General features: G+C 49.9%; 45 protein-coding genes and 3 pseudogenes (1 of these 48 running past the window's edge). 31 read left to right on the forward strand and 17 right to left on the reverse strand.

Going from position 1 to position 57,671, the window contains the following annotated elements; genetic code table 11:
* The first annotated feature begins 810 nt into the window (after nt 1–810).
* The 7 genes from KJS57_RS09150 to KJS57_RS09180 all read left to right on the forward strand — a co-directional run bounded on the left by KJS57_RS09150 (nt 811) and on the right by KJS57_RS09180 (nt 10,943).
* Nucleotides 811–2,442, forward strand: coding sequence for a formate--tetrahydrofolate ligase (locus tag KJS57_RS09150; RefSeq protein WP_213654537.1), 1,632 nt, complete (start codon nt 811–813; stop codon nt 2,440–2,442).
* 265 nt (nt 2,443–2,707) lie between these two features.
* Entirely contained in the window at nt 2,708–4,063 is a 1,356-nt protein-coding gene (locus tag KJS57_RS09155; RefSeq protein ID WP_213654538.1) for an ABC transporter substrate-binding protein, read from the forward strand.
* A 98-nt stretch (nt 4,064–4,161) separates the two neighbouring features.
* Complete coding sequence (locus KJS57_RS09160; RefSeq protein ID WP_211026174.1) at nt 4,162–5,121, forward strand: carbohydrate ABC transporter permease; 960 nt, start codon at nt 4,162–4,164, stop codon at nt 5,119–5,121.
* Entirely contained in the window at nt 5,118–5,978 is an 861-nt protein-coding gene (locus KJS57_RS09165) for a carbohydrate ABC transporter permease (RefSeq protein ID WP_211026172.1), read from the forward strand. Before KJS57_RS09160 ends, KJS57_RS09165 begins: the two co-directional genes overlap by 4 nt.
* A gap of 83 nt (nt 5,979–6,061) precedes the next feature.
* The gene (locus KJS57_RS09170) at nt 6,062–7,783 is read left to right on the forward strand and encodes a sensor histidine kinase (protein ID WP_211026170.1); all 1,722 of its coding nucleotides are present in this window, start codon (nt 6,062–6,064) and stop codon (nt 7,781–7,783) included.
* 198 nt (nt 7,784–7,981) lie between these two features.
* A complete protein-coding gene (locus KJS57_RS09175; RefSeq protein WP_213654539.1) occupies nt 7,982–9,328 on the forward strand; it encodes an ABC transporter substrate-binding protein in 1,347 nt (448 codons plus the stop codon).
* Nucleotides 9,329–9,350: 22 nt separating this feature from the next.
* Nucleotides 9,351–10,943, forward strand: a complete 1,593-nt coding sequence (locus tag KJS57_RS09180) for a response regulator (RefSeq protein WP_213654540.1) — start codon at nt 9,351–9,353, stop codon at nt 10,941–10,943.
* A gap of 72 nt (nt 10,944–11,015) precedes the next feature.
* On the opposite strand, the gene KJS57_RS09185 is transcribed toward KJS57_RS09180, so the two are convergent.
* Nucleotides 11,016–11,273, reverse strand: coding sequence for a GlsB/YeaQ/YmgE family stress response membrane protein (locus tag KJS57_RS09185; RefSeq protein WP_211026164.1), 258 nt, complete (start codon nt 11,271–11,273; stop codon nt 11,016–11,018).
* A 420-nt stretch (nt 11,274–11,693) separates the two neighbouring features.
* Between KJS57_RS09185 and amyS the strand changes: the two are divergent.
* The 3 genes and pseudogenes from amyS to KJS57_RS26770 all read left to right on the forward strand — a co-directional run.
* Nucleotides 11,694–13,214 (forward strand): annotated as a pseudogene (gene amyS / locus KJS57_RS26410) (alpha-amylase); the annotation flags it as partial.
* Nucleotides 13,194–16,349, forward strand: coding sequence for a starch-binding protein (locus KJS57_RS09190; protein ID WP_244861479.1), 3,156 nt, complete (start codon nt 13,194–13,196; stop codon nt 16,347–16,349). The pseudogene amyS and the gene KJS57_RS09190, both read left to right, overlap by 21 nt.
* A pseudogene (locus KJS57_RS26770) lies at nt 16,328–16,912 on the forward strand (carbohydrate binding domain-containing protein); the annotation flags it as partial. The gene KJS57_RS09190 and the pseudogene KJS57_RS26770, both read left to right, overlap by 22 nt.
* Before the next feature lie 639 nt (nt 16,913–17,551).
* Here KJS57_RS26770 and KJS57_RS09200 read toward each other — a convergent pair.
* The 3 genes from KJS57_RS09200 to KJS57_RS09210 are packed head-to-tail and all read right to left on the reverse strand — an operon-like array spanning nt 17,552 to nt 21,250.
* Nucleotides 17,552–19,810, reverse strand: a complete 2,259-nt coding sequence (locus tag KJS57_RS09200) for a CotH kinase family protein (protein WP_213654543.1) — start codon at nt 19,808–19,810, stop codon at nt 17,552–17,554.
* A gap of 17 nt (nt 19,811–19,827) precedes the next feature.
* Nucleotides 19,828–20,523, reverse strand: a complete 696-nt coding sequence (locus KJS57_RS09205; protein WP_213654544.1) for a DUF4956 domain-containing protein — start codon at nt 20,521–20,523, stop codon at nt 19,828–19,830.
* Between the two features lie 4 nt (nt 20,524–20,527).
* Nucleotides 20,528–21,250, reverse strand: a complete 723-nt coding sequence (locus KJS57_RS09210) for a polyphosphate polymerase domain-containing protein (RefSeq protein WP_280520371.1) — start codon at nt 21,248–21,250, stop codon at nt 20,528–20,530.
* 174 nt (nt 21,251–21,424) lie between these two features.
* On the opposite strand from KJS57_RS09210, the gene KJS57_RS09215 reads away from it, so the two are divergent.
* Nucleotides 21,425–22,672: a purple acid phosphatase family protein gene (locus KJS57_RS09215; RefSeq protein ID WP_213654545.1), complete on the forward strand. Its 1,248-nt coding sequence runs from the start codon at nt 21,425–21,427 to the stop codon at nt 22,670–22,672.
* A gap of 7 nt (nt 22,673–22,679) precedes the next feature.
* Here the strand turns inward: KJS57_RS09215 and KJS57_RS09220 are convergent, their stop codons facing one another.
* The 4 genes from KJS57_RS09220 to KJS57_RS09235 all read right to left on the reverse strand — a co-directional run bounded on the left by KJS57_RS09220 (nt 22,680) and on the right by KJS57_RS09235 (nt 26,174).
* Nucleotides 22,680–23,225: an HXXEE domain-containing protein gene (locus tag KJS57_RS09220; RefSeq protein ID WP_211026155.1), complete on the reverse strand. Its 546-nt coding sequence runs from the start codon at nt 23,223–23,225 to the stop codon at nt 22,680–22,682.
* 17 nt (nt 23,226–23,242) lie between these two features.
* A complete protein-coding gene (locus tag KJS57_RS09225) occupies nt 23,243–23,824 on the reverse strand; it encodes a TetR/AcrR family transcriptional regulator (protein WP_213654546.1) in 582 nt (193 codons plus the stop codon).
* A 211-nt stretch (nt 23,825–24,035) separates the two neighbouring features.
* Nucleotides 24,036–25,811 carry a SulP family inorganic anion transporter gene (locus tag KJS57_RS09230; protein ID WP_213654547.1) on the reverse strand — a complete coding sequence of 592 codons (1,776 nt, stop codon included), beginning with the start codon at nt 25,809–25,811 and terminating at the stop codon, nt 24,036–24,038.
* 33 nt (nt 25,812–25,844) lie between these two features.
* Nucleotides 25,845–26,174, reverse strand: a complete 330-nt coding sequence (locus tag KJS57_RS09235) for an ArsR/SmtB family transcription factor (protein ID WP_211026148.1) — start codon at nt 26,172–26,174, stop codon at nt 25,845–25,847.
* 209 nt (nt 26,175–26,383) lie between these two features.
* Between KJS57_RS09235 and KJS57_RS09240 the strand changes: the two genes are divergently transcribed.
* The 9 genes from KJS57_RS09240 to opp4C all read left to right on the forward strand — a co-directional run bounded on the left by KJS57_RS09240 (nt 26,384) and on the right by opp4C (nt 35,219).
* Nucleotides 26,384–26,710 carry an antibiotic biosynthesis monooxygenase gene (locus tag KJS57_RS09240; RefSeq protein WP_211026146.1) on the forward strand — a complete coding sequence of 109 codons (327 nt, stop codon included), beginning with the start codon at nt 26,384–26,386 and terminating at the stop codon, nt 26,708–26,710.
* Nucleotides 26,711–26,910: 200 nt separating this feature from the next.
* Nucleotides 26,911–27,678, forward strand: coding sequence for an exodeoxyribonuclease III (locus tag KJS57_RS09245; RefSeq protein ID WP_213654743.1), 768 nt, complete (start codon nt 26,911–26,913; stop codon nt 27,676–27,678).
* 318 nt (nt 27,679–27,996) lie between these two features.
* Nucleotides 27,997–28,875, forward strand: coding sequence for an alpha/beta fold hydrolase (locus KJS57_RS09250; protein ID WP_213654548.1), 879 nt, complete (start codon nt 27,997–27,999; stop codon nt 28,873–28,875).
* A 33-nt stretch (nt 28,876–28,908) separates the two neighbouring features.
* Nucleotides 28,909–29,685, forward strand: a complete 777-nt coding sequence (locus KJS57_RS09255; RefSeq protein WP_213654549.1) for a DUF1684 domain-containing protein — start codon at nt 28,909–28,911, stop codon at nt 29,683–29,685.
* Between the two features lie 132 nt (nt 29,686–29,817).
* Entirely contained in the window at nt 29,818–31,449 is a 1,632-nt protein-coding gene (locus KJS57_RS09260; protein ID WP_211026140.1) for an ABC transporter substrate-binding protein, read from the forward strand.
* A gap of 5 nt (nt 31,450–31,454) precedes the next feature.
* The gene (locus KJS57_RS09265; protein WP_213654744.1) at nt 31,455–32,462 is read left to right on the forward strand and encodes an ABC transporter ATP-binding protein; all 1,008 of its coding nucleotides are present in this window, start codon (nt 31,455–31,457) and stop codon (nt 32,460–32,462) included.
* Entirely contained in the window at nt 32,455–33,312 is an 858-nt protein-coding gene (locus KJS57_RS09270) for an ABC transporter ATP-binding protein (protein ID WP_213654550.1), read from the forward strand. Before KJS57_RS09265 ends, KJS57_RS09270 begins: the two co-directional genes overlap by 8 nt.
* Nucleotides 33,313–33,333: 21 nt before the next feature.
* Nucleotides 33,334–34,287: an ABC transporter permease gene (locus tag KJS57_RS09275; protein WP_211026182.1), complete on the forward strand. Its 954-nt coding sequence runs from the start codon at nt 33,334–33,336 to the stop codon at nt 34,285–34,287.
* 65 nt (nt 34,288–34,352) lie between these two features.
* Nucleotides 34,353–35,219 carry an oligopeptide ABC transporter permease gene (gene opp4C, locus KJS57_RS09280; RefSeq protein ID WP_244861480.1) on the forward strand — a complete coding sequence of 289 codons (867 nt, stop codon included), beginning with the start codon at nt 34,353–34,355 and terminating at the stop codon, nt 35,217–35,219.
* A gap of 1,984 nt (nt 35,220–37,203) precedes the next feature.
* On the opposite strand, the pseudogene KJS57_RS26420 reads toward opp4C, so the two are convergent.
* Nucleotides 37,204–38,025: pseudogene (locus KJS57_RS26420) on the reverse strand (VanZ family protein); the annotation flags it as partial.
* Between the two features lie 236 nt (nt 38,026–38,261).
* Between KJS57_RS26420 and KJS57_RS09290 the strand changes: the two are divergent.
* Genes KJS57_RS09290 through KJS57_RS09300 form a run of 3 tightly spaced genes read left to right on the forward strand, consistent with a single transcriptional unit; the run spans nt 38,262 to nt 41,345 of the window.
* A complete protein-coding gene (locus KJS57_RS09290; protein WP_213654553.1) occupies nt 38,262–39,095 on the forward strand; it encodes a DUF6492 family protein in 834 nt (277 codons plus the stop codon).
* A 44-nt stretch (nt 39,096–39,139) separates the two neighbouring features.
* Entirely contained in the window at nt 39,140–40,516 is a 1,377-nt protein-coding gene (locus KJS57_RS09295; RefSeq protein WP_213654554.1) for a sugar phosphate nucleotidyltransferase, read from the forward strand.
* Between the two features lie 58 nt (nt 40,517–40,574).
* The gene (locus KJS57_RS09300; protein WP_211026196.1) at nt 40,575–41,345 is read left to right on the forward strand and encodes a YheC/YheD family protein; all 771 of its coding nucleotides are present in this window, start codon (nt 40,575–40,577) and stop codon (nt 41,343–41,345) included.
* 109 nt (nt 41,346–41,454) lie between these two features.
* On the opposite strand, the gene KJS57_RS09305 is transcribed toward KJS57_RS09300, so the two are convergent.
* The 4 genes from KJS57_RS09305 to KJS57_RS09320 form a co-directional block, all read right to left on the reverse strand.
* The gene (locus KJS57_RS09305) at nt 41,455–42,495 is read right to left on the reverse strand and encodes a hypothetical protein (RefSeq protein ID WP_213654555.1); all 1,041 of its coding nucleotides are present in this window, start codon (nt 42,493–42,495) and stop codon (nt 41,455–41,457) included.
* A gap of 3 nt (nt 42,496–42,498) precedes the next feature.
* Nucleotides 42,499–42,843, reverse strand: coding sequence for a PadR family transcriptional regulator (locus KJS57_RS09310; protein WP_211026200.1), 345 nt, complete (start codon nt 42,841–42,843; stop codon nt 42,499–42,501).
* A 238-nt stretch (nt 42,844–43,081) separates the two neighbouring features.
* Nucleotides 43,082–43,906: an NmrA family NAD(P)-binding protein gene (locus KJS57_RS09315; RefSeq protein WP_213654556.1), complete on the reverse strand. Its 825-nt coding sequence runs from the start codon at nt 43,904–43,906 to the stop codon at nt 43,082–43,084.
* Nucleotides 43,907–43,972: 66 nt separating this feature from the next.
* Nucleotides 43,973–44,422: a MarR family winged helix-turn-helix transcriptional regulator gene (locus KJS57_RS09320; RefSeq protein WP_244861464.1), complete on the reverse strand. Its 450-nt coding sequence runs from the start codon at nt 44,420–44,422 to the stop codon at nt 43,973–43,975.
* A gap of 211 nt (nt 44,423–44,633) precedes the next feature.
* Here KJS57_RS09320 and KJS57_RS09325 point away from each other — a divergent pair, with 211 nt between their 5' ends.
* From KJS57_RS09325 to KJS57_RS09340, 4 genes are all read left to right on the forward strand, one after another.
* A complete protein-coding gene (locus KJS57_RS09325; protein ID WP_213654557.1) occupies nt 44,634–46,043 on the forward strand; it encodes a deoxyguanosinetriphosphate triphosphohydrolase family protein in 1,410 nt (469 codons plus the stop codon).
* Nucleotides 46,044–46,224: 181 nt separating this feature from the next.
* Nucleotides 46,225–47,265: a helix-turn-helix domain-containing protein gene (locus tag KJS57_RS09330; RefSeq protein WP_211026206.1), complete on the forward strand. Its 1,041-nt coding sequence runs from the start codon at nt 46,225–46,227 to the stop codon at nt 47,263–47,265.
* 6 nt (nt 47,266–47,271) lie between these two features.
* Nucleotides 47,272–48,522, forward strand: a complete 1,251-nt coding sequence (locus tag KJS57_RS09335) for an FAD-dependent oxidoreductase (RefSeq protein ID WP_213654558.1) — start codon at nt 47,272–47,274, stop codon at nt 48,520–48,522.
* Between the two features lie 249 nt (nt 48,523–48,771).
* Entirely contained in the window at nt 48,772–49,686 is a 915-nt protein-coding gene (locus tag KJS57_RS09340; RefSeq protein ID WP_213654559.1) for a DUF5692 family protein, read from the forward strand.
* Nucleotides 49,687–49,794: 108 nt separating this feature from the next.
* Here the strand turns inward: KJS57_RS09340 and KJS57_RS09345 are convergent, their stop codons facing one another.
* Nucleotides 49,795–50,364 carry a thymidine kinase gene (locus KJS57_RS09345; RefSeq protein ID WP_213654560.1) on the reverse strand — a complete coding sequence of 190 codons (570 nt, stop codon included), beginning with the start codon at nt 50,362–50,364 and terminating at the stop codon, nt 49,795–49,797.
* A 217-nt stretch (nt 50,365–50,581) separates the two neighbouring features.
* Here KJS57_RS09345 and KJS57_RS09350 point away from each other — a divergent pair, with 217 nt between their 5' ends.
* The gene (locus KJS57_RS09350) at nt 50,582–51,454 is read left to right on the forward strand and encodes a pentapeptide repeat-containing protein (RefSeq protein ID WP_213654561.1); all 873 of its coding nucleotides are present in this window, start codon (nt 50,582–50,584) and stop codon (nt 51,452–51,454) included.
* A gap of 79 nt (nt 51,455–51,533) precedes the next feature.
* Here KJS57_RS09350 and KJS57_RS09355 read toward each other — a convergent pair whose 3' ends face one another.
* Genes KJS57_RS09355 through KJS57_RS09365 form a run of 3 tightly spaced genes read right to left on the reverse strand, consistent with a single transcriptional unit; the run spans nt 51,534 to nt 55,156 of the window.
* Entirely contained in the window at nt 51,534–52,661 is a 1,128-nt protein-coding gene (locus KJS57_RS09355) for a toxic anion resistance protein (RefSeq protein ID WP_211026237.1), read from the reverse strand.
* A 43-nt stretch (nt 52,662–52,704) separates the two neighbouring features.
* Entirely contained in the window at nt 52,705–54,393 is a 1,689-nt protein-coding gene (locus tag KJS57_RS09360; RefSeq protein ID WP_213654562.1) for a vWA domain-containing protein, read from the reverse strand.
* 13 nt (nt 54,394–54,406) lie between these two features.
* Nucleotides 54,407–55,156, reverse strand: a complete 750-nt coding sequence (locus KJS57_RS09365) for a hypothetical protein (protein WP_306434210.1) — start codon at nt 55,154–55,156, stop codon at nt 54,407–54,409.
* A 342-nt stretch (nt 55,157–55,498) separates the two neighbouring features.
* Here KJS57_RS09365 and KJS57_RS09370 point away from each other — a divergent pair, with 342 nt between their 5' ends.
* The 3 genes from KJS57_RS09370 to KJS57_RS09380 all read left to right on the forward strand — a co-directional run.
* On the forward strand, nt 55,499–56,566 hold the full coding sequence (locus KJS57_RS09370; RefSeq protein ID WP_213654563.1) for a suppressor of fused domain protein: 1,068 nt from the start codon (nt 55,499–55,501) through the stop codon (nt 56,564–56,566).
* Between the two features lie 109 nt (nt 56,567–56,675).
* Nucleotides 56,676–57,164 carry an RNA polymerase sigma factor gene (locus KJS57_RS09375; RefSeq protein ID WP_244861465.1) on the forward strand — a complete coding sequence of 163 codons (489 nt, stop codon included), beginning with the start codon at nt 56,676–56,678 and terminating at the stop codon, nt 57,162–57,164.
* Between the two features lie 2 nt (nt 57,165–57,166).
* A protein-coding gene (locus KJS57_RS09380; RefSeq protein ID WP_213654564.1) for a zf-HC2 domain-containing protein crosses the window boundary here: on the forward strand, nt 57,167–57,671 show its 5' portion. The gene runs 215 nt beyond the window's last position; only the first 505 of its 720 coding nucleotides appear in the window; its start codon is at nt 57,167–57,169; its stop codon lies beyond the right edge, outside the window.

A 57,671-nucleotide genomic window follows, 5' to 3' on the forward strand; every position in this document is an offset into this window, starting at 1 on the left:
ACGACCTGTATTCGCAGCTCATCGAACTTACTGTGCTGAACTCTCATTCGAACTACCTCCAGCTAATTTTTATTGTATATCGTTTAGCCTGAAAGTGTCCAAGGTGATTAGGGGGCTTTATAGATTAGCTGTAGGTTATACAGCTAAATCACATCAGCAGCCTCTCCAGGCAAAATTAGCTGCATAAAATCCAGTTAATTAGCCAGGCATCACGCGTCAAACCCAACAATTCTACGTAATAAGGTCAATCAGCTCAGGCGCATGAACAAAAACATCCTCGCAGTGTGCATTTAGCTGTAAAACCTGCAGTTATTTTGGCAAGATAAGCTCTTTCGAGACAAATAACTGTAAAACCTACAGCTAATTCGGAGGGTTTAAGCCGATAATGAGGAAAAGGGCGGAATTAGCTGTAGGTTATACATCTAAATCACATCAGCAGCCTTTCAAGACAAAATTAGCTGTAGGAAATACATTTAATTAGCCAGGTATTAGGCATAGAAACGGGTATCATGCGTGGCCCCCAACAAATTCAATATAACGAGGGCAGTTGGCGTGAGGTTGCCGATGCGAAGTGCCACAGAGACAAAATGCCGATATAGAGGAATTTCCGGTGAATACTCCGGTGAACGCTCCAACAAATATTACGAAGAGGTCTAACTTCAATCATTACGGAGTCCGCGAGTCTATCAGATAACTAACCTCCTTATTTCCGTCATTTTCGTCACGGACATGAAGATGGTAACTCATGTACAATAAGAGTTGTGTCATTTACATAAGGTAGACTGACAATTGTGGAGGTAATTTACGGGGATGAAGCCGATACTAGAAGTAGCCGGGTCGTTTGAGATACCGGAGAAATATATGGAGCTGTACGGAAGGTATAAAAGCAAACTTGATTTAAGCTTAGCGAGGGACTTCGATGATCGTCCGGATGGGAAATTGGTACTTGTAACCGCGATGAATCCTACTCCAGCAGGGGAAGGGAAGACGCTGACAACGATCGGGCTGGCACAGGCGCTCAACGCGATTGGCGAGCCAACGATTGCCGCCTTAAGGGAACCGTCGCTGGGTCCGTGTTTAGGGATGAAGGGTGGCGCCACGGGCGATAACAAGGCAAAATTGATGCCGTCTGAGGATATAAACTTGCATTTTACCGGTGATTTGCATGCGATTACTTCCGCGCATAATTTACTGGCTGCGATGATTGATAATCATATCTTCCAGGGGAATAACCTTCAAATAGACACTGGGCGCATTGTTTGGAAGCGTGCCATGGACATGAATGACCGGAGCCTCCGGCAAATCGTAGTCGGGCTTGGCGAGGGGAACGGAAGCGTGCATGAATCCGGCTTTATGATTACGACGGCCTCCGAGGTGATGGCTGTGCTATGCCTTAGTGAGGATCCGCAGGATCTTAAGGAGCGTCTTAGCCGCATGGTAGTGGCTTACAATATGGCAGGTGAAATGATTACGGCATCGCAAATAGGAGCGATCGATGCGATGACCGTGCTGCTGAAGGATGCGATTAAGCCGAATTTGGTGCAAACTTCGGAAGGTACGCCCGCGATTGTTCACGGTGGGCCTTTTGCGAATATCGCTCATGGATGCAGCAGCGTCATCGGCACCAGAACCGCCCTGAAGCTGGCTAAAGTTGTCGTGACGGAAGCGGGATTCGGGGCTGATCTTGGCGCGGAGAAATTTTTCGATATCAAATGTCGGCAAGCCGGACTAAAGCCGGATGCGGCAGTATTGGTAGTTACGGTGAAGGCATTGAAATACAATGGAGGCGTCGTTAAGTCCGAACTTGACGGATCCAATATGGAAGCACTGCGAATAGGTATGGCCAACGTAGTAAGGCATCTTGAGAATATTCAGAAATTCGGCGTTCCGGTAATGGTGGCGATTAATCACTTTGCTAACGATGCGGAGGAAGAAATCTCATTCATTATTGAGGAGTGCCGGCATTTAGGTATTAAAGCTGAGATTTCCGAGGTATGGGCGAAAGGCAGCCAAGGCGGAATACAAATGGCGAAAACATTACGGGACATGCTACAAGATGAGCCTTCCCGGTTCGCCCCTCTTTATCCCGATGATTTAAGTATTACAGCGAAAATTGAAACGATCGTAAAAGAAATATACCGGGGTGAAGGCATAAAGCTCACGCCTAAAGCGGAGATAAAAATCCGTGACCTGGAGCGCCAGGGCTTTGGACATCTGCCGGTGTGCATGGCGAAGACGCCGTATTCTTTTTCCGATCAAGGTAATTTGCTGGGAGCTCCGAATCACTTTACCATGCAAGTTCGGGACGTGACCTTATCGGCTGGAGCCGGGTTTGTCGTCGTGCATACCGGAAACATCGTTACCATGCCCGGATTGCCTGAACATCCTGCGGCGGAGCGCATTCATCTCAATGAACAGGGAGACGTAGCCGGATTGTTGTAAGGGATAATCCGTGCGGTCGGTCAACAATCGCCGAACTGCCGATTCCGAATAGTAGTAGTAAACCGCTCGTCAGCCTAATATAAATTTAATAGCTGCATTCTAAAACAGCCGATCTTTCCGCCTGCAAAAGGTGTGAAGATCGGCTATTTGATTTGCATCAGAAAAATTCCAACCATAAATCGCAATATTGCCTCCTCAAAAGTTCGAAGCGGTTCCATTACACTAATAATGAAAATAAGAGTTTTAGAAAGGGGTTATTAAGTCGATGAAGAGAACCAAACCTTGGGCAATTCTGCTGGTAGCTGTTCTGATGATTGCTTCCTTGGCCGCTTGCGGAGGAAACAACAACAAAACGGCAAACAATGGCGGAAACACGCCAGCAGCAACAAATAGTAATGAGGGCGAAAAAACGAATGATGCAAAAACAGAGCCGGCGGAAAAAGTTGAGCTCACATTCTGGTCGCTGGGCGTAACGAACTATGAGGATTTGGCGAAGGAATATACCAAAGAACATCCTAACGTTACTTTCAAATTCCAAAACACTGCCGACCAAACGGCCCATCACAACAACCTGACGACAGCGTTGTCCGCGGGATCAGGCGCTCCTGACATTTTCCAACTTGAAATTGCGTTCGTAGAACGGTTCATGAACAACACCGACAAGTTCTATAACTTGTATGACCTCGGTGCTAAAGATATCGAAGCTAACTACCTCGACTGGAAATGGAAGCAAGTTACGTCGTTGGACGGGAAAGTACAATTGGGTCTTCCAACAGACATCGGTCCTACTGTAGTTTACTACCGTACGGATGTGGCTGAACAAGCCGGCTTACCTACGGATCCGGACGGTTTCAGTGCAGCAATCGACTCTTGGGATAAGTTTGCAACCGTTGCCAAAGCTTTCAAAGATAAAACCGGCAAACCGTTTGCTGACTTGACGGACCTCGTCTACAACGGCGTTCGTGACCAATCCGAAGGCGAAATTTATTTCAGTAAAGAAGACGGCTCCTTTATCGGGGCAGACAATCCGCAAGTTAAGAAAGCATATGACTTTACCGTAAAAGGCATTCAAGAAGGCTGGATCGGCAACTGGGTTCTCTGGTCTCCTGAATGGCAAAATGCGATCAACAAAGGCGACTTCGGCGTAATGCTCGGCCCAGCTTGGATCGCAGGTACAATCAAAAATGCTAAAGATTCCGCAGGCAAATGGCAAATCGCTCAAATGCCTGAAGGCGCAGGAAACTGGGGCGGTTCCTTCCTGACACTGCCTAAAGAAGGTAAACATCCGAAAGAAGCTTATGAATTTATCTCTTGGGTTCTGAACAAAGAAAACCAAATGAAATCGTTTACGGACAGCGGTTTGTTCCCAACAATCCCAGCTGTTTATGAAGATCCTGCATTCACGGAAAAAGGCGACGATTTCTTCGCAGGTCAAGTTACATCCGCAGCTTACGCAAAAGCGGCTCAAACCGTAAAACCGATTTACTATGGTCCGCTTCATGACCAAGCCGATACCATTATCAAAAACGCGCTCAAGAACGTTCTTGAGAAAAAAGCGGATCCGCAAAAAGAATGGGATAGCGCGATGAAACAAATCAAGACTCTGGTTGATCGCAGCTAGTAAGAAGATCTAATATCACGATTTCTTTATCCGAATTCGCAGGGCGACTATTGCCCCTGCGAATTCGGGTTTATCAACTACTTCATGGAGGTGCGTTCATGGCTGACACAGCTACAGCGAGTCCCGCCCAGTCGATACCGCCGAAAAGGCATTTCTGGACCGAGAAACGACGCAGCCAGCTCACGGCGTATACGTTTATTTCGCCATTTTTCATTTTGTTCGCTATATTCGGACTGTATCCGATCATCTTTACGATCTATTTGTCCTTCTTCAAATGGGACGCAATAGGACCTATGAAATATGTAGGGATCAAAAACTACGATTTAATTATTAGTGATCCAACCTTCTGGATTTCCTTTAGCAATACGATCATCATGGCCTTGATGGGTACAGTGCCACAGCTCATTTTGGCGCTATTCGTGGCCGTCATGCTCAACTCGGCTTTGAATAAATTCAAGAATACATTCCGTATTTTGTACTTCATGCCGAATATCACTTCGATTGTTGCCGTTACCCTGGTGTTCAGCACCATGTTCGGAAACAACGGGATGATCAACTGGCTTTTGAACAACCTAGGCTTGGACAGCGTTCCATTTAACTCGGGTTGGTGGGGCGTAAAAATAGCCATTTCCACCATGGTTCTATGGCGGTGGATGGGGTATAACGCAATTATTTTCCTCTCCGGTTTGCAAAGTATCCCGACGGATATTTATGAAGCGGCCAGAATTGACGGTGCCACGCGCGGACAGCAGTTGCTGTATATTACACTTCCGCTGCTGCGGCCATTTATTCTGTTTGTTACCCTGACATCGACCATCGGCGCACTGCAGCTCTTTACCGAACCATATGTGTTCCTCGGTCAAGGCGGTACGGGTTCTACACGCCAAGAAGGGGTTACGATGGTTACTTATTTGTACAGTGAAGCCTTCAGAAACGGATTCTTCGGAACGGCAGCGGCCACGGCGGTCCTTCTGTTTGTCGCCACAATTCTTTTCTCCGTGCTTAACATGTTGCTATCAAGCCGTATGGGCGGAGATACGGGAGGTAAGAGAGCATGAGTAGTATCGCAGTAAGAAAAAAGCCGGATGAACCCGGAGTCTTAGGGAAAACGTTCTTTTATCTCTTTATGATCATTGGGGCACTGGTTTCCGTCTTCCCGTTTTTCTGGATGTTTGTGGTTGCGACCAATGACAAGGATGCGGCCTTTCAAATGCCGCCTTTGCTGACTCCAGGGACACACTTCTTTGACAATTTCTCGCGTGTTCTGGAACGGACCGACTTTTTCCGGGCGCTGCTGAATTCGGTTGTCGTATCTTCGGCGGTTACGGTGTCTGTAGTATTCCTTTGTACCCTGGCAGGGTACGCCTTTGCTAAATATGAGTTTCCTCTGAAAAATGTTCTGTTCGTTTGCGTTATCGGAACAATGCTTGTACCGGCACAATTGGGTGTGCTTCCTCAGTATGTCATTATGGCTAAATTGCACTGGATCGACAGCTACAAAGCACTTATCGTTCCTGCAATGGTCAATGCGTTCGGGATCTTCTGGATGAGGCAGTATATCGCTTCAGCCGTTCACTCCGAACTGTTGGAAGCGGGGCGGATCGACGGCGGCGGACATTTCCGGATTTTCTGGAAAATCGCTATTCCGGTCGTCACCCCGGCAATGGCAACCCTGGGTATTCTTAACTTTATGAACGTGTGGAATGATTTCTTCTGGCCTCTGGTCGTGTTAAAAAACAAAGAGAATTACACGATTCAGATCGCATTGCAGCAGTTGTTCACCAATAAGGACGGTCTGGACTTCGGCATGATCATGTCGGCCACCTTTACGGCGACGCTGCCGCTCCTCATCGTATTCCTGTTGTTCAGCCGGTGGGTAATTGCAGGCTTGACTTCAGGCGCAATTAAAAGTTAGGCGAGCTTTATTATAGTAGAGCAAGGAAATATAAAGCATAATGAAGAATAATAGAGATAGGAGATTGTGGAGGGAGGGCGCAGATGAAGCTCCGTCGGAAAATCTTGCTGGCTATTATTCTTCTTGTGTTTATCCCGGTTATCTTGATGGGCTCGATTTCGTATTTCAGCTTCTCAAACACCATGGAAAAGAAATCCACCAACTTTTATTGGGTATCGTTGCTGGAGACAGACCGGAAGCTGAATTATGCGTTAAACGAAATAACGAACATCTCCAACTCGGCGATAACGCAACAGGTCATCCAAGAGACCTTGAAGGAGCCTACATTTGTCGTCACCTACGAACAAAGGCAAGAGATCAACAATTCAATCAATCATCCGATGATCAGTTCATTCGGACTTTATTCGAAAGATAAGCTGCTGTACCAATACAATGACGCGATGACATTCGATTCGTTAAGCCATCAGGACTGGTATGAGGCGATGATAGCCGCGGAAGGCCGGCCGATCTGGATCGGTCCGGGCGAAAATGGCAGCGCCTCCACGGGGAAGCCGGTTTTGATCCAGGCTCGCGTAATCAAAGATTATTATTCGCTGGAAGATATCGGTGCGGTTGTAATTTATGTAAAACCGGATATTTTGGATCAAGTATTTTGGGATACCGCCACCCTGAAACAAGGGGATATTTTACTGGTCAATAAACAGGGGAATATCGTATTTGACAAATCGGGCGAACATATTGGGGAACGTACGGACTTTCCTTTTCTGACGGATGTCGAAACAAACGAAAAGGGATATTATGTTGATAAATATTTGGGTGAGAAGTCGCTGATTACTTTCTTGCCTTCCCATAACAAGGAATGGTATCTGGTAGCGATTACCCCGAGCAAGCTTATTGCTTCGGAATCGATCAATATCCGGAATATCGCTGTGATTCTTGTCCTGGTCTCGTTGATATCGGCTTTTTTGTTCGACCGTTATTTCGTGCGCAGGCTGGTTCGAAGCATTATCAGCGCTGTAAACGGGATGAAGAGGGTTCAGCAGGGCATATTCGTGCCGATCCCGCCGATGGTCCGATCCGAGGACGAGACGGATTTGCTGATGGACGGCTTTAATCGGATGAGCAAGCAAATTTCTGAACTGATCGAACAAGTTCAAGTAGAGCAGGCGCGAAAAAAAGAGGTTGAGCTCCAGGCGCTGGTTGCACAGATCAATCCTCATTTTATTTATAACTCGCTGGAATCGATTAACTCGATGGCCGTACTGCAAGGCAATAAGGACATCAGCAAAATGGTGGTGTCGCTGGGCAGACTGCTGCGGATCAGTATCAGTGAAAATCAGCAACTGATTCCGTTGTCCATGGAAATGGATCATGTCCGGCATTACCTGGATATTCAGAAATACCGTTTTGAGGACAAGTTTTCCTATCAAATTGAAATTCCGGAATCATTGAAATATTACAAGACGCAAAAGCTCATCGTACAGCCGATCGTTGAGAATGCGCTCTATCATGCAATCGAGCCGATGGAAGGAAGAGGCTTTATTTCAATTACCGCGCGGGACGGGGAACGGGATATTCTGATCGATGTCATGGACAATGGCCCGGGGTTCGATCAGGAAACGCTGATGCATCTTTGGAGCAAAGACCGGGGCAATTTGAAGAAATACCGGGAAAACGGCGTCGGTTTGAAAAATGTACATGAGCGATTGAGCATACGATTCGGCGGATACTACGGCATCATGATATGTTCTTCCCCCGGCTTCGGGTCTATCATCCGAATCCGAATACCGAAGATCAATACGTAAAATGTGGAGTTCAAAAAGACAGGTTTTCAGGACCAAGAAGGTTGGATGAAGCTAGGGACTGAGTAGCGGAGCGTACATGAGGTACGTGAGCAACGGAAGGCCCGGCTGAATTCAAGATTCGACGTCGAATCCGCATCATGATCCGCTTCGTCATGGAAAGATGACTTTTTGAACAACCTCTAAAGGGGGAAGAGAGGCGTGAAATGGTTTGTAAACTGGGGCTGGATTGTCATGTATGCACTTGTGCTTGGTATCTCGGTAATGATCATTGCGATGAACGGCAGCGAACCGATCGAGGAGAAGCAAACCGAGAAGATCACGTTGACCTTCCGCCATTTCTGGATCAAGGAACATGACCGGCAAATGCTGCACATTTTCGAGGAAGTCGTGGATTCTTTTCAAAAATCGCATCCCAACGTGAAGGTGAATTTCGAGGGGATGGACCAAACCGATCACCGCGAACGGAAACTGAAAAGTGAGATGGTGACAGGGACGCCGCCCGACATGTTCGTGTTATTTGCGGGGGCGGAAATAGAGCCTTATGTCCGGTCCAATCGCTTAATGGATTTGACGGGTTTCGTCCGTGATAACGGGCTGAAGGAGAAGTTCCAAGACCTTCATCTATGGACCTACGATGACCGAATTTACGGATTACCCTTGGAAGGACATGCGGAGCCGCTTTATTATAATAAAGAAATCTTCGAACGGCTGGGGATTACCCCGCCGAAAACGCTGGATGAACTGGACGCCGTCGTCAAGCTGTTGAGAGATAAAGGGTACATTCCTTTTGCTCTAGGCAATGAGGAGCGCTGGCCGGCCGCGATTTTTGCTCACTATTTGATGGACCGTTATGCGGGGCCGGATTTGATTAATGAGCTCACCAAAGGCAATGAGGCCGTGGATTTTAACAATAGCGCTTATTTACAGGCGTTTATGCATTTTAAAGATTGGGTCTCTGAAGGAGCCTTCAGCAATCCGGCCAATGATCTGTCGACGGAAGAGGCGATCGCGCTGTTTACTTCCGGCAAGGCGGCCATGTATGTGAATGGGAGCTGGGATATCAATCTCTTTCATAACGGAGAAGAGCCGGATGATTTCCCGAACCGGGTCGGCGTGATTACGTTCCCTACCCTGCTTCCGGATCAGCCAAGCTCGCTGGCGGGAGGATATACGATCGGGATCGCTCTTTCCTCGAACTTGGAAGAAGCCAAGCGGGAGGCCGCGCTGGATTTGATGCAGGCTTTTTACACCGAGGATATTCAAAGGCGGGTTGTTTATGAGGGACTTCGGATTCCATCGATGAAAATATCCTTCGATGCGGAGAAAACCGGTCCTGTGTTTGCCCAAGTGGTAAGTCTCATGGAACAGAGCGACAGCATTTTTCTGGCGTATGACAATGTGCTGTCACCGGAAGTGACCAAGACATTCCTGAAAGTAATCGAGGATATTATATCCGGCGGCGTTTCGCCGAATGAGGCTTTGGATGAAATTCAAGCGACCTCGGAGCAATACTGGAAGCAACGAAAAAGTTCACTGCCCGAGTGATGGCCAGGAGGTGAGGAGTCGTATGGAAGCCAAGGAAGCAAAATACCGGGTTATTCTCGTGGATGACGAGCCGATCATTTTGCGCAGCTTGAAGGTGGCCATTCCGTGGAATGAGCTGGATCTGGAAATCGTGGGTGATGCAAGAAACGGGGAGGATGCCCTTAAGCTGGTTCGCGAGCTGTCCCCGCATATGATCATCAGCGATATCCGCATGCCGGGCTTGGACGGAATTAGCCTGATGAAGGAAGTCATGGCGGAGAACGCCAAGCGCCTGTTTATTTTTATCAGCGGGTACGGAGAATTTGAATATGCCAGGGAAGCGCTGCGGGAAGGAGCATTTGATTATTTGCTCAAACCGATCGATCATGAGGAACTGATTGAAATGATCATGCGCGCGAAGAAGACGCTGGAAAAGCAACAGGAGAACGAGAAGCTGCTGCACTCGGTGCAGGTATTGTCCATGTTGGCAAGGGAGCGGATGTTTGCGGAGTTTTTGGAGGGCAATCCCAGCGATAACCACCTGCGGCATATGCAGTGGCTGGAGAGCAGCGAGCTGCAGGACGATTATTTCGTGGCGGTTCTCCAATTGGATCATTATATGAAATTGAATGAGAGCTGGTCCATGGAAGAGCGAAGGCTGTGGTTGTTTGCGATCCGCAACATTTTGAGCGAATGGTCCTTATCGCATGGAGCGCTTACCGTGTTTCCTTTTCACAGCGGAGAATGGGTCATTCTGTTTCCGGGTTCATTAAGAGACAAGAGAGAGAGTTTGGGGAACGATATCATACATCAGATCAAGGTCAATGCAAAACTGTCCTGTTCGATCGGATTCAGTCAATCTGCAGAAGGGATAGAGCAGCTGAGTGAGGCTTACCAGAGTGCTGCAAAGGCGTTATATCAGCGTTTCTACCGCGATCAGGAAGGCGTGTTTGTGGACCCGATTCCGGAATTGGGAGCGACCCGGGAAATCAAATATCCTAAGTTCCTTGAAGCCCGTATGCTCGAATGTATCCGCACGCTTGAAGATGAACGGTTAATCGTCCTGTTGGATGAGACGAAGACTTATATCGAAACGCAGGCTTTTGGCAAAGAAACGGCGGAACGCATGATTGTGGAACTGACTGTTGTTCTCTATCGCGAATTCGAACATATGAAGCTGCTGCCGGAGTGGTCGCTTGAAGGCTTGCTGCAGGAGATTCACTCACTTGGGACTCTGAACGAAATGATCGGTGTTCTCAAAGCCAGTTTGGGGAAATGGATTCGCGAGAGAAAAGAAGCCCAGCCCAAAGAAAATATTCATAAGGTCATTTCCAAAACGCAAGAGTATATCTCCAACAACTACCACAAGGATTTGAGCATCGAAGAGGTTGCCGAAGTCGCGGATTTGAGTATCAGCCATTTTTGCATGCTGTTTAAGCAGGTATCCGGATTTACCTTCCTGGAGTATTTAACACAGTGCCGGATTGAAAAGGCTAAGTATATATTGAAGAACAGTCAGGTCAAGGTGTATCAAATCGCCCCTCTGGTAGGGTACCAAGATCCGCGTTATTTTACTCAGGTATTTAAAAAGGTCACGGGGATGACGCCTACGGAATATCGGGATGAGTCCGCTTGACCGGGTATAACCATAAAAGAACCGCCCATATAGGGCGGTTCTCCTATTTTCAATGCTTATTCAAAGTGAATCTTAAGAACGATTACGTCTCATTGAGCCCATAATCAGGCTCACGATAAATACTAGGACAACCGCACCAATCAATGCAGGAATGAAGTAGAAGTCACCGATGACCGGACCCCAATTCCCCAAGATCATGCTGCCAAGCCAAGCACCGATGAAACCTGCGATGATATTCCCAATGATACCTCCGGGGATATCTCTGCCCATAATCAAACCTGCCAACCAACCGATTACTCCACCAATAATTAAAGACCATAAGAAACCCATTCGTATCACCTCAAATTTATTAATTTTGCTTGTCGTTTACTATTAACCAAAGAGGGACGTTTTAAACAATCCGACTTACTTCCTGTTTTTTACATGGCAGGTCCTGAATTCGTAAAATGCAATGTACAATGGGTGACAGCTTCTGCTACAATCCACTTATCAACTCCCAAAATTAAACATATGTATTTATGTAAGTGTTTACAACGCAGTTTTTTTGGAGAGATGTGAGTTTTATAGATCAGGAGGTGGTTGCGAACCCAAAAATTCAAACGTTTGCACTGTAAAAGGGAGTTTAAGTGTGTGTAGTTTTTTTTTGAAATTCATTCAAACGTTTGCACAAAAATTAAAATTGTGAGAGGAGTAAATCAAGTGATAAAAAGATTGACAAGGCGAGCATCTTTTTTCCTTAGTTTTATATTCCTGGTTACTTCCATCTACGTCACACCGGCAATTCCAACTCAAACAGCTGCAGCGGCAGATAACCAGAGTACGGCAACGGAGCCTGTGAATGGCACGATGATGCAATATTTTGAATGGTATTTACCGAATAACGGGAACCTTTGGAACAATCTGCAGGCAGATGCTTCGCATTTAAGCGACATCGGCATTACCGCAGTATGGATACCTCCGGCGTACAAAGGGCAAGCCGGTATCAACGACGTCGGATATGGCGTTTATGATCTTTACGACTTGGGCGAGTTTCATCAAAAAGGTACGGTTCGAACGAAATACGGAACAAAGGATCAGCTTCAGCAGGCAATCACATCTCTGCATAACAATAAGATTAGTGTTTATGGGGATGTTGTAGTCAATCATAAAATGGGCGGGGACGGTACGGAAAGCGGCAATGCCGTCGAAGTAGCGGGGAATGACCGGAACCGCGAAACCTCAGGATCTTATAATATTAAGGCTTGGACAAAATATGACTTTCCGGGCCGGGGCGATAAGTATTCCGGTTTTAAGTGGAGATGGCAGCATTTTGACGGGGCAAGCTGGAATGAGGATAACAAGAAAGAAGGAGTTTATAAATTTTCTGGCAAAAACTGGGACTGGGAAGTAGATACGGAGAACGGGAATTACGACTACCTCATGGGCGAAGATATTGATTATGACCATCCGGACGTGGTGAACGAAATCAAAAATTGGGGAGTCTGGTATGCCAATACGTTGAATCTCGACGGGTATCGGCTTGATGGTGTGAAGCATATTAAATATAGCTTCATGAAGGATTTTGTGGCCAACGCCAGATCTAAAACAGGCAAAGAATTGTTTTCCGTCGGCGAATTTTGGAGCGGGGATCTCGGCAAGCTGCAAAATTATTTAAATAAAGTCGGAAGCAGTGTTTCTTTGTTTGATGTTCCGCTGCACTATCGATTCCAATCGGCTTCAAACAGCAACGGCAACTTTGATATGCGGAATTTAGGGCAAGGAACACTGGTCAATGCAGATCCTTTACATGCAGTAACCTTTGTGGACAATCACGATACACAGCCCGGACAGTCGCTGACTTCTTGGGTATCCGACTGGTTTAAGCCACAGGCGTATGCTTATATTTTGACAAGAGAACAGGGGTATCCGTCCGTATTTTACGGAGATTATTACGGCATTCCGAATAATAACATCAAAGGATTGAAGGATAAATTAGATCCGCTCCTCAAAGCGAGAAAAGATTACGCTTACGGCAATCAGCACGATTACCTCAACCATAATGATATTATCGGATGGACGCGTGAAGGCCTTGCAACAAAGCCGAATTCCGGATTAGCTACCCTGATCACCGACGGTGCCGGCGGTTCCAAGACGATGTATGTGGGAACACAGCATGCCGGAGAGACTTGGGTCGATATTACCGGAAATCGTTCCGACACCGTAACTATCAATTCGTCCGGAAATGGAGATTTTAAAGTCAATGGCGGGTCTGTGTCCGTATGGGTCAAAAAATCCGACGGCCCTACCCCTGAACAGGGAGAGGGACTGAAGATTCATTTCAAGAAGCCGGCGAATTGGGGAACGCCTCAATTGTATTACTACGAAACATCGCCCAAAGTATCGGGGGAACCGGCTTGGGCCTCGGCACCGGCAATGACGCAAGAAACTGGGGAATGGTATACCTATATCATTGAGAAAACGAATAGCGCCAGGATTATTTTTAAGGACGCGAACGGCAATCAGGCTCCCGGACAGAACCAGTCAGGATTGTTAAGGAACGCAGAAGGTTGGTATGACGGTACCGCCTGGCATAATACGAATCCCGACGGTTCCCAGACGGATAATCCGCCTTCCGTTCCGGAAAATTTGAAAGGTACTGCTTCATCAACATCTCTTCGCCTGACCTGGAGCGCCTCTACGGATGACAAAGGGATTAAGGAATATGAAATCCTTCGAGACGGTACGCGGATTGGCACTTCCGCAACAAACTCTTATACCGATAATGCTGTAACGAAGGGCGCTACGTATTCTTACACTGTAATTGCTGTTGATACGGCCGGACAAAAGTCTGATGCGAGCAGCGCTTTTTCCATAAAAATAGAGGAGGATAACGGGCAAGAAGAACCTGTTCCATCCGGTACATTTAGCTGGGATAATGCAAACGTTTACTTTGTGCTGACCGACCGCTTTAAGGATGGAGATCCGAGTAACAACAATTCTTACGGAAGACCAAGCGTCGATGCAACCGGAAAAAATATCGGGACCTTTCATGGGGGTGATTTGAAAGGGCTTACACAAAAATTGAACGAAGGCTATTTCACAGAGCTTGGCACGAACGCAATCTGGATTACGGCGCCATATGAGCAAATGCACGGCTGGGTAGGCGGCGGAACCGGCGGCGATTTTGCCCATTACGGTTACCATGGGTATTATGCTCAGGATTACACGATGGTTGATAAAAACATGGGTACGGTGGAAGATATGCGCGAGTTTGTCGATACGGCCCATGAAAAGGGCATTCGGGTCGTACTTGACGTCATTATGAACCACCCCGGATATGCGACTATCAAAGATATGGAGGAATACGGGTACGGGGCAAGAAATGGCATTGGCTCAAGCTGGGCGCCAGGGAACGGGCAAACCTGGCATAGCTTCCATGACATGATCAACTATAAAGATTCCTCTGCCTGGTCCAAATGGTGGGGGAGCTGGGTCCGCGCCGGCATTGCGGGGTATGAGAATTGCGGAGGCAGTGATTTAACCCAGTGTGTGGGGGATTTGCCGGACTTCCGCACCAGTGTGACTAACAACATCGGTCTTGCTCCTCTACTGCAAACGAAATGGGGGAAAGAGACGAACGGTTACAATCCATGGATTGTTCCAGCGGCACAGAATTTGCGTAAAGACTTAGGCGTAGCACCGGCCGATTATATCAGCAAATGGCTGGCGGCATGGGTTGAAGAATTCGGAATCGACGGATTCAGGGCGGACACGGCGAAGCACGTGGACATGAACCGTTGGAAACAGCTCAAGAATGAAAGCAGTGCCGCGTTGGAAAGATGGAGACAGAACAATCCGGATAAGCCGGGAGCGGACTGGACCGACAATTTCTGGATGACCGGTGAAGTATGGGGACATGGCGTAGGAAAAAGTGAATACTTCAATAACGGTTTCGATTCCATTATTAACTTCTCGTTCCAGGATGCAAATATTAATTCCCTGGAAGGCATTTATTCCGATTATGCTTCCAAGATTAACAGCGATCCCAACTTTAACGTATTGAGCTATATTTCTTCGCATGATACCCGCTTGTATGACAGAGGCCGATTGATTCAAGCTGGTACGGCACTGTTACTACTGCCAGGCGGAGTTCAAACGTTCTATGGAGACGAAGCGGGAAGAGCCTTCGGGGAGACCGGTTCGGATCCGCAGCAAGGCACCCGTTCGTCGATGAACTGGAATAATCTGAATCAGGACGTATTGTCGCACTGGCAGAAGGTAGGTCAGTTCCGCAACAACCATATCTCGGTGGGAGCGGGCAGCCATGCAAAAATCAGCGACAGTCCATATACCTTTAAACGGACCTACAGCAAGAACGGAATAGAAGATAAGGTTGTCGTTGTGGTAGGGGCTTCGGACCCGACCAAGGTGAATGTGGCATCCGTGTTCCCTGATGGCACACTGGTTCGTGACGCATACACCGGTAATGAGGTTATTGTAAGCGGCGGTTTTGCCACTTTTACACCGGGAGCAACCGGCCTGATTTTAATTGAACAAGGAGCGGAGACCAATCTTCCAATCGTATCCGCATCTCCTGGCGGCGGAAATTACAAAACGGACACAGTGAAAATTACGCTGCATTTGAAAAAGGCGGATAGCGGCAAGTACACACTGGATGGATCCGATCCGAAGCAGGGAATCAGTTTTACGGACGGAACTGAACTTACGATTGGCGAAGGCTTGGAATTTGATGAATCTACCACTTTGAGATTGTATGCTGAAAATGAAGAAGGCGTATCATCTCAGGAATACAAGTATACCAAGAAGGATCCGGACGCCGGGTTGACGATTCGCTTCAAGAAACCGGCCGACTGGAGTACGCCGTACTTGTACTACTACGAAACTTCTCCTAAAGTTACCGAGCCGACGTGGGCTACCGCTCCGGCCATGATCAAAGAGAATGGGGACTGGTATTCCTATAAGATTGAAGGTGTTGACAGTGCTACCCTGATCTTCCGGGATGGCAGCGGCAAACAGAATCCGGGACAAAATAAGCCTGGATTTACAAGAAGCGCGGATGGGTGGTTTGACGGTACATGGCATGATGCGAATCCTGACGGAGAAGGGGATACGAAGGCCCCGACTGCTCCAGGAAACTTGAGATCTACCGCTGTTTCAGATAAGACGGTAGCTTTGGCTTGGGACGCATCAACCGATAACATCGCGGTCACGGGATATGATATTTACCGCAATGGATCCAAGGTTGGCAGCACTACCTCATCCACTACTTATACAGATACCGGGCTTACCCCGGAAACAAAATATTTGTATACAGTCAAAGCCCGTGATGCGGCTAATAACGAGTCTCCGGCTAGTGCGGAGTTAGAAGTTAAACCGGGCCTGCAGGGACGGGCGGAAATAAGGTGACCGTATACTATAAGCACGGCTATGCTAATCCGTACATCCATTATCGTCCGGAAGGCGGGACATGGACTGCCGTGCCGGGAGTAGCGATGGAGGTCTCCGAAGTACCTGGCTATAGCAAACTGACTATAGATATAGGGACTGCTAAACGCATAGAGGCTTGTTTTAGTGACGGGAAGAATAGCTGGGACAGCAATAATGGCAAAAATTATTTCTTTAATACAGGAACCTGGACTTATAAAGGCAGTGGGCAAATTGTTGAGGGAGCCCCGGATCAAAGTGCCGCTAATAAGGTGACCGTATACTATAAACATGGCTATGCTAAGCCGTATATCCATTATCGTCCGGAAGGCGGGACATGGACTGCGGTGCCGGGCGTAGCGATGGAAGCCTCCGAAGTATCGGGTTATAGTAAGCTAACGATCGACATTGGAACAGCTTCCCGGTTGGAAGCCTGCTTCAATGACGGAAAAGGGCAGTGGGACAGCAATAACGGTAAAAATTACTTTTTCAATACCGGGACGTGGACGTATGCGGGGTCTGGCAACATTCAGCCTGGCGCTCCCGTATCCAATGCTCCGGCATCGGAAACTCCGGTAGGGCTTGATGCTATTATAGATCCCGATATTCCGACAGATCCTAATGCTCCGGTGGATCCGAGCTCACCAGGGGAAGCGGGGGGAGAAGTAGCGCCGCAACCGGGAGTGGAACCGCAACCGGAACCTCAACCGAAACCTCAACCGGGTCCAGAAACGGAAAGTGGATTGATGGTGAAGATGGCACCGGAAATTTCAGCATCTAAGGCTAAAGTGATGCACTATAACGGTTGGCAGAAGCGTTTAATTGCATAGAAGTAAGAATAAAGAACCCTATTATGGGTTCTTTATTTTTTCTAGGATTGGTTTCTCCTGTTCTGACTACTGACTACTTCATTCTTCTGTTCTAACTCTTCCGATTGGATTTTTCCAATGAAAAACCCTGGGTTTGGTGTAAAGGGGAAGTTCTATTGGAAATTTCCAATGAAATAGTGCTGAATTGCCCGTAAAGAGGGGATTTGGTCGATATTCATTGGATATTTCCAATGAATATCATTGAATATGCGAATGAAAGGTAAATCCATTGGATATATCCAATGAGATTAGTTGCAAACAAAAACCGCCAGGGAGCTCCTAAGCTCCACTGACGGTCCAGTTTCTGTATAGCAATTAGAGACGTTTTCTTCTGAAAAAGACGACGAAAACGCAGGCTAGCAGAAGGATTAAGAGGGAGATCCCTGCGGTGAGGGCCTCGTTGGGATTCGTCTGTACCTTACGTGCATCTCCCTGACCGAATCCCCCAAAACCGTCGGGCCAGCCTTCGCGGCCCATTTGGGCGCCGCCGAACCCGCCGCCGAAGTCACCGCCTGGTCCCCATTGGCCGCCATTCGCGCCTTGCTGGCCCGGGATGCCTGCACCGTTGTCCGCGTCCGCGGCATCATCTGCCGGTTGCTGCGACTGTGCGTCGGGCATCTGACCATCAGGCATGCCATCCGGCGGCATTTGCGGCATCTGGCCATCCGGTGGAAGCTGCGGCATCCCGCCGTTTACATCAGGGGGAGCACCGCCGGGTAGGCCGGCTGCTCCGGCCCCATCGCCGGCTGCTCCGGCCCCATCGCCGGCTGCGCCCTGTTGAGCAGCGCCGCTTGGTTGCTGCGACTGTCCGTCAACGGCGCCCGCTTGGCCGGCATTGTTTGGTGCGGCTGCGTCGTTCGTCGCTTGCCCGGTCTGCGGTCCGGCGGCACCGAACTCAGGGCGGTCGCCGCCACCTCTGCCGCCCATACCACGCATACCGCCCATACCGCCGCCGCTGCCGGAGCCGTCGCCGGAGGAAGGAAGCGTGCCGTCAAGCTGCTGTGAGATATTCTCCACCTGCGAAGCGTTGGTGGAAATGAGTTTGGGCACAGCTTCTTCGAATTGTTCGTAGGAATAGAATGGCCTTGGATCGGCCTTCACGTAGGACGAGATCATCGCGGAAACCTCGTTGACGCGTGCCGTGAAGGTGTCATTTTCAAGGTAGCCATCAACCGCTTCTTGAAGGATGGAGTGGTACAACTCCTTATACTCATCGACGGCCAGCAGTTTGGCTACCAAAGGACGCTCGGCAACCGCGCCTTGGGTCGGCTCGTCGATCAGCAGGCTGCTGCCGCCTCCACCTCCAGGGCCTGCGGCCGCTCCGCCGCCGGTCTTCCCGGCACCGGCCTCGCCCTGGCCAGCTCCCGCACCTGCGGCCTGGTCGCCGCCCGCCGTGTCGGCCTGCGCCGGAGCCTTTTGGCCGCCCGTCGCTGCGCCCCCGGCGGTTCCGCCCGCTGCTGCACCGGTCCGCCCGGCCGCTTGCTCGCCCCCGGCTGGGCTCGCGCCTGGTCCGCCGACCGCGGCATCACCCGCCGCGCCCGCTCCGTCCGACGCGGCATTGCCCCCCGTGTCGGCGCCCGCCTTGGCACGACCTGCCCCGCCGAAGCCGCCGCCCATGCCTCCGCCGCCTAAACCGCCGAACGCCATGTTGTAATCCCATGGCAGCACGGAGAAGACACCGTCGTCCTCATACAAATAGTAATTCTGTTTGTTGCCGCCGATATAACTGTCGGTGTTGTTGGTGAGTACATTTAGAGCGATGTAGCCGAGCGATTCTTCCACATCCAGAACCTTTTCGTAATCCGAGCCGTTGTTGAGCTCATCGAGCATATCGATCAATACATCGCCGTTCGTCGACTTCGACTTTAGAGCTAAGCCGGTATATGCATCCGGGTCATCGCCAAGCCAAGCCAGGTCGCTTCCGCTTCCGGTCATTTGGCCTTTGTAAAGCGCGCCGTAGGCGTTTCCGAAATGTCTGTTCAAGTAGGCATCGCCAATCTGCTCGACGGCGAGATAAAATCCCCAAAGCTCATCATTTACATAGACATTTACGAAAGAATATTTAGGCGTAGGCAGCCCCATCTCTTCCGCCAGCTCGTAGGTCAGAAACTCTCGCATGGAGGTGGCGTCGCTGTAGTTGTTGTTCAGGTTGATTTTACTGATGCCATCCAAAGTCTGGTTGAGATACTCGTCCAAAGACAGCTTGAAGCTGTACCGGTCCGAATCCGGCATTTGCACGACGCTGCGCAGGCTTAGATTGCCCTTGGTCCGAATGCCGATGTTGTCAAAATGCTGCCCGTTATAATCGACTGAAGCCTTCTTGTATTCTTCTGCGCTGGCATTGTCCAGCATGTCCTGAAAATCATCTTCATCGATCGTGATTTTCACGTCAACGACCTTATCCTTTGGAAAAACCTCTTCATCCAGCTTGCGTTCTTCCGCGGATACCGATTTAGTAATGGCATCACCGTTGTTTGTGCTTGCGCTTTGACTGGTTCCGCCGCATGCGGCAAGTCCGAAGATCAGCAGCAGCGAACAAAGGGATAGAAACGGCTTTGCAAGCTTTCTTTTCATTTCCTCACCTCCGCGTTTTAAGATACGTAATCACCGTTGTAGCTGATCAGGACCGCATTCTTCACTCCGCCGAGCTCGGAAATCTGATTGACAAGCTTGCCTTCCCCGTCGCGGAGACGCACCTCCAGCGTCATTTCGATGTTGCCGGGGGATACCGTTTTTTGTTTAACGTTGTAGCGTTTTACAATACTGCGCATTTGGCTATGGATCAGCCCTTCGCTCTCATCGGTTTCGCAGTTGACGACAAGCAGGTAGGGCGTTTCCACTGAAGTATTTTTGATAAACAGGAACATCACGAGTCCGACGACCACGGAGCCGATAGCTGCAAGGGTGTAGAAGCCGGCACCGGTCACAATACCTGCGGCAGCTGCCCAAAACAGAAAGATCAGATCGGTAGGGTCTTTAATCGGGGTTCTGAAACGGACGATCGACAGGGCGCCGACCATACCGAGCGACAGCACCAGGTTGGAGTTCACGGCAATGATGATCATAGCGGTCACCATCGTCATACCGATCAGGGACACATTGAAGCTTTTGGAATAGAGCACCCCGCTGAAGACACGTTTGTATAAAAGAAAAATGAACAGTCCGATAATGAATGAGATGCCTAAGGTGATGAGTATTTTGGAGATGCTGATATCGGAAGTGAAATTATCCATAATAGAATTTTTGATGATATCGCTGAAATTCGTCGATTGATTATTGGTATTCATAAACTTATTGATCCTCCCAGGAATTCATTTTTAGGTATTTGCAGCAGATTACGTATTTCGAAGCCGATTGATGGCGCAGCCCGTCCATTTGCAGGGCGGTCCGGATATATTCCGGTAGGTACTCGTCATACTTGACCTCGAGAATAATGAGATGGTCGTCAAGGGCAGGAACCGGCTGGATCGACCGGTCAAAAATATCCGTTGCATGCAGCCCGGTCCGCAGCTCTTTGTCAAACGTAATCCTGACATTGCCGTTCTTGCAGACGTAAGGCTCACGCACATAGTCGACGATGACCTTGGGTCGGAGGAGATTGTGCTTCATCTCCCGGTACAATTCCATCATGAACGGCTTGTCCGGCTGATGGAGCACTTCATAATCTCCTCGTATAATGGAGTCATACATTTCCCGGGTCAACGGTTCCTTCAGCTTGGCGATGTGATCGCCCACCTTGATTTTTTTCTCAAAATGGATGATTTGATCGTCCCCGTTATAAATACGGATCCGATATTTGCGCCGGTCGCGGAACCCGCCGAGCTTCTCGGAAAGAGCCGAGCTGTCCACGTCGTCAAAATACAGACTGCGGATATGATACTCGCCGTTCCGTCCCGCATGCTTGTCATGCTGGATCAGATTTTTAAGCCTTTGGCAAAGGATGTAATATTGATGCCGGTTAATCATAAATTTAAGCTCATGGCGAAATTTAAGGTCCTTGTAGACGGTATTCAATGCTTAACACCTCACTTCTCTCTCTTTTACCGAATGCATTTATCCTAACAAGGTTTGCTGATTACTCACTTAACGGAAACTGAATATAAACTGAAAGTTTTTACACTGCGTTGACATTTGGATGCAAAAGGTAAAAGATCGTAAGAGATGAGATTACCAGGGGAGGAGAACGAGATGAGCTTAGGAAAAAGAACGATAAGCATAGGCGGGACGGTGCTGCTGGGCGTCGTTCTATTGACCGGCGTGATCGTGCTCGAAGCGTGGAGAGATCAAGGACCGGATCAGAATCCGGGATATGATGGAGCTGCTAAATCCATAGTCACTACTTTTAAAGGAGATCCGAAAACATCGCGGGCTTTTACCTGGTATTCAGAGAATGCGAATGCAAAAGGGATCTTTCAGCTGGCTGCCGGGACCGATGCGGAAGAGTTGAAAAAGAACGATGCGCTGACTTTAGAAGCCGAAACCACAGTGATCCTTGTTGGAGAAGGACAGGAGAATGCGGTTCATAAGGTGGAAGTGACCGGACTGCGTCCGGGGACTTCTTATATTTATAGAGTCGGGGATGGCACGAAGCAAGGATGGAGTGAGCCTGCCATTTTCGCGACAGAGGGTATGAATGAGACCGCCTTTACGTTTCTAAATGTCACGGATTCTCAGGGCGAAACGGAAGCGGATTTTACGCAATGGGGACGTACGTTGGAAAAGGCCTTCGAGATGTTCGGAGATGCCAAGTGGATCCTTCATAACGGGGATTTGACGGAAGAGCCGGAGGATGAGGAGGCATGGGACTATTTTTTCGGAAAAGCTGCGGCTTGGCTGCCCCGGATTCCGCTAATGCCGGTTACCGGTAACCATGACGAGGTGAAGGGAGAGTCCAAACGGTTTACTTCGCATTTCAACCTGCCGGCCAACGGGGCGGAAGATTCTGCCGCCGGAACAACGTATTCCTTCGAATACGGGAATGCTCATATCGCCGTGTTGAACACGGAATCCAACATCAAAGGACAGACGGAGTGGCTCCGGCAGGATTTACAGAACAGCGATCAGGCTTGGAAAATCGTTGCAATCCATCGCCCGGCTTATGGAGGGAACAGGTACGATAAAATCAGCGACTGGGTGTCGGTATTTGATGAGTTGGGCGTCGATTTGGTGCTGCAGGGTCATAATCACGAGTACTCCAGATCGTATCCTTTGAAAAATGGAGAAATCACTGAGCAGGGTGATGGGACGGTCTATGTGGTGACGAATGCGTCCGGATCGAAATTCAATGACAAGAAAAAGGACAAATTTTATCATGAGGTCCATTTTCAAAACGGAAAGCAAATGTTTGCAGGGATTACGATCGACGGAAATATGCTGACGTATCAAGCTTATGATGTGGACGGGAACAAGCTGGATGAGTTTGTATTACGGCATTGATTCCATCTCAGATGTTCACATTTTGATCTCTCCCTTTCAAGAGCAGGATCACTCCGAGTGGAACCAGAATCAGCATGGCGCCCAAGCCCCAAAGAAGGTCTGTGCTGCTTACGATCTGGTCGGAGAGCAGGCGATAGTAGGCGTAAAGTGAGTAAGGGAGAACCGGGAAAATTGCGGTAGCAACGCCAGGGGTGTATTGTTTCAGGAACAGTGTTTGGCCGATATGGGTGAACACATGCAGAAAATACAAGTGCAAAGCCGCCAAAAACAGCAGGTAGAAATCGAAGAAAACGGCCAGCATCGTAACGAGAACGATTAGTGAGTACACCCACAATACGTCCTTGGCGAAATGGAAGGTGTTCATTCGAAGGGACGACTGAAAGGCTCGCTTGGCGAAGCCCGGCAGCGTTTGGCTGACGCGATCTCCGTGTTTTGCGGCCCATTTTTCGACCGTCAAGATCTCTTCGAAATCGTGGAACAGGAATGTTACGGGAAAAAGCCAAAGCAGGCTTAAGAGTTCGACATGCTCGTTCAAAACGTTTAGCAGCTGCATAAGAACATCTCCTTTTTTTAATTCCTGCGATTCAAAATGCCTTGCAAAAACAGCTTGGCGGTTTGGCGGCCCAATTCCGCCGCATCCTTCTCTCCGGTCGCGCTGTAACGGTAAATCAGGCGTTCTACAGAAGCGACGACCGATTCCGCTGCCAGCTCGGGTTCCACATCCTGGCGAACGATCCCGGCTTGCTGGTTACGGATCATGTTGGAGCAAATCTGCTGCACGATCCTATCGCGGATCGATATGCCTTTCTCGGTATCAAGCAAAACGATTCGAGTTAAATTGGCGTTCTGGCCGAGCAGCGCAAACAGACCCGTGAAGGCTTGAATGACGTAAGCCTCAAGCTCCTCCGGGCTTTTCCCCGCAGCCTGACGGCCAGCATCGGTAAACGGAAGCAGCCGTTCCTCGAATTTCGCCAGCATTTCCTGAAGTATTTCATCTTTGCTTTTAAAGTAAAGGTAGAAAGCGGCTTGGGTAAGCCCGGCATTTTTGACGATTTGACTGACTGTTGTTGCATGAAAGCCTTTTTGGGCGAAAAGTTCTTCGGCGGAAGTCAGCAGTTTGCTTTTGCTTGCTTCCCCTTTGGGAGTTAGCATATGAAGCACTCATCCTTTTTATAACTAATTAGTTAGTTATAATATAATTGTCTTTTTAAATAAAGTAAAGCCCTTCCCGTTGTCTCAGTCCGTTACCGGCCTTGACATGGGAAGAGCTTTAGTTTGGATATGATTTTCGGTTCCGTTCACCGAGCAAAGCGCGCTGGGAGCATCGCGCTGCATATACGGACTTTTAGGACGGAGTGGAGACCTAAACCGGCTGTTGTCCGGAGCGTACGCGAGGCGAAGATTGGGAACCAGGCGCAGCCACATATTCACTTCCGCTGAAACCGCTGCATTCGCGGAAGGCGAAGTGGCGGCAACCCCGGCATTTTTCACCGTTCAAGGTTTTCAAGGCGTAATTCAGGGCTTCACCCGTATGTTCGAAAAAGAGTTGTTCTCCGATGACGTTCAACCCGCCCGTCTTGATGAGCAGCCTTTGGGGCTGCGGCCGGATTCCGCTGATAATAACGCTGGCACCGATTCCTTGCAGGCGTTTGATCAAGGCCAGAAAATGGGCCTCACCCGTCGTGTCCATGAACGGGACTTTGCCCATTCGAAGAATGACCGCTCTTAAATCCGGGCCGCTCTCCATAATAGAAGCAAGATCGGCAAACGTCTGCGAAGCGCCGAAAAACAGCGGACCGTCTACAGTAAAGATCGATACCTGAGGGCAGTCATGGTCCTTGGCGACTACGTGGGTCGCCACTTTCTCTCGAAGATTTTCCCGGTCAGGCAGCACTTTGTCTACGCTAAGCAGGTCGCCCATGCGTTTGATAAACAGCAGCACGGCCATCACGAGCCCGACTTCCACCGCCGTCGTTAAGGTGGTAAAGACCGTTAGCAGAAACGTTACGAGCAATATAACGGTATCGCTGGTCCGGGTTTTGAGCAGCTTGGCAAACGCTTTGCGTTCGCTCATGTTCCAGGCGACCATCATCAGGATTGGCGCCATGCTCGCCAGCGGGATATTTGATGCATAAGGCGCGAATAAAATGACAACGAGCAGCACGACAACGCCGTGGATGATTCCGGAAAAGGGCGATATCGCCCCGTTCTTGATATTGGTTGCCGTCCGGGCAATCGCGCCCGTGGCCGGGATGCCGCCGAAAAACGGCGTAACCATGTTGGCGATCCCTTGGCCGACCAGCTCCCGGTTGCTGTTATGGCGAGTTCCCGTCATGCCGTCGGCGACCACGGCCGAGAGCAGCGACTCGATGCTCCCCAGCAGGGCGATGATCAGCGCCGGTTGAAGCATCGTGCCGATCCGATCCCAAGTAAGGGAGATCGGGTGAAGCCCCGGGAATCCGCCCGGAATGTCGCCGTAGGCGGAGCCGATCGTCGCCACTTTGCCGGGGAATAGCCAGAGCGCAACCAAGGTGGAGACGAGGATGCCGACGAGGGACCCGGGTACCTTGGGAAGAATCTTTGGCGTCAGCAAAAGGGCGGCCAGACAAATGCAAGCCGTCAGAATGCTGAAGACGTTCAGGGAAGGGAGACGCAGGACGATTTCTCTCATATTTTCAAAAAAATATTCATGCCGCTCCATATTCTGAAGTCCGAGGAAGCCTGCGATCTGACCGCTGAAAATTGTTACTGCTATACCGGCTGTAAACCCGATGGTCACCGGACGAGGTATAAACTTTATCAAAGAACCCAGCCTGAGGAGCCCCATGAGAAGAAGAATAATCCCGGCGAGAAAACCGGCGATCAGAAGATTCTCGTACCCGTACTGCATAACGATGGCCAACAGGATCGGTATGAACGCGCCGGTGGGACCTCCGATCTGAAATTTCGATCCGCCAAGCAGCGAAATCAGAATCCCCGCGACGATGGTCGTGTAAAGCCCGTATTCAGGCTTGACGCCCGAAGCGATGGCAAACGCCATGCCCAGAGGTATCGCGACGATGCCGACGATGCATCCGGAAATCAGATCTTTTCGTAAAGTCCCTACGTTATAACCACTGTACCGCCCACTCCACTTCATCCTTAACCCTTCTTTTCTATAAATATGTTGATCTTATTTCTCTTTGCGGATTCCCTCCAATAACGAAATCGACTCGACCAGATGATTATCAAAAATTTGCCGGGCCACCGCCAGCAGGTCCTTGATCAGAGGATCGCGGAGCGAATAGACGACGGTCGTGCCTTCTTTTACCGTGTTGACCAGATTCTTGGCCCGAAGTACGGAGAGCTGCTGCGATACTGCGGAGCCTTCGGAACCCACGATGCTTTGCAGCTCATTGACATTCCGCTCGCCTTCGCAAAGAACCTCCAGGATACGGATGCGCATCGGATGAGCCAGCGCTTTGAAAAACTCGGCTTTAAATTGCTGCAAGCTTATGTCCATGGCATTAAGCTCCTTTCACGTTAAACGGATTGTATTTTATTATATTCAAAGGTTTGAATATATTGAATGACATACATCATAAGGCATCCTGTACCAGATAGAGAGTCCGGTTTTAATTGACAATGATAATTATTATCAACTAGAATAGAGATAGATTATATTGAATTTACGCTTGGTCGGTGTATTTATTTTGGAGGAGGCGTGGTCCCTTGTTTATCATGACAAGAACGATCTTGGTCGAAAAGGGCAACAGCGACAAAGTGGTCGCGAGATTTAGCGGAGAGGGTCCAATGGACAATATGGACGGGCTCGTTGACATCAGCGTGATGGTGAACACCAAGAGTAAAGAACAGGAAGAAGTCGTGGTCGTCATCCGCTGGGAGTCCCAAGAGGCTTGGAAGAACTGGGAGAAGAGTGACGCTCATATCCAGGGCCATAAAGAAAATCGCGGGAAACAGCCGCCGGCTTATGTCCTCAGCACAGAGGTTAAATTATATGAAGGCGAAGTCGTCAAGCGGGGCAAAGCTTACCGCTAATACCGCAGCAAGGGTGAATCAGAATCCGTAATACCAAAATTTAAATTACGATCAGCCGCTCTTACGGGCGGCTTTTTGGTATATACAGGACATCTGGCGAAGGATTTGACAGGCAATTTTAATAGAGGGTAAGATCGTTTAGGAGTAAAGCTAGAATGATAGCTTATAATGAGCAAATTACAGGTAAGGAGATAGATGATATGAAACTGGTATCCTGGAATGTCAACGGCTTAAGGGCCTGCGTGACTAAAGGGTTTTACGATTATTTCAAGGCAGTGGATGCGGATATTTTTTGCTTGCAGGAAACCAAGCTTCAGGAAGGGCAAATCGGATTGGAGTTAGGCGAAGAGTATGGACAGTATTGGAATTACGCCGAGAAGAAGGGATATTCGGGAACGGCCGTGTTTACCCGGGTTAAACCGTTATCCGTCCGCTATGGCATAGAGGAAGATAGTGAGCCGGAGGGCAGAACGCTGACCCTGGAGTTCGAAGACTTCTACCTTGTCAATGTTTATACGCCGAACGCAAAGCGCGACCTGGCCCGCCTCGATTACAGAATGGAATGGGAGGATCGCTTCCGCGGCTACTTGCAAGAGCTGGACAGCCGTAAACCAGTGATCGTATGCGGAGACCTCAATGTCGCCCATCGTGAAATCGATTTGAAGAATCCCAAGTCCAACCTTGGAAATGCAGGTTTTACGCCGGAAGAGCGGAATAAGATGACCAAATTGCTGGACGCCGGTTTTGTGGATACGTTCCGGCACTTTTATCCTGACCGGGAAAATGTGTACAGCTGGTGGTCTTATATGCCTAAGGTACGGGAGCGGAACGTGGGCTGGCGCATCGATTATTTTCTGGCTTCTTCCCGGCTGGCACCACAATTGGTAGACGCCCAAATTGATTGCCATGTGATGGGTAGCGATCATTGTCCGGTCATCCTGGAGGTCGAATTTCAGGCTCAACCATAATAATAGAGAATAGATTCCTGTTTAATAGGTACGTCCTTCTGCCGTTGGAGAAACGGAGGAGGACGTTTTTGCTATAGACGGGACAATAAGGAAATCGTTTTATAATAGTTTTCTATTCCTCAAAATCCTTTTATAATAAGAAGGTTGTAGTCAAAAAGTGAAATGCACTTGGATGTGTGCCAATACGGCAGAAAATGGATGAATCCCGGCTAATTGACAAAGGATAGGACTGGGCATATCATTTACTCTATTAACCTGATTTGATTAATGCGATTAACAATTCCCGGGACAGGCGGGATACAAAGTATGAGTTAAAATATGAAGCGAAAGTTGAGTGTGTATATGTTTGCAAACATAAATGGTACCCGTATTTATTTTGACGTTGAAGGGTCGGGCTATGTGCCCGAAGGGGAACGGATGCGCCATAAGCCTGTTCTGTTCGCGATTCATGGAGGACCGGGCAGCGATCATGCCGATTTCAAGCCGTGGCTGACGCCGCTTGCCGAGACAGTTCAAATCGTCTATATGGACCTTCGCTGCAACGGGCAATCGGAACGGGTTGATCCCGCTACCTGTACGCTGGAGCAGCTTGCTGACGATATTGAAGCGCTCCGCAACTATCTCGGCTTTGGGCGAATCCAACTGGTGGGCCATTCCTTCGGCGGAATGGTGGCGCAAGTGTTCGCTACGCGTTATCCCGACTCGCTGGACAAGCTGGTACTGCTGTGCACGGCGCCGAGCCGCGAGTTCTATCCGGCAGCAATGGACTTCGCCCGGAAGATTGCCACGCCGGAGCAGCTTAGCGTGATTCCGGAGCTGTTTGAAGGTCGGATCGAAGACGAAGCCCATCTGATCCGTTGGTGGGATGTTTGCTACGATCTCTATTTTCATGTCCGGGATGAAGAGATTATGCGGGAAACTGGAAACCGTCCGATCGGCTCGATGGAAGTGGCGAACTACACGTTCAAACACTTTATTCCATTGTATGATGTGCGTCCGCAGCTGCCTGATCTGAAGGTTACGACCTTGATCATCGGCGCGCGCCATGATTGGGTGACACCTGTCTCGCAATCGGAGGAGATGTATAAGCTGTTGCCTAACTCCCGACTTACGGTGTTTGAACACAGCGGACACATGCCGTTCATTGAAGAGCATGATGCTTTTATTTCATTATTAACCGGCTTTGTAACGGAGTAAGTTGGAAACTTTACAGCAAATGAGGACTGCAAAATGACAGAGATCGAGATATGGAGAGAGGAACGCCGGCGTTCGGTCATTGAGTTTCATGGCGACTTGGCGCTGATCGGACTGCACACCATTTATGAACCTATGCACGTAGAAGGGATCCCTGGACTTTGGGCACCCAAAGCGGCAGGGGAACAGGGGCTGACACTTACGGCTCAGGCATCTGACGGGATCACCCTGAACGGAGCACTCGTTGAGGGAACCGTTTCGATGGAGGCTGATCATACGGTGGTGCGCTTTTCAGAGTCGCTGACAGCGGTAGCCACAACTCAGCCGGGGTCCGATCATTTGCTTGCCATTTACGATTCGGAAGCTGAAGCGATCCGGCGGTTCGAGGGTATTGCCAATTTTCCATATGATCCCCGTTGGGTATTGGAAGGCCGGTTTATCGGTCAGGATGGGGAGCGGACGATGGCATTTGCCCATGTAGATGATGCGCAAGGGAATGTGCGTCACCATCAATCTCCCGGAGACATTGCTTTTTCCTATGAAGGAAACACCTATACGATGACTCCGTTTAAGTCGGGAGATGTGCTGATTCTGGTATTTGCGGATACGACGAACGGATTGACAACTTATGGACTGGGCCGGATGCTGGTGGTCCAGCCGGATGAAAGCGGGAAGGCGATCCTTGATTTTAACCGGAGCTTTTTGCCTCCATGTGCGTTTTCTCCTCATTTCAATTGTCCGTTTCCGCCGCAGCAGAACCGGCTGCCCTTTGACATAAATGCCGGGGAACAGAAGGTATTGACACGGGAATAACACAAATGTACGCTTATAGCGACAAAATACGACAAATTCATTGACAAACTATTTAAACGGCTCAATACTTATAAAACATAGTAGTTTAATATGAATTGAAATTGAAATTAAAACAGCAAAGGGGTGCACAGCGTGAAATCAAGATTTTTTTCGACAAAAAAATTTCTGGCAGTGACTTTAATATTGGCACTTGGAGTGCTATCCGCCTGCGGAAAAAGCAATACAGGCAATACGGGCGGGAACGGAGCCGCCTCCGAGAGCGGGAAGAAAACGGTAAACATCGGGGTTACCTATTCTCCTAACACCTTGAACCCGCTTTATCCGGTGGGCCTGGTTTCCACTTATGTGACCGGACTTTTGTTCCAGCCGCTGGTGGATATCGATGAGGATCTGACATTCAAGCCGATGCTCGCCGATTCGATCGAAACGGCCGATAATAAGACTTTTACCATCAAGTTGAATGAAAATGCGAAATGGACGGACGGCACGCCGGTAACGGCGGATGACGTTATTTTCACGCTGAAGCTGATGAGTAACGCCAAGGTGGCATCCACCTATGCGTATATGTTTGCCATTCTGGAAGGCCTGGACGACACAGGATATTTGCCGGAGGGCAGTGAAGAGATTTCCGGCGTGAAAAAGGTTGACGACCACACGCTGACAATGACGACGAAAGCACCGACTACGCTGACTATTTTTCAAGATACGATCGGCCGCTATTTGCTCACTGTTCCTCAGTCGGCACTGAAAGACGTCGCTCCGGAAAATATCAATAAGAGCGAGTTCATGCAAAAACCGACCGTAACCAACGGTCCGTTCAAGCTGGTCGAGTACAGCCGCGATCATTTTGTGCAGCTCGAAGCCAACAAGGATTATTTCAAAGGGGCACCGAAGATCGAGCAGCTTAATTTCAAAGTGATGCAGCCTACCGCGATTTCCGCTCAATTGCAAAGCGGAGAGATCGATATGAACATTCCTTCGGCCGGCGTCATTCCGATCGGGGATTACGATAAAATCAAGGGTCTTAAAGGTCTTACAACCGTAGAAGGTCCGGCGATTGCAACTCAATTCATGTATATTAATGAAAAGTCGGTGCCGGATGCCAAACAGAGAAAGGCGATTTCTTACGCGATTAACCGCGAAATGATCGTGAATAACTTGCTGAAGGGTTCGGGGGAAGCCGTGAGCGGATTTTTCACCAGCTACAGCCCTTATCTGGATGCCAGCGTGAAGCCGGATGCGTATGATCCAGAGAAAGCCAAGAGCCTCTTGCAGGAATCGGGCTGGGATTCGGGCAAAACCCTTACCTTAACCGTGTTGTCCGGGGACAGCACGCTGGAGCAGGCGGCTAACATTATGGCCGAGAACCTTAAAGCTGCCGGCGTCAACGTGAAAATTCAAATGGCGGACTTGGCTACCCTGGTCGATAAAATCGTGAAAATGGAGTATGATCTCGGCATTTTGACCGTATCCATGACCCCGGTGAACCCGCTGCCGGACGTAGCTTACTTCCTGCAAACAGGCAATCCGAACGGATACAGCAACGCGAAAATCGACGAATTGCTGGCATCGCTGTCAGCTGAAACCGATGAAGCTAAAATCAAGCAATACTATAATGAAATTCAACAAATCGTTGCTGAAGATGTACCGATGCCTTCGATTTACGCAACCAAAGCACTCGGCGCCATCAATGACCGGGTTACGGGAGCGAAGCCTAAAGACTTCGGCATGTTTATCAATGTAAATGAATGGGATGTCAAGTGAGTGAGATGAACGAACTGCTCAAAGTGGATCATCTGCGGGTCGCGTTTGACAGCGATCGGGGAGGAACCGTGGGGGTAGATGATGTAAGCTTTCGCGTCATGCCGGGCGAAACGCTGGCTATCGTGGGGGAGTCGGGCAGTGGCAAAAGCGTCACTGCCCTGTCCATCATGCGGCTGCTCGGCGGCAACAGCCGGGTTGAAGAAGGCCGTATCATGTTCGACGGCCGGGATCTTCTCGAGCTGGATGATCCGGGGATGCGCAGCATTCGCGGCAATCAGATCTCGATGATCTTTCAGGAGCCGATGACTTCGCTGAACCCGGTTCTGAGTATAGGCTTCCAGATGCGCGAAGCGATTATGCTTCATATGGGGCAAAGCAAAAAAGAAGCCCATGCCACGGCTATTCGCATGCTGGAGAAGGTCGGGCTGCCACGGCCCGAGAAGATGATGAATGAATATCCGTTCGCTTTGTCGGGCGGCATGCGCCAGCGCGTTATGATCGCGATGGCCCTGTCCTGCAAGCCAAAGCTGCTTATCGCGGACGAACCGACCACGGCGCTGGACGTAACCGTCCAGGCCCAAATCATGACGCTGATGCAAGAGCTGTGCCGGGAAGCCGGCGCGGCTATTCTGCTCATTACGCATGATCTTGGCGTCGTTGCCGAAATGGCCGACCGGGTCGTGGTCATGTATGCCGGACAAGTCGTCGAGGAGGCGGATGTGTTCGAGCTGTTTGAACAGCCGAAGCATCCGTACACACAGGGGTTATTGAAGTCGATCCCGCGGATCGATGCGGCGAATGACGAACAGTTAGAGTCGATTCCGGGCGCAGTACCGGCTAGATACGAGTCGATTCCGGGCTGCCGCTTCACGAATCGCTGTCCATACGCCACCGATCGGTGCGCAAAGGAAATGCCGCTGCTGTCGGCAACAGGGGAAGACCACTTCACGCGCTGCTGGGAAGTCCGGCGGGCGGAGAACGGACTACGGGAGGAAGAGGATAGCCATGCATAATCCGAAGGATCCTGCTGTACCCTTGCAACCGCTGCTCGCGTTGGAAAACCTGAAAAAATATTACCCTGTCCGCAAAGGGATCATTAACCATACCGTCGATCATGTTAAAGCTGTGGACGGAGTCGATTTGACCATTTATCCGGGGGAGACGCTGGGACTGGTAGGCGAATCAGGCAGCGGCAAGTCCACGATCGCCAAGCTCATCGTCGGGCTCGAGACGCCGACGGAAGGACGGATTCTGTTCGACGGGCAGGACATTTCCCGGCTATCGCCGCGCGAAATGATCGGTCTGAGATCGGAACTGCAAATCGTGTTTCAGGATCCGTATTCTTCGCTGAATCCGCGTAAACGGGTGGGCGATCTGCTCGCCGAGCCGTTAAAGGTGCATCGGATCATGCCGGCCAAGGATATTTCCCGGGAAGTGGACCGGCTGCTGGAACTTGTCGGACTGCCGAAGAATAGCCGGGGCCGCTATCCGCATGAATTTTCCGGCGGCCAGCGCCAACGTGTCGGCATTGCGCGTGCGCTCTCTCTTAAGCCCCGTTTGGTCGTATGTGATGAGCCTGTTTCCGCGCTGGACGTTTCGATACAAGCTCAGATTTTGAACCTGCTCAAAGAATTACAGCGTGAGCTCGGTCTTACTTATTTGTTTATCGCGCATGGACTGGGAGCGGTCAAATATGTGAGCGACCGAATTGCCGTTATGTATTCCGGGAAAATCGTTGAAACCGGGAAAGTGGACGAGATTTTCCGGGAACCGAAGCATGAGTATACTAGAACGCTGCTGGACGCCAGTCCGATTGCCGATCCGCGCCAGAGAAACAAGCGCCGGGCATTCCACTCCCATTGATGAAGATCCGAGGTGTTACGTTTGTTCAAGTATGTGATTAGGCGGCTGCTGATTGCAATCCCGGTGCTGCTCGGGGTGACCGTCATCAATTTTATCATTATGAAAATGGCTCCGGGCAATCCCGTGGACATGCTGATCAGTCCGCAGACTCCTGCGGCTGCGCTGGAGGCGAAGCGGATCGAGCTCGGCCTGGACGCTCCGGCCTACGTTCAGTATTGGAGCTGGTTCACCCATTTGCTGCGCGGGGATCTCGGTTATTCCATGGTAACGTATGAACCGGTCGGCCGAATGATTTTTGACCGGCTTGGACCAACCCTGCTGCTGATGGGGACCTCCCTGATCATCGGCGTTGCCATCGCGATTCCGCTCGGTATCCTGAGTGCCAGACGACAGTATTCCAAGCTGGATTATGCGGCGGTGACGGGGTCTTTCCTGGGGATCTCGATCCCGAACTTTTTTCTCGGACTCGGACTGATTTACGTATTCTCTTTATGGTTGAAAATATTGCCTTCGAGTGGAATGAGCACCTTGGGAGGCAACGGCGGGTTCGTGGACATTCTGCTGCATTTGATTATGCCGGTGATCGTGCTCACGGCGAATGTAGCGGGCCGAAACATACGTTACGTCCGCTCAAGCATGCTGGAAATTCTCGAGCAGGATTACCTGCGCACGGCGCGAGCCAAAGGGTTGAAGGAAACGCTGGTCATCAACAGACACGCTGTCCGTAACGCCCTCATCCCAATTGTTACTGTACTTGGCATGGAGATTCCGATCCTGTTCGGCGGTGCGGTTGTAATCGAGCAGATCTTTTCGTGGCCGGGCATCGGCCAACTGACGATGTCTTCCATTATGAGCCGGGATTACTCCACGATCATGGGGCTGAATTTGCTGGCGGCCGTCATCGTCATTCTGGCGAATTTGCTGACGGATATCGCATATGCCTTGGTCGATCCGAGAATCAAATACAGCAAATAGGGAGCGGCGGTTAAATGAATTTATTTAAAAGATATTTTGCAGGGCGCTCGGAAGCGCAGGAGGAGATGCTCGGCTGGCCGGAGGGGGACGAGAATTCCCGGACCCTGTTCTGGCGCAGGTTCAAGCGGCATAAGCTCGCCGTGGCGGGGCTTGTGGTCATTGGCATCCTGACGTTATGCGCGATCTTTGCTCCTTTTATAACGGCATATAAGCCGACCACCGTTACGGACAGCTTTGGCGCGGCGCCTTCGCTGCAGCACTGGCTCGGTACGGATCAGGTCGGCCGCGACCAATTGTCCCGCCTGATCTATGCCGCTCGGGTGTCTCTGGCCGTCGGCCTGGGTTCGATCGTCATCTCTGCGGTCATCGGCACGGTGCTCGGCCTGATTTCCGGCTATTTCGGCGGATGGATCGACAGCATCATTATGCGGCTGACCGACATCTTCATGTCGTTCCCTTATATCATGCTGATTCTGGTCGTCGCCAGCATTGTCGGACCGGGCCTAACCAACATCATCCTGATCCTCGGGGTACTCGGCTGGCCGGGCGTGGCCCGGCTGGTGCGGGGGAATGTGCTCTCGGCCAAAGAGAACGACTATGTCAAGGCCGGACGCGTGCTTGGCTTCAGCTCGGGGCGCATCATCTTCTCGCACATTCTGCCGAATGTGGTCGCGCCGATTCTCGTGTACGCCACGTCCGGCGTGGCGGGCGCGATCCTGGACGAGGCCGCACTCAGCTTCCTCGGTCTCGGCGTTCAGCCGCCGACGCCGAGCTGGGGCAACATGCTTGCCAGCGCCCAGTCGCTGACGGTGCTGACCTCGCAGCCGTGGCTGTGGGTCCCGCCTGGCCTCATGATCATATTGATCGTGCTGTCGATCAATTTCGTCGGCGACGCGCTCCGGGATGCGCTTGACCCGAAGAACAACAAATAAAAGATGGAAGGCCGCCCTTGGGGCGGCTTTTTTATTATTGTTGGAGCGGAGGATGGTGAGGAATGTCAGAGGAGAGTTGGATGAGATAGCACGCTCGATTAAGCCACCAACGTTTAACGGTTTGCAGTTCAACTAACTATGTCCGCGCACCTATCTGATTATTAGAAAGTCACTGAAAAACCTTCGACTGATGATCATATAGCCAGTAACTACACCTTCACACCCCTCGCACCCCTCGCACCCCTCACAACCCTCGCACCGCTCACAAACCGTCACAACCTCTGATTACTTAAAAACTGGCGAAACCCTCGACTGTCGATCGCTAATCCACTAACTACGAACCTGCAACTTGGGGAAATTAGATGGAATTTCTACAGCTAATTCTGGTTGGCTGATGTCATCTGTGAAATTAGATGCATAACCTACATTTAATTTAGAAGGTTGGCCCCGTTTTTCGGGTTTTGAGTTGAATTAGCTGCAGGTTTTACAGTTAAAAGACAGAAAGACGAAAAAAACACAAAAATAGCTGTAGGTTTTACAGTTATTTTTGTGTTTATGGCGAGATTGGGTCTTTTTGGAGGAACGCTTACCCTCTTACTGGAATACGAAGAACTCAGATTAAGCTTTTTCTCCGTGGATATCAGTAGACAGTTTCCACATAATTTTGTGCTGCGTTTTGCTGATTTTTCATAGAACAGCTGAGAGCTTTTTTGGAACAAATGCTTGATCACATGATACACCCCTAACCCCTCACACCCCTCACACCCCTCACACCCCTCACACCCGTCACAACCGTCACACCCCTCACAACCCTCACAACCCTCACAACCCTCACAACCCTCTGATTACTTAAAAACTGGTGAAACCCTCGACTGTCGATCGCTGATCCACTAACTACGAACCTGCAACTTGGGGAAAATAGATGGAATTTCTACAGCTAATTTTGGTTGGCTGATGTCATCTGTGAATTTAGATGTAAAACCTACATTTAATTTAGAAGGTAGGCCCCGTTTTTCGCATTTTGAGTTGAATTAGCTGCAGGTTTTACAGTTAAAAGTCAGAAAGACGAAAAAAACACAAAAATAGCTGTAGGTTTTACAGTTATTTTTGTGCTTATGGCGAGACTGCCTCTATTCGGATGGACGTCGCCCTCTTAATTCGAAGAACTCAGATTAAGCGTTAAAGTTAAGCCTTCAGGTTAAGCCTTGTCTCCGTGGATATCGGCAGACGGTTTAAACATAATTTTGTGCTGCGTTTTGCTGATTTTTTCATAGAACAGCTGGGGATCCTTTTGAAACAAGTGCTTGACCAAATGAATGAAGAACCATACGTCTATCGCCAGTACGAGCATTCCGAGCAGAAATCGGGATATTCCCGGGAAATCACTGGACGAGAACGCCATCATACGGTTTAAACCGAACAGTACCCAATAAAGCATACCGTTGCGCAGAATAAGGGCAAACAGCGTGATCCGGGTTGGATCGCCCGCTTCACGAACGTTGCTGATTTGTTTGGTACCCGATACGCTCCCCGCCGCACTACTCGCATTAGGCGTACCGATCGCACCACGAGAACTGTCTGCACGAAGGGCCTTTTGTGTACTAAGCGCTCTGTCCGCATCAATAGAACTGTCTGCACGAAAGGCTCCTTCCGCACCGTCCGCACTATTCTCACTCAGCACCCCGTCAGCACCAAGCACCCCATCCGCTTTCAGCGCTTTATCTGCACCAAGAGCACCATCCGCTCTCAGCACTTTATTTGCACCAAGAGCACCATCCGCTCTCAGCGCACTATCCGCACCATCCGCACTATTCGCTCTGAGCGCTCCGTCCGCACCAAGCACCCCATCCAATCTCGACGCTCTATCCGCTCCAAGACCTCTTCCAGCGCCCGGCACACTGTTCGCACCGGACCCGCCCATGGCACGATCCATTCCACTCCAGCGCTCCGCTTTGGATTCAGTGCTTGTTCCGGCGCTCCTGATCAGCCTGATCCGCACCAGCCATTTACCGAACGTACAGCCGCCGGTCAGGTAGGGGAGCAGGATGAAATACAATCCCGTCGATACAAAGTAGGCACCCGGAATTCGGAGTGTGTAGCATATTGTCATGAGAATGATGCAGATGGCGAAATCGAACATGAATGCCAGACCACGCCGGGTGTAGGAGACTCTTTTGGTGGACAGATCCACTCCCTTATCCAAATGTTCAATGCGCGGTAGCAGGCCTGACAGCCACACGGCGGCCAGGAATCCAATCATTCCTCCAAGGGTGTTGGTCATCAGATCATCCACGTCGAACACCCGGTAGGCATGATCGTACAGGCCGTATATTCCGGTCAGTTGCGTCACCTCGAAGAAGAGGGACAACAGGAAGGAGAGCAGCAGGCACCGCAAAGGACCGATCCGGAAATAGTAACGGACCAGCATTCCAAACGGAACGGTTAGAAGCACGTTGAACAATACCTGGAGAACAGCGCGCTCTTTTAGCAAATGTAGATAGGTTGAGGGAACTCCTTTAACGACAGAGGTTTCTCTGAGTATGTCCTGGATAAAGTTAAATGGCACCAGTTGCATCGTACCCGCGCTCAGCGGCAGATTGTGACGGGTGGCGGGCAAGGGCAGCATCACCAGGAATACGGCGTTCATCAGATAGAGCAGAAACAGGTAGAGTACAAAAGCCCGGACCTTGTTAATGTAACCGTGTCTGCGGTACTGCACTACGAGAAACGGAAGCGTAAAAAATAACGCGGCCACAGGAAATGCCATAAAGGCATAAGCGATAGGAAACAGGTAGGACTCAAACATGGGAATGGACACCTTTCGTATATGATCAAATTAATAAATGAAATAGCTTCGAAATAGTTTCTGAAAACCTTCGGAAAAAAGCTTCGTTTCAACGCTGCTTATCATCTTAACATACGGAGTTTAAGCCCGGGTTTAAATTTAGTTTAAAAATTGAAGCCCTCTCCGGCATAAGACCATTCGCAAGGCACCCGGGATACATATGCTATTAGCATCTTTTAGGATATGGAGATGAAGCTATGCCTCTTAGCAGGACCGGCCGCATTCATGCTGCCGTCAAAATTGATGTGCTGATTCCGGCAATAGAAAAAGATCTCGGTTCGCTTCCCTATGTAATTGATGCCGTAAGAGCACAAGTGCAGCATCCTATCGGCCAAATTATTATCATCGCTCCCAAAAGGAAAAGAATGATGGATTTTTGCCGTGCCAAAGGCTGCAGATTTGTAGACGAGAATACGGTTCTGCCGCTGACCAAGCGGGACATTTCTTATGGCTCGGCCAAGTGGGAGCGGTCGGGCTGGCTGTTTCAGCAGCTGCTGAAATTGAGCGGGGACCGGTTATGCGGTAGTGATTATTTTCTAGTCATCGATGCCGACACCGTGCTGATTACGCCGCACAGCTTCCGTTCCGGGGGAAAGAGTGTTTTTTATTGCCGGAACTGGAGCCAGCCGGAGTATTTTAAGACGTACAGGAGACTCATGGGCCGGAAGGTATCCTCGTCTTCTTCTTTCGTAACCCACTATATGCTGTTTGATAAGGCAAAGCTGTCCCGTATGAAAAAAGAGATCGAAGCCAGACACGGAATGCCATGGTACAAGGCTATTATTTCCAGCATGAATAGAAGCAAACAGTTTGCCTTCTCGGAATATGAAACGTACGGCAATTACGTCTACTCCACGGACCGGGCACGGACCCTGCTCCGCAAAGCGCGCAACAAAAGCCTGCACGGCAGTCCCGGCGAAATCGGAAAGCAGCGGCTGGCCGGATTGGCCAAAACGTATCGTTCGCTGTCTTTTCATAAACGGAAAGGGTATGTGAGAACGCCTGGCGTGAGTCGCGCCCGCCGCAAATAAGAGCCTGGCGGAAAATTCAAAGGATGACGGGGAGGAGATAGAACTTGCGGATTGTTCTCCTGTCGGGCGGTTCCGGCAAGCGGCTGTGGCCGCTGTCGAACGAAGTAAGATCCAAAGCGTTCCTAAAGCTGCTGAGGTCTCCGGACGGCGGGATGGAATCGATGATTCAGCGAATATGTCGCGGGCTGGAGCAGGCGGGACTGATGGGGCGCTGTTGCATCGTCACGCATCATTCCCAGGTGGAAATAACAAGGCACCATATAGGCGGAGACATTCCAGTCCTCGGCGAACCTCAGAAGCGGGGTACCTTTACCGCGATCGCCCTGGCGGCGGCATACTTGCATTCCGTAGCAGGGGCGGAAATTGACGAGACGGTGATCGTGATGCCGGTCGATTCCTTCGTCGAGCCCTCCTTCTTTGAGCTGCTTCAACGAATGCCTGCCGCCCTGGCGGATTCAGGGGCAGACATGGCACTGCTTGGCACCGTTCCGCGATTCCCTTCGGACGCCTTCGGCTATATCGTTCCGAAATCCAAATACTCGGCTGGGAGTTATGCGGAAGTCGGTTCATTTGTTGAGAAACCGGACAAGGCAAATGCGGAGATTTTAATCTCGCAAGGCGCGTTGTGGAATTGCGGCGTCTTTGCCTGCAGTCTGCGCTATCTCCTGTCCTGTATGGCGGACAGAGGAATTCAGCCGTTATACGAGGGGCTGCTAAATCGCTATGACAGCATGCCACAGGAAAGCTTCGACCGCGAGGTGGCGGAACAAACACAGCGGGCTGTTGTTCTGCCGTATGACGGAATGTGGAACGACCTTGGCAACTGGAATGAGCTCACCCGCTATCTGTTAAGCCGCAGCTTAGGCAAAGGGAAAATATCCGAGGACTCCGCAGGTACCCATTTGGTCAATGAGCTGGCCATTCCGATCCATGTCGTCGGGGCTCCCGGGTTAATCGTCGCGGCAAGTTTAGACGGTATTCTCGTGGCGGGAAAGAGTGCGGCCAGCCGGATCAAGAGCGAACTGGAGGCTGGGGCTTCTTTTCCCATGTATGAGGAGAAGAGGTGGGGAAGCATCTCCATCCTGGACATTTCCCGTTCGGACGGGGACAGGGAAACGGTGATCTCGAAGATCAGAATGCTGCCAGGCAAGCATACCAGCTACCACCGGCACCGCAGCGTGATCGAGGCATGGACGATTATCTCCGGTTCGGGAGAGTATGCGCTGGACGGGAAGATACATTCTTTGTCCGAAGGCGACAGCATAATCATCCCTCCGGGGATTCCGCACGGCATAAAAGCGCTCACTTTGCTGGAATTCATTCAAGTCGAAAGCGGGGCAACGCCGGTAAAAGAGGATATCGTGAGAATGCCTCCGGTGTTGGGTTGGAATATCCCTGATAAGAAGGATGGCCGGAAATAGTGAGTCACGGCAATATGCAAATACAAATTCAAATTCAAATAAAACTGGAGGAAATAGAATGGGGAGATCAGGAGGATCCACGCTCACAAGCAAATGGATTAAAACCAAAGTATTGATGCGGAGCACCGCGATCTCGCCGCTGATTCCGGAAACAGTTCGGTTCAGCAGGGAGAACCTGAAAAAGATGCTTCAAAAATACAAAATGGTCTATATCAAGCCTGAGCGCGGGACCTATGGCAACGGGGTAATGCGAGCCGAAGTTGTCACGGAATCGGGAAGAACGCTATACCAATACCAAAGAGATACGAAGAAAACAAAAAAGTCGGACATCGAGGCCTTTTACCTGTCATTGAAAAAGCATATCGGAAGCCGAAGCTATCTGATCCAAAAAGGGATTGTGCTGCTGAAGCATCAAGACCGGCGATTTGACCTTCGGGTCATGGTTCAGCTCAGTCCAAAGGGGACATGGGAGACTACAGGCATGATCGGAAGGGTGGCCCAGTCCGGCAAGATCGTTACTAATTATCACAACGGGGGCAAACCGACTTCTATAGAGAAGCTTCTATCTCCGCATATGAATTCGGCCCGTCAGGCTGAATTAATCCGGCGCTTGAAAAAGCTGGGGGAAGATATCGGCCGGTTTTATCATAAGAAAAATCTCGGCTTCAAGCAGTTGGGCGTAGACGTGGGACTCGACCGTACGCTGACCCCTTGGATCATTGAGGTCAACACCAATCCGGATCCGTATATTTTCAACCAGTTAAAGGATAAATCCATGTACCGGAAAGTTATGGCCTATCGGCGAGCGCTTGGAAAGCGAAAGTCCTGATCCTTCATTATTGATGACTCTGGTATGAAAAAAAGCGTATGGTCCCGGATGCCTCATCCATTTGCCATACGCTTTATTAATTATCTAAAATCTGCGTGAGAAGCTCTTTTTATCTTATGGTCGTAGCTCCCGATTCCTCCGGCATTCTGATACGGAACCATTTATACACTTCGGAAACAAGGTCAATGATCGTGAAGAGCCCGATAAAATAGATAAGGTTATGGGTGACCGCAAACCATATCGACTTGAGGTTCTCGTAGTCCTCGCCGCCTTGCGGAGCCCATCCGACGGCCTGAAGCTGACTCAGGAAATCGTCGTTCCAGAAACCCGGCGTGTTCAACAAAATAGCGGCAAAGACCAGTCCCAGCAGGCTTAGACAAATATGGAAGATGAGGATCGTCAACGTTCGGCGGCGAACAATTATCTTCAGAACTTCCCGCATGACGCCTAACGCTCCCAAAACGCCGATGAAAGGCAGGTATTTGCCTATGACGTCGGAGTTCATAAGCGGAATTGAGGTCACGAGACCGTCGTGAAACCGATATGCCCCAATGAGCTCGGATCCGAACATGAAGATCACTGTAAACAGCACTGTAAAAATAATGCCTGCCACCGGCTCCGAAAGCTTAATCTGCGATTTAGGATCGGGAATAGGGGGGAGGTCGGCGGGAGACCACTTTTTAGACATATCGCCATGGCCTGCATATTTCTTATGGGCTCCGAAATCGATGAATGCATAGATAACCGTTACCCATACGAAACCCTGGGAACCAGCGGATATCAAGGACACAAGATAATCGATAAAGTGGTCGAGAATCGGTGCGGGCTCAACGATACAATCAATGACAAAAACGACGCTCATCGAAAGAAGGATGGCCATCAAGACGATTTTGATGACGGACAGGTAAGAGTCAAATAGAGCCGGGCTGATCAAATATCTTTCGTGTCCCCGATATTTGGCCGCCATGACGCTCGGATGGCCGAGCTGTTGAAGCACCTGTTCCACATCCTCGCGGGAAGGCGCGGTAAGGGGGGACCGTTCCTCAAGCATATCTTCAATCAGCCCATAGAGCTCCTTGCGAATATCATTTCTTTGCTGCTCAGGCAGCTTCTGTACTACTGCATAAACATAACGATCGATTAGTTCCATCGATTAACCTCCTTCAAGGTCTACAATTTTCTCCATACTTGCGGTGAGCTCTCGCCATTCCCGGCATAATCCCGAATATACAGCACGACCGAACTCCGTCAGCACGTAATATTTGCGGGGGCGGGCTTCGTTCGTATCCCAGCTGCTCTCCAGCAATTGCTGCTTCTCCAGCCTTCTAAGCAGGGGATAGAGGGTTCCGGGATCAATGCTCATTCCCTTTTCTTCGAGAACCGAGACAAGCGAATAACCGTACTGGGGATCTGACAACTGGCTGAGAACCCCGATAATGATCGTTCCGCGTCTCAGTTCGCTTAGTAATCCTTGTATTGTTTCTGCTACGTCAGCCATATTATCAACTCCTGATGTAATCATACTGTATGACACACACTATTGTAAAGGGTCTATTATAATTTTATACAAAATAATAACAGGTATACATTTGTATGCAAAAAACAGCAAAGGAGCCCTGAGGCAACGCCTGGGCATGAATGCGCCAAACGCGGCTTCGCGGACGCGTTCGGGAGCTACGCGCGCGAAGCAGGGGTTCCTTCGCTGTGTATGCTATTTCAATATAGTTCCATTACGTCTATATTCGTTGGGCGGTCCCAAACATCGTCCTAAGCTCATCTTTGATCGAGCGGAGCGGGGAGCCTGCCAGCCTCGCCAAATCGGGCGACGCGTAAGACATGTCGGCGAGCTTGAGCATTTGAAAGACAGGATTGGAGTAGTCGGGGGAGGTCCGGCAAATAACGGGGCATCCGGTTACCTCTGTCAGTGCTTGCGCCAAATCCGCCATGGTCCAGGTTTCAGGCGCGGTCAGTTCATAGGTTGAGTTCTCATGGCCCTTCCCGGTAAGAATCGTTACAGCCGCCGCGGCTAAATCCTCTCTGGCCGCCGTATTAAAAAACCATTCTCCCGGCGGGATGATGAGCTCGCCGGTTTCGGCCGCCTCCCGAACACCCAGAAATTTGAGGATATCCATATAATAGGCGTTCCGCAGGAGGGTGTATGGGATTTTTGACTCTTTAATCGCTTGTTCTGTTTGCAAATGCAGCTGGTGCAGCGGCAGTTTTCCTTGTTCCGGCCGGGCGATGCTTGTATAGAGGAGGTGTTCCACGCCTGCTCTTTGAGCCGCTTCTACGGCACGAAGATGCTGCTGTAAACGAACTTCATCGTTCTGGTGGGAGGAAGAGATCAAGAGCAGCTTCGAAGCTCCGTAAAAAGAAGATTCAAGGGAAGCGGGATCATCGTAGTCCCCGTATCTCACTTCCACCCCGAGATCGCTCCATGCTTTGCCGGCTTCCGGACGGCGCAGGCTGGCCACGATATTTTGAGCAGACTCGACTTTCAGCAACAGCTTTAGAATATGTTTCCCCAAATTGCCTGTAGCTCCGGTAATGATGAGTTTCATACGGTTTCCATCCTTCCATTTTGGCTAAAATAGTTAAACGCTTAACTAAATAGGCGCAAGAAACTTTCAATCAAGTTTCTTGTGCAATTTATGAAGCAGGCTTAGCAACTGCTGCAGCTCTTCCTCGTCCAGGCTCTTCATATTTTCCGCAATTGTCTCGCGGTTTCCCGGCATCACATCGTGCAGCAGCCGCTCGCCTTCCGCCGAAAGGATAATTCGGCGTTTACGGCCGTCTTCGGGATGGCTTGCAGTATGAATATAGCCAAGCTGTTCCAGCGGTATCAACATGGCACTGATATTTGCCTTGGTGACGCCGATCCGGCCGGCGAGCACAGAAGGAAGAATATTTCCGCCCGCTTTGGCGATTTCAACCAGGATTCGGATTCGAGCTCCGTTTAGATTTTTGGATACCCAATACTTCTCGGAAGCCGCTACCAGATGAGCGGTCGTATCCACCATGGCGAAAAAGGTCTGGACCTCCAGAGGCTGTTTCGTCACATACTTTTGAATAGTCAATGGTTTAAATCCTCCGTAATTTAGTTAAATGTTTAACTAAGTGGATCGTACTACAGAGCGGATAATATGTCAATTTTATACAACCGTTCTTATAAACAGGCTTTAAGTTCGGCCTCTGGACGGCTACAATAACATAAGCAGATCATATTCCATGTAACGTAAAGCCAGATTCCGCCAATAATAGGCTGAAGTGATAAAAGGAGTGCAGATCATGAATATTCAGGAATTAAGACAGCACCGGCAATATCCGGACAATATCGGGCATGAGACGAACCGCGCGACGTTCGAACGCGATTATTCCCGGTTGATCCATTCGCCGACCTTTCGCCGGCTGCAGGGGAAATCACAGGTGTTCGGCGCCGGAACCGGGGACTATTACCGCACCCGGCTGACCCATTCGCTCGAGGTGGCGCAAATCGCCCGTGAGGCGGCGCGCAGCCTGATCCGGGCATACCCGGAGGTGGCGACGGAGACCGCGGAACACCCCGGCTTGATTATCGACCCGGAAGTGGTGGAATGCGCGGCGATTTCCCACGATTTCGGGCACCCTCCTTTTGGACATAAAGGGGAAGAGGTGCTGGAGAATATTTTGGAGAATCTGATCGAGCAGAAGATCAACCAGGAGTTGAAAGGGAGAAACGCTTCGCCGGAAGAAGAGGCGCGTACCCGCGAAGCGTTCCGGCGGAAATACGAGCATTTCGAAGGCAATGCCCATAACTTCCGGCTCATGATGTTCTTGGAGAAACGGGAAAACATCGACGGGTTGAACCTTTCCGATGCGGTACTCTTGGGGACCAACAAGTACCCCTATCCCGGAACGGAGAACAAAAAGGGCCTTTACCGGCATGAATGGGAGTATATTTCCTATATAAGGGACCTATGGGGGCTTCCCCGGGGGAAGAAGACGTTTGAAGCCCAGCTCATGGATCTGTGCGACGATATCGCCTATTCCGCCCATGATCTCGAAGACGGAATCAAAGCGGGCAAAATCGAAGTTCACGAGCATTTTTTGTTCGATTCGCATATCCAGCGGCTGATCGTTGAGAAGATCATGACCCTGGAGGATGTGTTCTGGGACAATTGGACGCCGGACCGCATCCAGCTCAAGGTGGAGGAAGTGCTTACCTCGTTCCTGAACGTCTGGAAGACGAAAATGCCGATCTGCGGCCATGACAATTCCCGGACCCGGCGGGAGGTAAAGGCGTATTGGGTCAGCTTATTCGTAGGGAGCTTGGGCGTGGTGGCCGATGGCGATTGGCAGAAGGTCACCTTCGTGAGGGAAGGCAGGGAAGACGAAGATATGCTGCGTACGGTCAGCGTGCTCAAGAGCTTTGCCTGGGTGACGATGATCCGGGATCTCCGGGTTCAGCGTTTGCAGAAGCGGAGCGCCTGGGTCATCAAACGGCTGTGGGACGCTTTTGTCGATCCGGTCACCTCGAAGTCGATCATTCCGGGAGACTGGCTGCGCCGGTTCGACCGGGATCAGCAGCAGGCTCATCCGATCTGGACTTGGGAACATATGATTATCGATTATATTGCGGGAATGACGGACGCCTATGCCGAAAAAATCTACAACGAGCTGTACGGACTGAAAGTCGGAACGATTTACGATATGGATTAGTGGAGACACATCAGAGAGCCCCAAGCCTATACCAAGGTTGGGGCTCTTGTCATACCTTTTTTTTCTTCGATTTTAACTCTTGAATCAGCGATTGATATGTAACTCATCTCATTGATGGATACCGGCAGTATCACTAACATGATATGTAATAGGGCGGTAAAGAAAAGGGGGCGACACACCTTTGAATGAGAACCAGAAGTACCAGGTGATCCAACATGGAATGACCGGGGGCAATATAGCTAAAACCTGCAAGGAATTCGGGATTTCAAGAACGCTGTATTACCGCTGGTATAACGCCTATACGCAGCAAGGAATAGCCGGCCTGGAAAGGAAAGAACGCAAGCCCGCGATGCCAAACCAGGTGGACAGAAAAACTGAAAGAATCATTTTGCAATATGTTATTCGTTTTCCACAGGATGGGCCAAGACGGATTTATTATGAATTGCAGGATGAAGGAGTGAAGACGGGGGAGTCCGGTATATATAACGTGCTGCGGAGACATGGGCTGAGCCGGAGGAAGGATCGTGAGCGGTATGCAAGCGAGGCGAGAGCGAAGAAGAAAGCAGGGTCTGGCAGGGAATCAAGCCCCACGGTAATCCAGCGAAAGGAACCTCAGTTGGATTATCAGATGAAGGATCCGAATCATGCGTACCCCGGCTATATATGTTTTCAAGCTATTCAGTACATAGGCAGGTTCCCGAAGGTCGGAAGCGTGTATCAATACGTGCTTATAGATTCCTATTCTCATCTGGCGCTAGTAAAGCTGTACAATCGGAAATCAACGATCCATCTTGTCGAATTCATGCGCATGAAGATCATACCGCTGCTGAGAACCTTTCATTTGAGAATCGACAATCTGGTCACTAACAAGAGCCAGGAATTCTCGACAGCCTGGGAGCGGGGAAATCATAAGTATACGGAATATTTACATAAGCAAGGTATTAATTTCAACGCTTGCAGCGCCGATCATCCGGAAGTATTCCAGCCGCTGCACGAGTTTACCGGGATTCTGAACCGGGAGTTTTACAAACCCGCTTGGCGGGACGGGGAGCTGCAATCTTTTGAAATGCTGGATCAGCGATTGAATGAATATATGAACTACTATAACTATCAACGCCCGCTTGGGGGTGAAGCCCATTCCGGGAAGACCCCATCCGATATGGTGCTCGACTACAGTGGCGTCCAGGAGCCTTTGCCGCTCTGGTTATATACAAGGAGATGACAATTTATGGTCAGGGACGAAAGAATCGGGATCGTGGGTGCGGGAATCTCCGGGGTTACGCTTGCCCATGAACTAGCCAAGAAAGGTTATTCTCATGTGACGATCATGGAGAAAGAAGACCGGGTGGGCGGCAAATGCCACTCGATTGAATATAAGGGCAAAACCTATGAAATGGGGGCTTTAATCGGACTGCCGTCGTATAAGATGACGATGGAGCTCATGAAGGAGTTCGGTTTGAAAGAGAGCGGCCCTTTACTAGAGCGCGGTTTTTTTAACAGGGAAGGGCATAAAATCTCGCAGATTCCAAAGGAGCAGATGTCGGATTTTGCTAAAGAGTTTAAGCGGCTGCCGGCACTGTTTGGCAGATACGAGTCGCTTAAAGCTCCCGGTCTGGAGCATATTCCCTCGGACCTCTGCAAGCCTTTCGCTTGCTGGTGCGATGAAAATGGGCTGTTCGTGCTCAAACAGGTGTTCATGCACTATTTCAGCGCTTTTGGTTATGGCAGCATTGATGAGGTTCCCGCTGCTTATGTCATGAAGCTGCTCAATGTCGATAATCTGATGTCTTTCATTGAGATTACACCGATGATCACCTGGCCTCAGGGAGTAACCGATTTGGTAAAATGCATGGGCGACAGGGCATCCGATCTGCGGCTCACCTGCGAGGTGAATCGTATTGCGCGGGAGGCGCCGGGTAAAGTGAGGGTGGAGACGAATCAAGGGAATCTCTATTTTGACAAAGTGATTTACACGGCCTCACTGCGGGACCTGCCGGACAAGACTGATCTGGAGGAGGAAGACCGCAAGCTGCTTAAGAAAATATTCCACGAACGATTCCGGGTTTATGCTTACAGGGTCGACAACATCCCCAAGCTGTCGGGTTACATTCCGGGGAATATGGGACCGGACAACAGAGGACGAATGATGGCCTGGTATTACAGGTGGGCGGATCTGGAGGAGAGCGATCTTCTTACCATTTACGTGGCCGAGAATGAAGAGATGAGCGAGTCGGAGATGCGGGAGAGTATTGAAGCCACGCTCGCCAGCCTGGGAGGGAAGAATATCCGGCTCTACATGATGAAATGCTGGAACCATTTCCCGCACGTGGATACGGCGGCACTGCAAAGAGGATTCTATACCCAGCTTGAACGTGCGCAAGGGAAGTACGGCATCTATTTTGCCGGGGAGATCATGAATTTTCCGACGCTGGAGAATTGTATTATTTATGCCAAGGCATTGGTGGAACGCTATTTTTGATCTGTCATAATGTGTCGAAATACGCGATTATTTTACTTTGATGATTTGTTTACACTTTAAGTTTAAAAATACCGCGTCCCATGTGGGTTTGTGATAGAAAGAACTCCTGATAGGATGTGTAAACCTATCTTGAAAGCAAAGTCCGCCAGCCCTTGTGTGGCAAGCCTTTCCCTGATTTGAAGACAAATCGCCAAACCGCTATATTCAAGGCAGGAAGCGATTTCATGAAGAAGTTAGGGAGGGTTATGCATGTTTTTATTCGAAGCTATGCCTTGGTACTCCGTCCTGATGTGGTTTGTGGTACTCGGAGGCTTAATGCTTGTGAATGAACTGGCGCGAATGAGTAAATGGGTTTCGATATTACTCTTTCTCGCTCTGCCGATTGTTCTAACTATTGCTGTTTGGCCAAATACGGCCGGAGAAGGTTCCAGCGTCGGCACCTGGTTTCATTGGGTGAAGGTCTATTCCGCACTGGCGGGCTGTCTCGGATTTATGGCTTTAAGGTATGTCAAAGGATGGGATAAGAACAAATATGTGTTGATGTTTCCGGCAATCATTCTGGCAGTTAATATTCTTGAAGCCGTAATCCGGGATTTTCAGGTATATCGTTTAAACGGTATCGTCGACGGCGTAATGATGATCGGCGGGCCATGGAATATTATGAACGGAATTGCCGGATTGCTGAACATTATTACGATCTCCGGCTGGATGGGGATTGTGGTCAGCAAGGGCCGGTCCAAGGATATGATCTGGCCGGATCAGCTCTGGTTTTGGATCATCGCTTATGATATTTGGAATTTCGCCTATGTGTATAACTGTGTATCCGACCATTCGTTCTACGCAGGGGCCGCATTGCTCATCTCCTGTACGATTCCGGCCTTCTTCTTTAAAAAGGGAGCATGGCTGCAGCATCGGGCTCAAACTCTGGCAATTTGGATGATGTTTACAATGTCCTTCCCGATGTTTGTCGGGGAATCCAAGTTTGCGGTTCAATCCTCTCACAGCGAAACGGCATTGTGGGTAGTAAGCGCATTGTCGCTGGCTGCGAATATCGCGGTATTCGTTTACCATGTGTACAAAATTACCAAGCATAAACGTAATCCGCTCAAAGTGGAAGTGTATACCGATTTGAAAGCCTATAAAGCGATTGCCGAGCAGAATTAAGGCTTCGGATCCGGCCTGCTCACTGTAAGGCTGGAGAAATAAGTCTCATCAAAAAAAGCCCCGCACCAGAATTTCCTGGTTCGGGGCTCTTGTCATAAGAGGTATTCGTTACAATGGCGGGTTGGTATGGCATTTGCGGCATACCGGATAATAGGACTCGTTGCCGCCGATCTGGATTTGCTCACCTGTATATACGGGTTTGCCGTCTTCGACGCGCAGGTTCATCGTTGCTTTGCGCGCACAGAACCAGCAGATGGTCTTCATTTCTTCTATTTTATCCGCATAAATGAGCAGTTGACGGCTGCCCTCAAACAAATGATTCTGAAAATCGTTCTTCAAACCGAATGCCATGACCGGGATATCCAACTCATCGACGATCCGGACCAACTGGAGAATGCTGTCTTCGTTTAAAAACTGGCATTCGTCGATAAGCACGCAGTACAATTTGGGACTATGATCCCGCACGATTCCGAAAATATCCGTATCTTCGGCAATCGGAATCGCTTCTCTGCGAAGTCCGATCCGGGAAGAGACAAATCCGACTTCATCCCGGTTGTCCAGGGCGGACGTGAAGATGAGAACTGGCTTGTTCTGCTCCTCGTAATTGTGGGCTACCTTCAAAATTTCAATCGATTTCCCGCTGTTCATCGCTCCATATTTAAAAAACAACTGTGCCAATGGGGACTTCCTCTCTGTATTCATATCGCTTGAAGCTTTATATACAAAACACAATTATTTTATCATAATTCAGGTCGATGGTGAGCCCATTATACTGAATGGAATGAAGGGATTTTTTGTAATACCGCTTGCCAAATGGCTGCAGTGAGTCTATCATGGTTTTTGCCATAAAAAAGAAATGGATATGGTACGGCTGTAGCAGAAGGGGATAAACGCAATGCGTGAAAATAATGAATTTAAAATAGATTCCTCCGGTGAACTCCGGGATCATCTGCAGGGCGACTGCGAGAACTGCTTCGGCTTATGCTGTGTGGCGCTGCCATATGCGGCATCGTCAGATTTTGCGGCCGATAAGGATGCGGGTACGCCATGCCCGAATCTGCAATCGGATTTCCGCTGCGGCGTTCATACGACCCTCCGGGACCGGGGCTTCCGCGGCTGCACGGTTTACGATTGCTTCGGCGCCGGGCAAAAAGTTTCTCAGGATACCTTCGGCGGGCAACATTGGCGCCAAGCTCCGGAATCGGCCAAGCAAATGTATGAGGTGTTTCCGGTGATGTGGCAGCTGCATGAGCTGCTCTGGTATCTGACGGAAGCCCTGGCGATGCCAGCTGCGAAGTCCATTCACGGGCAGCTTCAGGCTGCGCTTGAGGAGACGTTGCGACTCACCGATTTGAGCTCGGACGAGCTGTTGCGGGTAGAGGTAGGGCTGCACCGGGCGGAGGTCAACTCACTGCTGCTGCAAACGAGCGAGCTGGTCCGGGGCGAAGCCCGCCGCCGGCACAAAGGCCCGTTGAATCCGCCCAAGAAGAAGCTGGGCCGGGGAGCGGATCTCATCGGGGCGAACCTGAAGGGAGCCGACATGAGATACGCCAACCTTCGCGGGGCTTATCTGATTGCAGCGGATCTTCGTGGAGCCGACTTGCGAGCGGCTGACCTGATCGGAGCGGATTTCCGCGATGCGGACATCCGGGGGGCCGATCTTACCGGCAGCCTCTTCGTCACCCAGGTTCAGCTTAACGCGGCCAAGGGCGACGCCGCGACCAAGCTGCCTCCGGGACTTGGACGGCCGGGCCACTGGTCGGCATAGGTTATTTGCCGAGCGCATAGAAAAAACAGGCATTCCCGCAAAGCGGGGTGCCTGTTTTTTTGTTAAAATAAGTGCTATTTTACAGACCCAAACGCTGCCCCTTCTCGAGCCGCTGGATCTGCTGCTCACCGCTGTCCGCCATTTCGCGGAACTGGATGATCGTATCGCGCATTTTTGGCAGGGCTTCCTGCTTATAGGTACTGATCGAATCGAAGGCCGACAGCACATCGGCAAAGGCCTGCTTCAGCGTATCCACGGAAATGCTGGTTTCAAGCGATTGCTTCTGGATGGCTGCGCCTTGATCTTTCAGCATTCTTGAAGTGCTGCTGATCAGTTGGTCCGTCGTTTGGTTCAGCAGCTCGATTTTCTTCAGGACGATCCGTTGATTGTAAAGAGCGCTGGCGACAGTGACGGAAATCTTCAACGCGGAGACGGTCACGTTCTTGGCCCGGTCAACGCCGCGAATCAGCTCCTTGTTATTGCGGATGACGACCTCGATCGCCATAATGCCCTGCTGGTTCACGACCAGCATTTGCTGCAGGTCCATAACGCGCTGGCGGAGCGGGAACAACACTTCCTCCGTAATGAACCGGATTTTATCCTCGGATTCCTGCCGTTGCTTGGCGGCTTCCAATTGGTTTTCGATCTCCGTGTCCATCAGCATGCCGAGCTGAATTTCCTTTTGCAGCTTTTTGGTCAACTCGCGCAAAGCCTGCTGTTCGAATTCCAGGGTCGTATTATCATTTTTCAAAGTGGATTTGCCCTTATCAAGCGACACAATGATATCGGAGATAACGGCATCCGCCTTCTCAAACTTGGCAAAATAGCTCCGGAGCGGGTTGAATATTTTACCCAGGAATCCGGTTTTGGCAAAGTCGACTACGCTGGGATCCAGATCTTTGAGCTGAAGGTGCAGCTCCGTCAAGCCCTTGGCGACTTGGCCGCCGTCATCCCCGGTTTTGGACAGTTTGCCTACAGACACCTGCAACAAGGAGTTCTTCTCGGAGGAAGACTTCATCGTATTCATACCGAAGCTATCGATGGAATGCAGGATTTCTTTGCGCTTCTCCAAAGATTCGATATCAAGCTCCAAAATAGCGTTGACGTTATTCGAAGCCAAAAGCTGGAGCTCCGACACCTCTTCCGGTTCAGGCTGGACCTGCTCCTCGATTGCGTTTTTCAATTGCTCGGGACTTACGACTTCCATGCTGAATGCTGACAATAAAAACCCCTCCTCGAATTCAATATAATTACATCTGAACGTTGAGCAAATTGCCGATCTTGTATACTACATCGTCCGTATCCGCATTGATGCTGGCCGCCTCGTTAATGCTCGAAATGCTTTCAAGCGCTTTGATGTTGGCGTTGTACCCGATCGTGTAAATCGGAATTTTATAATTTTCAATCAATCCTCTGATATCTTTGAGCGAATGGCCTTCATTGGTCTCCCCATCACTTAATACAAAGATCAGCGGCTTCACGTCCGGGTTTGCAGCCAATTCATCCTGCAGCATTTTAATGGCTACCACAATGCCGTCAAACGTCGCCGTTCCCCCGCCGGCCTGAAGACTGTTAATCGCGCCAACGAACATGGACTGCTGATTCGTGTCGTACTTCCCGATCGGAAGATTGATCGTTACATTGTCGGCGTAAGATACGAAACCGATGCTATTGTCCCGTCCCAAATACTTTTGGCCCGTTAATAACGATTCCTTCAGGCGATTCAGCGGCTCGCCGTCCATGCTCCCGGAGACATCCGCTACGAATACCGCAGCGATCGGCTTGTTTCCGTCCTTTTTCTCTTTCCACAGCTTCTGGGCGGAGGAGAGGAGGGTGCCGTCAACGGCCGGAACCTCGGAACGATAATTTTCAAGCTCATTAAAGCCTTTGTCTTTAGCCAGCTTCTGATATTTCTCTTGCCCGGCAAAATCGGCGAACTGCTTGATGATTTCCTGTTTGTCTGCGGAGAGATCCCCGAGCGCATAAAGCGGGCTGTCATGTCTCACGCCAAAGGGGGTGAATACATATCCGCTTTTGAAATCCGCTGCGTTGAGGTAGGTCTGGTACTCTAAAACAAAAGCATCCAGCATCCCCGTTTTGGCGGCTTCACGCATTTGCAGCGTAGTGGAGGCGATGAACGGTACGTTCGCCTGGAATTTTTCAAAACCCTGCACAGCTTTATCGCCAAGGAGGTCGGAGCTGTCAAACGTCCCGAGTGCAGTCACCAGGAAGTTCAATCCTGTCGAGCTGGCAAAAGGATCGGTGTAACCCATGGACAGTTCGTTGCCCGCGATCGCATCCGTAATGGTTTTGATATTGACGGAGCCGTAGTTATCCACCAGTTCATCATATTTGGCCTTGCTCGATACGATGCCTGCGACATTCCCGACCAGTCGCTCCGTGACTAATTCGGCTTTGATTCCTTGAGCCTTGACCATTTCACCCCACAGCTCATTGGACGGAGTGAAGGCATCCGGAACATATTTGCCGGATTTGATGTAATCCGTCGCGGTCCCGGAAGCGATATTTCGTATCTTGACGGAGACCTGGCTTCCGTTCACCGTGATTTTCGCTTTGTTGAAGTCCTCCGCCACCTCGTTCAGCCATCCGTCGATTCCGGTGCCCGATTTTTCAGGAGAAGAGAAGATTTCCACAAAGCTGTCCGTCGTGTTCTCTACCGATATGGGAAACTTGGAGATATCGGGCAAAGAGTCGCCGACATTGACCGGATCCAGGTCGATCTGGCCCTTGAGCGGTTCAGCAGTAGAGACTCCGATATTGTTGTACATTTTATCCAGCTTTTTAGCCGCATCTTCGGTAGTGATCTCCGTCTGGGATTTGCCCAGATTAGACGTTAAAGTGATTCCAAAATAGACGAGCGCAAAAACCGCCGCAGCGATGATTGCCAACACCAGAAATGCCTTACCCTTCTTTGCCATTCTCATCTCCCTTTCATTGCTTATAAAATTTAGTTTGATTAATCAGTGCGTCGATTTCCTTCATGCAGGGCATATCCTCGATCTCTTTATAATCCGCGCTTCCCAATTGGGCCATTTCGAGCAGCAGCTTATCGAGCTTGAGTAAAATTTCTTCGTTTGCACCGAGATACCCGGATACAAAGTCCAAATACTCGTTGTATAGCTTAGTCTTTTCCTGTACCAGCTTATTGGAGAACCTTCCTGAATTTTGCTCGGCGGCAAAGGCGGAAAATTCCGAAGCATCGAAAACGCCGAGTTTATTCAGAATGCCCCTTACATTAAGATAGAACAGCTTTTCGACTTCAAAAATGACGGATTTGAACTTCTGGTAGCTTAATTCGGTTGGATCGAATCGCTGGCTCAGCACATCCAGCAGGGTGTTCCTTTTCTTGTCGATTCTGTCCAGTTGATCCAAGGCAAGAAGGATATCTTTCTTCAACACCTTGATATCCCTGTAATGATAGAGAGCGTTTATGTAATCCTCATGACTTTGTATGTCCTTTACGGGAGGAGGGGCGGAGGTCTTAAACAGCAAGACATAACTCCCATAAATAAGCACAAGGAAACTGATTACCAGCAAGGTTACGCCGAATGCGGTTTGGATCACGCTATCTCCACCGATCTGGACCCCCAATAACCCGGGTGATAAAACTACAATGTTCAGGAGCACCACACCGACAATTAATCCTAGCAGTTTAAATAATCTCGAATTGTTCAAATTCACACCTCCCTCGATAGTACATAAAGTATTCCTGCCATTTCGCGCACGTTCAGATGACCGAAAGGCTCTTTGTGCTAATTTTATCAGATAATCACTGCGGGGTCCCAGATGTTTCTAATTTAGATCGATAAAAATGTTGCTATTTCTGAGTTATTACGGATGTACCATGGAAATTGTTTCAAAAATGTACGTTTCGGGATTCTCATGCTAATTCTTCCTGTTAGGTCAAAAGCATTAATTTTTACTATAAACCACCCTCTATAACTGCACTCTCCAAAATTTCTTTTATAATAGGTTTAATCATTAATGAATTGCTATATAAGTGACGAAAGAGGAGGACCAGAGATGAGCGAGGAACTGGAGATAACTACAGGCTGGGATGCCATTGATCAAGAGGTGGTCAAGATCTATGGGGACCAGGAGCCAAAGCATTACGGAACGCTAATTTCTTATGCGTTGGGCGGGCCGGATCCCTTGGACGGAATTAGTGCGTATAAGGCGGAAGAGCCGGTTCCTCATTGGCATTTCGTGACTTATGGATTTACGGAATTGTATGAAAAAGAATCGGAGCATGCGGAAGACAGCGGATACGGCTTTGAATTGACTTTTCGACTGGTCCGGGACACCGAGGAAGAGGAGCCGCCAGGATGGGCGCTGAATCTGCTTCAAAATATGGGGAGATACGTGTTTAACAGCGGCAACGTCTTTAGAGCCGGGGATTATTTGGACGCTAACGGCCCTATATGCATGGATGCCGACACGAAGCTGACCGCGCTGGCCTTTGTGGAGGATCCGCAGCTTCCGAATATAGATACGCCGAACGGCCGCGTGGAGTTCTTGCAGATGGTTGGAATTACGGGCGATGAGCTGGAGGCGATGCAGACCTGGAATACATTGGGGGTTCTCTCAACCGGACTTACGTATCTGCCTAAATACATAACCGATCTGACACGGGAATCGTTGCTTGAGGTTCCCGCCATAGCAGAGGAAGTACAGGCTGGAATGGAACGGGACGGCTCTAATACCGGTTTTCTGTTTGTTGACCAGCTCGGTTTCGAGCCGGGGAAAAAGGGACTCTTTAGCAAGACCCCGGCCACGTTGAAAATAGGGGCGAAGCAAGCCGAAATTGTCGGTAAATTGCTCCGGGGACGTATTTTGAAAGGCAAAAAGTTAAGTCTTGTCGGCCCCGACTTCCGGGTCGTATTCACGCCCGGGGAAGCATCGGGATATGAAACCGGCGCCGACAACGAAATCACTTTCAGCTTGGATGATAATGCGGCCGCGGAGCTCTCCGGCAAACTAATCCCCAAAGAGTGCCGGTTTGATCTGACCTCCTTAAAAGGAGTAGCCGTACAAATCTTAAAAACACATATTACCGATCAGGACGGAAACGTAGCTCATACGATCGGGTGAGGCGAAATCGAAGGGAGAGTCATCAAAGGGCTCTCTTTTTTTAATTTATCGCAAATCTTTGTAACGAATTCCGGTTAGGCCGGTCATATAGTCGTGAGGATGTGAAGGCGTGGCTGATATCGATTTTGAAACAATCTATCATCTGTATTTTCGCGATGTGTACCAATTCGTGTATTCATTAAGCCGGAACGAGGCGTTGTCGGAAGAAGTTACCCAAGAGACGTTTTTTAAGGCACTGAAAAGCATCGATAGCTTTAAGGGCAACTGCAAGCTCAGCGTCTGGCTTTGCCAAATCGCCAAGAACACTTACTTTGCTCATCTCGACAAGCAAAAACGCTATGCCCCGGAACCGGAAGATGCTGTAGCAAGCGTGGGAAACCCGGAAGAAGCGCTGCTAAAAACGGACGAGACCATGAGAATTCACCGGGCGCTGCGTAAGCTGAAGGAACCTTACAAAGAGGTGTTTACCTTGAGAGTGTTCGGGGAGTTGTCTTTTGCACAGATCGCGGGGTTGTTTGAAAAAAGCGAAGGCTGGGCGAGAGTGACCTTTTATCGGGCGAAACAGAAGATCCAGGAACTCTTGAAGGAGGGGGCATGAACATGAACATGAACATGAACATGAATAAGAACAAAGTCCACGATGATATCATTAGAGATCTGCTGCCCTTGTATATCGATAAGGTGTGCAGCAAAGAAACCGAAGCCCTGGTTAAAGCCCATTTGGAGGTATCCGAGTCCCTCCGCGAAGAGCTGGACAAAATGCAGGCCGACCTGCAAATTCCAAGGGAAGAAGGGGAGTCAAACCGTAAAGATTTTGAGGCGATGAAGGAGATTTCGCGGTTTTGGAACCGTTCAAAATGGAGAGCTTTTCTGAAGGGAGCGGTTATTTCCGGATTGGCTTGCGGCGTATTGCTGTTAGGTTACGTCGGCCTATTCCGCTGGAACATCATTCCCGTTCCTTCCAATGTCATCGCGATCTCGGATGTCAGCCGGCTGGAGAACGGAAAAATAGCGTATCATATCGCTCTGACCGACGGGTATGAATCCAACTTCTCCAAATTCGAAATGGCCGATGACGGGAATGTTTATATTGTTCCTTACCGTC

This window comes from Paenibacillus vini (assembly GCF_018403325.1).
Taxonomy (GTDB): domain Bacteria; phylum Bacillota; class Bacilli; order Paenibacillales; family Paenibacillaceae; genus Fontibacillus; species Fontibacillus vini.

Bases quoted from the DNA above. Each gene is read 5' to 3' on its own strand.
- KJS57_RS09150 (WP_213654537.1), top strand. From the start codon at position 811: ATGAAGCCGATACTAGAAGTAGCCGGGTCGTTTGAGATACCGGAGAAA.
- KJS57_RS09155 (WP_213654538.1), top strand. From the start codon at position 2,708: ATGAAGAGAACCAAACCTTGGGCAATTCTGCTGGTAGCTGTTCTGATG.
- KJS57_RS09160 (WP_211026174.1), top strand. From the start codon at position 4,162: ATGGCTGACACAGCTACAGCGAGTCCCGCCCAGTCGATACCGCCGAAA.
- KJS57_RS09165 (WP_211026172.1), top strand. From the start codon at position 5,118: ATGAGTAGTATCGCAGTAAGAAAAAAGCCGGATGAACCCGGAGTCTTA.
- KJS57_RS09170 (WP_211026170.1), top strand. From the start codon at position 6,062: ATGAAGCTCCGTCGGAAAATCTTGCTGGCTATTATTCTTCTTGTGTTT.
- KJS57_RS09180 (WP_213654540.1), top strand. From the start codon at position 9,351: ATGGAAGCCAAGGAAGCAAAATACCGGGTTATTCTCGTGGATGACGAG.
- KJS57_RS09185 (WP_211026164.1), bottom strand. From the start codon at position 11,273: ATGGGTTTCTTATGGTCTTTAATTATTGGTGGAGTAATCGGTTGGTTG.
- KJS57_RS09200 (WP_213654543.1), bottom strand. From the start codon at position 19,810: ATGAAAAGAAAGCTTGCAAAGCCGTTTCTATCCCTTTGTTCGCTGCTG.
- KJS57_RS09205 (WP_213654544.1), bottom strand. From the start codon at position 20,523: ATGAATACCAATAATCAATCGACGAATTTCAGCGATATCATCAAAAAT.
- KJS57_RS09215 (WP_213654545.1), top strand. From the start codon at position 21,425: ATGAGCTTAGGAAAAAGAACGATAAGCATAGGCGGGACGGTGCTGCTG.
- KJS57_RS09220 (WP_211026155.1), bottom strand. From the start codon at position 23,225: ATGCAGCTGCTAAACGTTTTGAACGAGCATGTCGAACTCTTAAGCCTG.
- KJS57_RS09225 (WP_213654546.1), bottom strand. From the start codon at position 23,824: ATGCTAACTCCCAAAGGGGAAGCAAGCAAAAGCAAACTGCTGACTTCC.
- KJS57_RS09230 (WP_213654547.1), bottom strand. From the start codon at position 25,811: ATGAAGTGGAGTGGGCGGTACAGTGGTTATAACGTAGGGACTTTACGA.
- KJS57_RS09235 (WP_211026148.1), bottom strand. From the start codon at position 26,174: ATGGACATAAGCTTGCAGCAATTTAAAGCCGAGTTTTTCAAAGCGCTG.
- KJS57_RS09245 (WP_213654743.1), top strand. From the start codon at position 26,911: ATGAAACTGGTATCCTGGAATGTCAACGGCTTAAGGGCCTGCGTGACT.
- KJS57_RS09250 (WP_213654548.1), top strand. From the start codon at position 27,997: ATGAAGCGAAAGTTGAGTGTGTATATGTTTGCAAACATAAATGGTACC.
- KJS57_RS09255 (WP_213654549.1), top strand. From the start codon at position 28,909: ATGACAGAGATCGAGATATGGAGAGAGGAACGCCGGCGTTCGGTCATT.
- KJS57_RS09265 (WP_213654744.1), top strand. From the start codon at position 31,455: ATGAACGAACTGCTCAAAGTGGATCATCTGCGGGTCGCGTTTGACAGC.
- KJS57_RS09270 (WP_213654550.1), top strand. From the start codon at position 32,455: ATGCATAATCCGAAGGATCCTGCTGTACCCTTGCAACCGCTGCTCGCG.
- opp4C (WP_244861480.1), top strand. From the start codon at position 34,353: ATGCTCGGCTGGCCGGAGGGGGACGAGAATTCCCGGACCCTGTTCTGG.
- KJS57_RS09290 (WP_213654553.1), top strand. From the start codon at position 38,262: ATGCCTCTTAGCAGGACCGGCCGCATTCATGCTGCCGTCAAAATTGAT.
- KJS57_RS09300 (WP_211026196.1), top strand. From the start codon at position 40,575: ATGGGGAGATCAGGAGGATCCACGCTCACAAGCAAATGGATTAAAACC.
- KJS57_RS09305 (WP_213654555.1), bottom strand. From the start codon at position 42,495: ATGGAACTAATCGATCGTTATGTTTATGCAGTAGTACAGAAGCTGCCT.
- KJS57_RS09310 (WP_211026200.1), bottom strand. From the start codon at position 42,843: ATGGCTGACGTAGCAGAAACAATACAAGGATTACTAAGCGAACTGAGA.
- KJS57_RS09315 (WP_213654556.1), bottom strand. From the start codon at position 43,906: ATGAAACTCATCATTACCGGAGCTACAGGCAATTTGGGGAAACATATT.
- KJS57_RS09325 (WP_213654557.1), top strand. From the start codon at position 44,634: ATGAATATTCAGGAATTAAGACAGCACCGGCAATATCCGGACAATATC.
- KJS57_RS09335 (WP_213654558.1), top strand. From the start codon at position 47,272: ATGGTCAGGGACGAAAGAATCGGGATCGTGGGTGCGGGAATCTCCGGG.
- KJS57_RS09340 (WP_213654559.1), top strand. From the start codon at position 48,772: ATGTTTTTATTCGAAGCTATGCCTTGGTACTCCGTCCTGATGTGGTTT.
- KJS57_RS09350 (WP_213654561.1), top strand. From the start codon at position 50,582: ATGCGTGAAAATAATGAATTTAAAATAGATTCCTCCGGTGAACTCCGG.
- KJS57_RS09355 (WP_211026237.1), bottom strand. From the start codon at position 52,661: ATGGAAGTCGTAAGTCCCGAGCAATTGAAAAACGCAATCGAGGAGCAG.
- KJS57_RS09360 (WP_213654562.1), bottom strand. From the start codon at position 54,393: ATGGCAAAGAAGGGTAAGGCATTTCTGGTGTTGGCAATCATCGCTGCG.
- KJS57_RS09370 (WP_213654563.1), top strand. From the start codon at position 55,499: ATGAGCGAGGAACTGGAGATAACTACAGGCTGGGATGCCATTGATCAA.